The 57,339-nt window shown below is 27.9% G+C and carries 74 protein-coding genes; 62 read left to right on the top strand and 12 right to left on the bottom strand.

The genetic code is table 11. The annotated features are described in order from the left end of the window. Window positions 1–16 precede the first annotated feature (16 nt). Both ACTG44_RS21345 and ACTG44_RS21340 read left to right on the top strand, forming a co-directional pair. On the top strand, window positions 17–535 hold the full coding sequence (locus ACTG44_RS21345) for an FxLYD domain-containing protein (RefSeq protein ID WP_169470178.1): 519 nt from the start codon (window positions 17–19) through the stop codon (window positions 533–535). Between the two features lie 202 nt (window positions 536–737). Then, window positions 738–1,319, top strand: a complete 582-nt coding sequence (locus tag ACTG44_RS21340) for a hypothetical protein (RefSeq protein WP_479921766.1) — start codon at window positions 738–740, stop codon at window positions 1,317–1,319. Between the two features lie 329 nt (window positions 1,320–1,648). On the opposite strand, the gene ACTG44_RS21335 is transcribed toward ACTG44_RS21340, so the two are convergent. Then, window positions 1,649–1,855 (bottom strand): helix-turn-helix transcriptional regulator, encoded by a 207-nt coding sequence (locus ACTG44_RS21335; RefSeq protein ID WP_479921765.1) that lies wholly within the window; start codon window positions 1,853–1,855, stop codon window positions 1,649–1,651. 4 nt (window positions 1,856–1,859) lie between these two features. Continuing rightward, window positions 1,860–2,171 (bottom strand): DUF6442 family protein, encoded by a 312-nt coding sequence (locus ACTG44_RS21330; RefSeq protein WP_479921764.1) that lies wholly within the window; start codon window positions 2,169–2,171, stop codon window positions 1,860–1,862. A gap of 296 nt (window positions 2,172–2,467) precedes the next feature. On the opposite strand from ACTG44_RS21330, the gene ACTG44_RS21325 reads away from it, so the two are divergent. The 7 genes from ACTG44_RS21325 (at window position 2,468) to ACTG44_RS21295 (ending at window position 8,086) form a co-directional block, all read left to right on the top strand. Further along, window positions 2,468–2,803: a hypothetical protein gene (locus tag ACTG44_RS21325; protein WP_479921763.1), complete on the top strand. Its 336-nt coding sequence runs from the start codon at window positions 2,468–2,470 to the stop codon at window positions 2,801–2,803. Window positions 2,804–3,108: 305 nt separating this feature from the next. Next, the gene (locus ACTG44_RS21320) at window positions 3,109–4,470 is read left to right on the top strand and encodes a jacalin-like lectin (RefSeq protein ID WP_227831823.1); all 1,362 of its coding nucleotides are present in this window, start codon (window positions 3,109–3,111) and stop codon (window positions 4,468–4,470) included. Window positions 4,471–4,820: 350 nt separating this feature from the next. After that, complete coding sequence (locus ACTG44_RS21315; protein ID WP_227831822.1) at window positions 4,821–5,630, top strand: LytR/AlgR family response regulator transcription factor; 810 nt, start codon at window positions 4,821–4,823, stop codon at window positions 5,628–5,630. A 292-nt stretch (window positions 5,631–5,922) separates the two neighbouring features. Beyond that, window positions 5,923–6,546 carry a TetR/AcrR family transcriptional regulator gene (locus tag ACTG44_RS21310; RefSeq protein ID WP_479920409.1) on the top strand — a complete coding sequence of 208 codons (624 nt, stop codon included), beginning with the start codon at window positions 5,923–5,925 and terminating at the stop codon, window positions 6,544–6,546. Between the two features lie 6 nt (window positions 6,547–6,552). Next, window positions 6,553–6,921 (top strand): hypothetical protein, encoded by a 369-nt coding sequence (locus tag ACTG44_RS21305; protein WP_479920408.1) that lies wholly within the window; start codon window positions 6,553–6,555, stop codon window positions 6,919–6,921. Between the two features lie 416 nt (window positions 6,922–7,337). Beyond that, window positions 7,338–7,577: a hypothetical protein gene (locus ACTG44_RS21300; RefSeq protein ID WP_479921762.1), complete on the top strand. Its 240-nt coding sequence runs from the start codon at window positions 7,338–7,340 to the stop codon at window positions 7,575–7,577. Between the two features lie 347 nt (window positions 7,578–7,924). Beyond that, a complete protein-coding gene (locus ACTG44_RS21295) occupies window positions 7,925–8,086 on the top strand; it encodes a hypothetical protein (RefSeq protein WP_407963953.1) in 162 nt (53 codons plus the stop codon). Window positions 8,087–8,092: 6 nt separating this feature from the next. On the opposite strand, the gene ACTG44_RS21290 is transcribed toward ACTG44_RS21295, so the two are convergent. Continuing rightward, window positions 8,093–8,422 carry a helix-turn-helix domain-containing protein gene (locus tag ACTG44_RS21290; protein ID WP_169470184.1) on the bottom strand — a complete coding sequence of 110 codons (330 nt, stop codon included), beginning with the start codon at window positions 8,420–8,422 and terminating at the stop codon, window positions 8,093–8,095. 188 nt (window positions 8,423–8,610) lie between these two features. Between ACTG44_RS21290 and ACTG44_RS21285 the strand changes: the two genes are divergently transcribed. The 12 genes from ACTG44_RS21285 to ACTG44_RS21230 all read left to right on the top strand — a co-directional run bounded on the left by ACTG44_RS21285 (window position 8,611) and on the right by ACTG44_RS21230 (window position 15,047). Further along, complete coding sequence (locus ACTG44_RS21285; protein WP_243163261.1) at window positions 8,611–8,796, top strand: hypothetical protein; 186 nt, start codon at window positions 8,611–8,613, stop codon at window positions 8,794–8,796. A gap of 266 nt (window positions 8,797–9,062) precedes the next feature. Further along, window positions 9,063–9,938: a conserved phage C-terminal domain-containing protein gene (locus ACTG44_RS21280; protein ID WP_479921761.1), complete on the top strand. Its 876-nt coding sequence runs from the start codon at window positions 9,063–9,065 to the stop codon at window positions 9,936–9,938. A 363-nt stretch (window positions 9,939–10,301) separates the two neighbouring features. Continuing rightward, window positions 10,302–10,616 (top strand): hypothetical protein, encoded by a 315-nt coding sequence (locus tag ACTG44_RS21275; RefSeq protein WP_074179536.1) that lies wholly within the window; start codon window positions 10,302–10,304, stop codon window positions 10,614–10,616. Then, a complete protein-coding gene (locus ACTG44_RS21270) occupies window positions 10,603–10,818 on the top strand; it encodes a hypothetical protein (protein ID WP_407963950.1) in 216 nt (71 codons plus the stop codon). The genes ACTG44_RS21275 and ACTG44_RS21270 overlap by 14 nt, the downstream gene beginning before the upstream one ends. Before the next feature lie 25 nt (window positions 10,819–10,843). Continuing rightward, the gene (locus tag ACTG44_RS21265; RefSeq protein WP_479921760.1) at window positions 10,844–11,119 is read left to right on the top strand and encodes a hypothetical protein; all 276 of its coding nucleotides are present in this window, start codon (window positions 10,844–10,846) and stop codon (window positions 11,117–11,119) included. 15 nt (window positions 11,120–11,134) lie between these two features. Further along, entirely contained in the window at window positions 11,135–11,305 is a 171-nt protein-coding gene (locus ACTG44_RS21260; RefSeq protein ID WP_407963948.1) for a hypothetical protein, read from the top strand. Window positions 11,306–11,335: 30 nt separating this feature from the next. After that, entirely contained in the window at window positions 11,336–11,473 is a 138-nt protein-coding gene (locus ACTG44_RS21255) for a hypothetical protein (protein WP_407963947.1), read from the top strand. 11 nt (window positions 11,474–11,484) lie between these two features. Beyond that, on the top strand, window positions 11,485–12,030 hold the full coding sequence (locus ACTG44_RS21250) for a sigma-70 family RNA polymerase sigma factor (protein ID WP_479921759.1): 546 nt from the start codon (window positions 11,485–11,487) through the stop codon (window positions 12,028–12,030). Window positions 12,031–12,059: 29 nt separating this feature from the next. Continuing rightward, entirely contained in the window at window positions 12,060–12,206 is a 147-nt protein-coding gene (locus tag ACTG44_RS21245) for a hypothetical protein (protein WP_479921758.1), read from the top strand. Window positions 12,207–12,220: 14 nt separating this feature from the next. After that, complete coding sequence (locus tag ACTG44_RS21240; RefSeq protein ID WP_479921757.1) at window positions 12,221–12,517, top strand: hypothetical protein; 297 nt, start codon at window positions 12,221–12,223, stop codon at window positions 12,515–12,517. Between the two features lie 104 nt (window positions 12,518–12,621). Then, window positions 12,622–13,062, top strand: a complete 441-nt coding sequence (locus tag ACTG44_RS21235; RefSeq protein WP_479921756.1) for an RNA polymerase subunit sigma — start codon at window positions 12,622–12,624, stop codon at window positions 13,060–13,062. Between the two features lie 98 nt (window positions 13,063–13,160). After that, the gene (locus ACTG44_RS21230) at window positions 13,161–15,047 is read left to right on the top strand and encodes a tetratricopeptide repeat protein (protein ID WP_479921755.1); all 1,887 of its coding nucleotides are present in this window, start codon (window positions 13,161–13,163) and stop codon (window positions 15,045–15,047) included. A 154-nt stretch (window positions 15,048–15,201) separates the two neighbouring features. On the opposite strand, the gene ACTG44_RS21225 is transcribed toward ACTG44_RS21230, so the two are convergent. Continuing rightward, window positions 15,202–15,861, bottom strand: coding sequence for a DUF5758 domain-containing protein (locus ACTG44_RS21225; protein ID WP_479921754.1), 660 nt, complete (start codon window positions 15,859–15,861; stop codon window positions 15,202–15,204). 261 nt (window positions 15,862–16,122) lie between these two features. Here ACTG44_RS21225 and ACTG44_RS21220 point away from each other — a divergent pair, with 261 nt between their 5' ends. From ACTG44_RS21220 to ACTG44_RS21030, 39 genes are all read left to right on the top strand, one after another. Continuing rightward, window positions 16,123–17,259, top strand: coding sequence for a Fic family protein (locus tag ACTG44_RS21220; protein WP_479921753.1), 1,137 nt, complete (start codon window positions 16,123–16,125; stop codon window positions 17,257–17,259). A gap of 321 nt (window positions 17,260–17,580) precedes the next feature. Next, window positions 17,581–19,101, top strand: coding sequence for a catalase (locus ACTG44_RS21215; RefSeq protein ID WP_479921752.1), 1,521 nt, complete (start codon window positions 17,581–17,583; stop codon window positions 19,099–19,101). 373 nt (window positions 19,102–19,474) lie between these two features. After that, window positions 19,475–20,050, top strand: a complete 576-nt coding sequence (locus tag ACTG44_RS21210; protein ID WP_227846715.1) for a hypothetical protein — start codon at window positions 19,475–19,477, stop codon at window positions 20,048–20,050. 10 nt (window positions 20,051–20,060) lie between these two features. Then, window positions 20,061–20,249: a hypothetical protein gene (locus ACTG44_RS21205; RefSeq protein ID WP_227846714.1), complete on the top strand. Its 189-nt coding sequence runs from the start codon at window positions 20,061–20,063 to the stop codon at window positions 20,247–20,249. Between the two features lie 252 nt (window positions 20,250–20,501). Then, the gene (locus tag ACTG44_RS21200; protein ID WP_479921751.1) at window positions 20,502–21,179 is read left to right on the top strand and encodes a BRO-N domain-containing protein; all 678 of its coding nucleotides are present in this window, start codon (window positions 20,502–20,504) and stop codon (window positions 21,177–21,179) included. A 14-nt stretch (window positions 21,180–21,193) separates the two neighbouring features. Next, window positions 21,194–21,736: a hypothetical protein gene (locus tag ACTG44_RS21195; protein ID WP_479921750.1), complete on the top strand. Its 543-nt coding sequence runs from the start codon at window positions 21,194–21,196 to the stop codon at window positions 21,734–21,736. Between the two features lie 3 nt (window positions 21,737–21,739). Then, complete coding sequence (locus ACTG44_RS21190; RefSeq protein ID WP_479921749.1) at window positions 21,740–22,384, top strand: tyrosine-type recombinase/integrase; 645 nt, start codon at window positions 21,740–21,742, stop codon at window positions 22,382–22,384. Between the two features lie 204 nt (window positions 22,385–22,588). After that, window positions 22,589–23,044 carry a helix-turn-helix domain-containing protein gene (locus tag ACTG44_RS21185; protein WP_021382780.1) on the top strand — a complete coding sequence of 152 codons (456 nt, stop codon included), beginning with the start codon at window positions 22,589–22,591 and terminating at the stop codon, window positions 23,042–23,044. 223 nt (window positions 23,045–23,267) lie between these two features. Next, window positions 23,268–23,825, top strand: coding sequence for a recombinase family protein (locus ACTG44_RS21180; RefSeq protein ID WP_479921748.1), 558 nt, complete (start codon window positions 23,268–23,270; stop codon window positions 23,823–23,825). 302 nt (window positions 23,826–24,127) lie between these two features. Further along, the gene (locus tag ACTG44_RS21175; RefSeq protein ID WP_479921747.1) at window positions 24,128–25,867 is read left to right on the top strand and encodes a hypothetical protein; all 1,740 of its coding nucleotides are present in this window, start codon (window positions 24,128–24,130) and stop codon (window positions 25,865–25,867) included. Window positions 25,868–25,889: 22 nt separating this feature from the next. Next, window positions 25,890–27,167 (top strand): phage portal protein, encoded by a 1,278-nt coding sequence (locus ACTG44_RS21170; protein ID WP_479921746.1) that lies wholly within the window; start codon window positions 25,890–25,892, stop codon window positions 27,165–27,167. Next, window positions 27,145–27,900: a minor capsid protein gene (locus tag ACTG44_RS21165; RefSeq protein WP_479921745.1), complete on the top strand. Its 756-nt coding sequence runs from the start codon at window positions 27,145–27,147 to the stop codon at window positions 27,898–27,900. The genes ACTG44_RS21170 and ACTG44_RS21165 overlap by 23 nt, the downstream gene beginning before the upstream one ends. Before the next feature lie 58 nt (window positions 27,901–27,958). Then, the gene (locus tag ACTG44_RS21160; RefSeq protein WP_479921744.1) at window positions 27,959–28,561 is read left to right on the top strand and encodes a DUF4355 domain-containing protein; all 603 of its coding nucleotides are present in this window, start codon (window positions 27,959–27,961) and stop codon (window positions 28,559–28,561) included. 24 nt (window positions 28,562–28,585) lie between these two features. Beyond that, window positions 28,586–29,509 carry a hypothetical protein gene (locus ACTG44_RS21155; protein ID WP_479921743.1) on the top strand — a complete coding sequence of 308 codons (924 nt, stop codon included), beginning with the start codon at window positions 28,586–28,588 and terminating at the stop codon, window positions 29,507–29,509. Window positions 29,510–29,615: 106 nt separating this feature from the next. Next, a complete protein-coding gene (locus tag ACTG44_RS21150) occupies window positions 29,616–29,798 on the top strand; it encodes a Rho termination factor N-terminal domain-containing protein (protein ID WP_479921742.1) in 183 nt (60 codons plus the stop codon). Continuing rightward, window positions 29,791–30,162, top strand: coding sequence for a phage head-tail connector protein (locus ACTG44_RS21145; protein ID WP_231301565.1), 372 nt, complete (start codon window positions 29,791–29,793; stop codon window positions 30,160–30,162). Before ACTG44_RS21150 ends, ACTG44_RS21145 begins: the two co-directional genes overlap by 8 nt. 11 nt (window positions 30,163–30,173) lie before the next feature. Next, window positions 30,174–30,521 (top strand): hypothetical protein, encoded by a 348-nt coding sequence (locus tag ACTG44_RS21140; protein ID WP_021382798.1) that lies wholly within the window; start codon window positions 30,174–30,176, stop codon window positions 30,519–30,521. Next, window positions 30,521–30,877 (top strand): HK97 gp10 family phage protein, encoded by a 357-nt coding sequence (locus ACTG44_RS21135; RefSeq protein ID WP_169470315.1) that lies wholly within the window; start codon window positions 30,521–30,523, stop codon window positions 30,875–30,877. Before ACTG44_RS21140 ends, ACTG44_RS21135 begins: the two co-directional genes overlap by 1 nt. Window positions 30,878–30,885: 8 nt before the next feature. Then, window positions 30,886–31,335: a phage tail terminator family protein gene (locus ACTG44_RS21130; RefSeq protein ID WP_479921741.1), complete on the top strand. Its 450-nt coding sequence runs from the start codon at window positions 30,886–30,888 to the stop codon at window positions 31,333–31,335. Continuing rightward, window positions 31,336–32,391 (top strand): phage tail sheath subtilisin-like domain-containing protein, encoded by a 1,056-nt coding sequence (locus ACTG44_RS21125; protein WP_479921740.1) that lies wholly within the window; start codon window positions 31,336–31,338, stop codon window positions 32,389–32,391. Between the two features lie 15 nt (window positions 32,392–32,406). Continuing rightward, the gene (locus tag ACTG44_RS21120; protein WP_479921739.1) at window positions 32,407–32,847 is read left to right on the top strand and encodes a phage tail tube protein; all 441 of its coding nucleotides are present in this window, start codon (window positions 32,407–32,409) and stop codon (window positions 32,845–32,847) included. A gap of 15 nt (window positions 32,848–32,862) precedes the next feature. After that, entirely contained in the window at window positions 32,863–33,279 is a 417-nt protein-coding gene (locus ACTG44_RS21115) for a phage tail assembly chaperone (RefSeq protein ID WP_227437127.1), read from the top strand. Between the two features lie 26 nt (window positions 33,280–33,305). After that, a complete protein-coding gene (locus tag ACTG44_RS21110; RefSeq protein ID WP_227483663.1) occupies window positions 33,306–33,455 on the top strand; it encodes a hypothetical protein in 150 nt (49 codons plus the stop codon). A 3-nt stretch (window positions 33,456–33,458) separates the two neighbouring features. Beyond that, window positions 33,459–36,848: a phage tail tape measure protein gene (locus tag ACTG44_RS21105; protein ID WP_479921738.1), complete on the top strand. Its 3,390-nt coding sequence runs from the start codon at window positions 33,459–33,461 to the stop codon at window positions 36,846–36,848. 10 nt (window positions 36,849–36,858) lie between these two features. Continuing rightward, window positions 36,859–37,491: a LysM peptidoglycan-binding domain-containing protein gene (locus ACTG44_RS21100; RefSeq protein ID WP_479921737.1), complete on the top strand. Its 633-nt coding sequence runs from the start codon at window positions 36,859–36,861 to the stop codon at window positions 37,489–37,491. 14 nt (window positions 37,492–37,505) lie between these two features. Beyond that, window positions 37,506–39,263, top strand: a complete 1,758-nt coding sequence (locus tag ACTG44_RS21095; RefSeq protein WP_479921768.1) for an XkdQ/YqbQ family protein — start codon at window positions 37,506–37,508, stop codon at window positions 39,261–39,263. A 14-nt stretch (window positions 39,264–39,277) separates the two neighbouring features. After that, window positions 39,278–39,604, top strand: a complete 327-nt coding sequence (locus ACTG44_RS21090) for a DUF2577 family protein (protein ID WP_479921736.1) — start codon at window positions 39,278–39,280, stop codon at window positions 39,602–39,604. After that, the gene (locus ACTG44_RS21085) at window positions 39,604–40,035 is read left to right on the top strand and encodes a DUF2634 domain-containing protein (protein ID WP_479921735.1); all 432 of its coding nucleotides are present in this window, start codon (window positions 39,604–39,606) and stop codon (window positions 40,033–40,035) included. Before ACTG44_RS21090 ends, ACTG44_RS21085 begins: the two co-directional genes overlap by 1 nt. Next, entirely contained in the window at window positions 40,028–41,080 is a 1,053-nt protein-coding gene (locus tag ACTG44_RS21080) for a baseplate J/gp47 family protein (RefSeq protein ID WP_479921734.1), read from the top strand. The genes ACTG44_RS21085 and ACTG44_RS21080 overlap by 8 nt, the downstream gene beginning before the upstream one ends. A gap of 1 nt (window position 41,081) precedes the next feature. After that, window positions 41,082–41,699 carry a putative phage tail protein gene (locus tag ACTG44_RS21075; RefSeq protein WP_479921733.1) on the top strand — a complete coding sequence of 206 codons (618 nt, stop codon included), beginning with the start codon at window positions 41,082–41,084 and terminating at the stop codon, window positions 41,697–41,699. After that, window positions 41,700–42,482: a phage tail protein gene (locus ACTG44_RS21070; protein WP_479921732.1), complete on the top strand. Its 783-nt coding sequence runs from the start codon at window positions 41,700–41,702 to the stop codon at window positions 42,480–42,482. Between the two features lie 16 nt (window positions 42,483–42,498). After that, entirely contained in the window at window positions 42,499–43,920 is a 1,422-nt protein-coding gene (locus tag ACTG44_RS21065; protein WP_479921731.1) for a hypothetical protein, read from the top strand. Between the two features lie 23 nt (window positions 43,921–43,943). Continuing rightward, the gene (locus ACTG44_RS21060) at window positions 43,944–44,291 is read left to right on the top strand and encodes a hypothetical protein (RefSeq protein WP_479921730.1); all 348 of its coding nucleotides are present in this window, start codon (window positions 43,944–43,946) and stop codon (window positions 44,289–44,291) included. A gap of 11 nt (window positions 44,292–44,302) precedes the next feature. Further along, entirely contained in the window at window positions 44,303–44,473 is a 171-nt protein-coding gene (locus tag ACTG44_RS21055) for a hypothetical protein (RefSeq protein ID WP_479921729.1), read from the top strand. Between the two features lie 133 nt (window positions 44,474–44,606). Continuing rightward, a complete protein-coding gene (locus ACTG44_RS21050; RefSeq protein WP_479921728.1) occupies window positions 44,607–46,283 on the top strand; it encodes a glycine rich domain-containing protein in 1,677 nt (558 codons plus the stop codon). A 160-nt stretch (window positions 46,284–46,443) separates the two neighbouring features. Then, a complete protein-coding gene (locus ACTG44_RS21045) occupies window positions 46,444–48,498 on the top strand; it encodes a glycine rich domain-containing protein (RefSeq protein WP_479921727.1) in 2,055 nt (684 codons plus the stop codon). 75 nt (window positions 48,499–48,573) lie between these two features. Continuing rightward, window positions 48,574–48,804: a hemolysin XhlA family protein gene (locus ACTG44_RS21040; RefSeq protein ID WP_479921726.1), complete on the top strand. Its 231-nt coding sequence runs from the start codon at window positions 48,574–48,576 to the stop codon at window positions 48,802–48,804. Between the two features lie 12 nt (window positions 48,805–48,816). After that, a complete protein-coding gene (locus ACTG44_RS21035; RefSeq protein ID WP_479921725.1) occupies window positions 48,817–49,074 on the top strand; it encodes a phage holin family protein in 258 nt (85 codons plus the stop codon). Continuing rightward, entirely contained in the window at window positions 49,074–49,871 is a 798-nt protein-coding gene (locus ACTG44_RS21030) for an N-acetylmuramoyl-L-alanine amidase (protein ID WP_479921724.1), read from the top strand. Before ACTG44_RS21035 ends, ACTG44_RS21030 begins: the two co-directional genes overlap by 1 nt. 165 nt (window positions 49,872–50,036) lie before the next feature. Here the strand turns inward: ACTG44_RS21030 and ACTG44_RS21025 are convergent, their stop codons facing one another. The 5 genes from ACTG44_RS21025 to ACTG44_RS21005 all read right to left on the bottom strand — a co-directional run bounded on the left by ACTG44_RS21025 (window position 50,037) and on the right by ACTG44_RS21005 (window position 53,701). Next, on the bottom strand, window positions 50,037–50,402 hold the full coding sequence (locus tag ACTG44_RS21025) for a hypothetical protein (RefSeq protein ID WP_021382792.1): 366 nt from the start codon (window positions 50,400–50,402) through the stop codon (window positions 50,037–50,039). Then, a complete protein-coding gene (locus ACTG44_RS21020; protein WP_021382772.1) occupies window positions 50,402–51,208 on the bottom strand; it encodes a ParA family protein in 807 nt (268 codons plus the stop codon). Before ACTG44_RS21020 ends, ACTG44_RS21025 begins: the two co-directional genes overlap by 1 nt. A gap of 365 nt (window positions 51,209–51,573) precedes the next feature. Beyond that, window positions 51,574–52,017: a hypothetical protein gene (locus tag ACTG44_RS21015; protein ID WP_479921723.1), complete on the bottom strand. Its 444-nt coding sequence runs from the start codon at window positions 52,015–52,017 to the stop codon at window positions 51,574–51,576. Window positions 52,018–52,464: 447 nt separating this feature from the next. After that, window positions 52,465–53,166 (bottom strand): DUF4367 domain-containing protein, encoded by a 702-nt coding sequence (locus ACTG44_RS21010; RefSeq protein WP_284182699.1) that lies wholly within the window; start codon window positions 53,164–53,166, stop codon window positions 52,465–52,467. Beyond that, a complete protein-coding gene (locus ACTG44_RS21005) occupies window positions 53,159–53,701 on the bottom strand; it encodes a sigma-70 family RNA polymerase sigma factor (protein ID WP_284182698.1) in 543 nt (180 codons plus the stop codon). The genes ACTG44_RS21010 and ACTG44_RS21005 overlap by 8 nt, the downstream gene beginning before the upstream one ends. 291 nt (window positions 53,702–53,992) lie before the next feature. Between ACTG44_RS21005 and ACTG44_RS21000 the strand changes: the two genes are divergently transcribed. Continuing rightward, complete coding sequence (locus ACTG44_RS21000; RefSeq protein WP_074179520.1) at window positions 53,993–54,505, top strand: nitroreductase family protein; 513 nt, start codon at window positions 53,993–53,995, stop codon at window positions 54,503–54,505. Window positions 54,506–54,550: 45 nt separating this feature from the next. Continuing rightward, the gene (locus ACTG44_RS20995; RefSeq protein WP_407963961.1) at window positions 54,551–54,862 is read left to right on the top strand and encodes a hypothetical protein; all 312 of its coding nucleotides are present in this window, start codon (window positions 54,551–54,553) and stop codon (window positions 54,860–54,862) included. A gap of 251 nt (window positions 54,863–55,113) precedes the next feature. Here ACTG44_RS20995 and ACTG44_RS20990 read toward each other — a convergent pair whose 3' ends face one another. The 3 genes from ACTG44_RS20990 to ACTG44_RS20980 form a co-directional block, all read right to left on the bottom strand. Next, window positions 55,114–55,503, bottom strand: a complete 390-nt coding sequence (locus ACTG44_RS20990) for a hypothetical protein (RefSeq protein WP_479921722.1) — start codon at window positions 55,501–55,503, stop codon at window positions 55,114–55,116. A 259-nt stretch (window positions 55,504–55,762) separates the two neighbouring features. Beyond that, window positions 55,763–55,912: a type I toxin-antitoxin system toxin gene (locus ACTG44_RS20985; RefSeq protein WP_074179524.1), complete on the bottom strand. Its 150-nt coding sequence runs from the start codon at window positions 55,910–55,912 to the stop codon at window positions 55,763–55,765. A gap of 212 nt (window positions 55,913–56,124) precedes the next feature. Then, window positions 56,125–57,339: replication initiation protein (locus tag ACTG44_RS20980; RefSeq protein WP_231301535.1), on the bottom strand; the 1,215-nt coding region annotated here is incomplete at its 5' end.

The raw sequence follows: 57,339 nt of genomic DNA, 5'->3' as shown, positions 1-57,339 counted from the left end.
TAGAGGGGGAATTAAAATGTCAAAGATGATCAAATGTAAAGCATGTTCAAAAGAGATAGCATCTAATGCTAAATCATGTCCTAATTGTGGGGCTAAAAACAAAAAACCATTTTATAAAAGAGGTTGGTTTATAGTTGTAGTAGTATTTGTTTTATTATATGCTATTGGTACTAGTGGAAGTGGTGGAAATGATGATACTGCTAAAGGAAATGATGATGGAGCAAATAAAACAGCTAGTGTAGATAAGCCAGAAGAACCTAAGAAAGAAAAATATGAAATAGTTGGAGATATAACATCAGAAACTGATAGTATGGCAACATATATAAAAGGCGTTATTAAAAATAACAGTGGTAATGATATATCATATGCACAAGTAACATTTACTTTATATGATAAAGATGGAAACCAATTAGGTACTGCAATGGATAATATAAATGATCTTAAAAAAGATGGTACTTGGAAATTTAAAGCTATGGGAATGAATACAGATGGAGAAATTGCATCTTATGAGTTATCAGAAATAACTGGTTTCTAGATTAATAAAAAAGATAATTAGAGTAAAATTGTTTTATATTTCTCTACTTAAGTAGAAATGATGGAAAGCTATGAACTATAGAAATGAAACTCTATTTTTCATAGCTTTTTATATAATAAAAACAAGAAGATATAGAGTAATGAAAATGATTTAATGATGTAATATGTTTTATTTAAATACATTAATTAAGAGGGAGAAGCAAATGAAAAAACTATTAGTGATTTTATTATGTTTAATTGTTTCAATAGGACTAGTAGCGTGTTCTAGTGATCTAGAAAGTGATTTAGATATTGCAGGTAATGAAGATCAAACAGATTATTCAAGCAGTGAAAGTAGTAATTCGTCATATGAAAATTCTTATGACAGTACTATACCAAGCAATTCGGAAAATGATAATTTAGATAATTCTCAAAAAAATCAAGAAGAAAAGATAGAAGCATCACAATTTTTTAATGCTGTATATATTCCAAGTATCTATGATATAAATAAAATATCCTTTGATACTATACTGGGCAGAATTAAAAATACAGGCTATAAATATGATGTTGTGGAGCCAAATGAAGATACAGTAGGTAAAATAAATGTTTATGATAGTGAAACTAGTGACACAGTACATTTCTTAACATATCCAAATGAATATGGAGTAGAAGCATTAGCGCTACTTGAGTATGATAGTAATGGTAAAAGTGTTTCTGTGGATGATAAAAATCATGAAGGAAACATAGAATTTGATCCATCTGGAGGAATAGATGCACAAATAGAATTTTTATTTGGGAATGAATAAAATTAAGTTAGTATAGAAAATAACATATTATCAGTAAGATAAATATATATAATTTTAAATCATATTTTCTTTTTATGAATATTTATCATGTTATAATGCTTTTATATTAACTAAATGGAAAACAGAGTAGTTTCAAACTACTCTGTTTTTATATAAAGTAAAAATAGAAATATAAATCAAGAAAGAAGTGTATATATAATTTATAAAATAAATTATATAATAAGTTTAATAAAAATGTAGATATAAGTTTAAATATTTATGGTTTAAAGAAGAGCAACATAAAACTCCTATATAATTTAGAAGATAATTATATAGGAGTTTTATATTCATCAAAAATAGAATAAATCTTCAAATTTTTTATCTAGAGCAATACACAAAATAAGTGCTAATTTTGCAGTCGGATTAAACTGACCTGTCTCTATTGAACTTATAGTGTTTCTCGATACCCCAACCATTTCAGCTAATTGACTTTGCGATAATTTCTTTTCTTTTCTTTCTTCTTTTAAGTGATTTTTTAATACCAATTCATCATTCATATATTTACCTCAACGATGCCAAAACAAAATTAATTAATGAAAGAAGTGTTAAAATTGAACTAAAGGTTGCGAGAAAAATATGTTTTTTTTCATGTGCAAATTGATACTTTGCAATATTCTCACCAACAATAAATGTCCAAAACAAGGCTGCTACTGCATAACTTTTTTGGCCAATAAAGGCGTTAAATATTACAATGAAAAAAAATACACATGCAAAAGCAATATAACCTATTTTTCGTCCCTTATTTTCAACATACTCTAATCCTTCATCTTTCCTTGATTGGCGACTTTTATTTAGAATTTCCTCTTTATTCATTTAAAGCACCTCCTATTTAGATGCAAAGTTTACTTGGTATCTTTATTATATCATGCCAAGTTTTATTGTCAATAATTTTGAAAAGAAAACTTGGCAAAAATATGTTATAATGAATGTATAATATGTAATGTGCAACATTAAAAAATAGTTAAAATGGTTGAAAATACAGATTCTGATTTGGGATTTTATATTAACTAAGTGAAATGTAAATAAGATAATAATAGGAGTGATTTTCAATGCTGATAAATTATTACGATAGGGGTTATTTCAAACAAATTTATATTACAAGTATTCTTGTGATAATATTTTCGATAATATGTGCATTTAAGGTAACTTTTTTATTCTTATTACTTGCAGGTTTTTATCTTGAACAAACATATAAATTTTTAATAAAATATAAAAATAAACTTTATATTTCAATTACAGATTATGATATTTTGATCGATAATAAGTATATTTTTAGAGGTAAAAATGCTAAAAATCATATCAAATTTAAAGACATAGTAGGTATAGATAAACAAGATAATATTATTGAAATTTTTACGAATGAAAACTCTTATTGTATATATTTGAAAGCTTTAAGCATTGAGAGTGAAGAATATCTAATAAGTAGACTAAAATCATTTTTTTAATACCATATTCTATATAAAAAATAATATTAATATATTTCATATTAACTAAATAAAAAGGAGCTGTTGCATGAACAATTATAAATTGATGTGTAACAGCTTTCTTTCTTGTGTAGATTAGCTTATTTTTAAGAAATAAGTTTCATTATAAGTGTAACAGATAATGAGGCGCACGTAATTGATTTGAATTGTATTTGTCTGACCCCATATTCGCTGTTTATTCCGCCAAATAGGTCATCTGTTCCAAACAATTGAATTTGATTGATGGATTTAATAAAATTATAAAAAAGAAAAGGAGGATACTTTATATGCCAGATTTGAATTTGAGAAAAACTGTTTTAATTGATGCCAAGGCATCGGGCGCTATTGAATTTGATGACTTCCGTGAGTACGAGGAACTCAGATGTACATTTCCTAATGCAATTTTTATTTGCTATGGAGAAGCTATTGATCTTATAGGTACTTGTTATGCCCAGGTTGACTTTCCTATGCATGGAAAATACCGCGGAAATGAAGCACACTTTGAATTTTTGCCTGGAGAACATATTATTAAAATTACAGGAATGATAGCAATGTATTGGAATAAATCGTTTATTTTCAATCTGACTTTTCATACTGATATGGGGCGTGACGTCGGAATAAAAAATCAACAGAACGGGCGAACAGTTCAGGGGAAGCCTTTTACAATTGAATTTGACAAAGGGTATGCTTTGGCGTGTCTATTTGGAAAGACAGCATCACCAATAGAAGGTGGTAAGACTTTACCTAATTACTCATTTTTATCTGCAATAGGAGCCTATCAAAGACGTATAGAATGTATCACACAAGCGGAATTTACTGTCTATGCACAAGGAGTAAAAGCCCCTGTGGCGGAGTGGATGATGGATCACACTGGAGTATGTGCAACAGTCGGTCATTATACACCATCAGGACAATGGGTTGCTGATACTGATACTTATCGTTTTGGTTGTCATGGCAGTGTTCCAGCACCAGAGGCAAGGTATATTGAAACAGGACATGGAAGTTTGGAGGCCGCCATTATACTTGCTTGCGGTGAACCTAATGCGAAAAGAGCTAATAATGATTTTATTACACCAAGTGACGATTGTGGAATTGTTTACTTAAAGGATGGTGTATGCCATCAAATGACGAATCGCCTGATGTCAGTTACCGGAAAGGTTTTTCCTGCTGATAAAGTTTGGTGTTCCAAGTATAGCATTTGGAAATTCGGTTTATTCGGATATGGATGGACTGAATGGAGAAATTCCTGTTATTCTAAATTTGATGAAGTGTATCTTGCTGAGAAGTTTGAAGAAAATGTAAGTGCCGCTACTTTGATGTCTTCAACTGACGATCCATTGACTCAAAAACTGATATCTTTAGAGGACAAGGGTCATCAACTGGATATTGCGATTATAGAGCGTACCAAAGTGATGTTGGAAGACTGCTTTGGAAGTAATCTGAGTAAAGAAAAGACAAATTCATTGATTCAAGTTGCTTCTCAGCAAAATAAAAGTATAGATTTATTAGAAGAAATGGACGAAGAAGAAAAGAGTAAAGTCTTTGTAGAAGAAATGAAGAGTACACTTCGAGCTTTCAATGAAATTTTAGGTGCAGAGGATTTCAAAAAATTCTTTTATGTATCTCTGGATGAAATTTTAAATAAATAGAATCAAATAAAAATGGACTAGATAAGAATCTGGTTACACAGTATACTTTCAAGGTTCGGGAACAAAAAAAACAGAGTGTATCCCGTTTGAGGTTTGGGTGAGCTACACTCTGTTTTTAACAAAATTATAATTACGATATTGAATTCGATAGAGGCTATTCAAGCTAAAGACTGTAAAAGCCTTCCAGTAGGAATGAGGATTCTTCTATGAAAGATATCTTCTTGCCCCAAAGATGATGAGTGACATTTCTTACGAGTTTCAAAGTAGCAAAAATATTTAAACTATTTGCAAAGAAATCTAATCTGCGACAAAATAGTAATTGAAATATTTAATCAGAAGGAGGGTGTTCAATGGAATTGACAATGGAAAATGTGGCGGAGTACACTGAGTATATGCTTCGTGAATATTATCACCTCAACACAGAGCCGTTCTTTTCTGCATTGGATACTGATGTCATGTGGATTGGTCCAGGCAATTTGTTCGTGTTTGGTGAGGCGGCAGTAAAAAGTTACTTCAAAGATGGATTTATCATGCCGAATATAGAGATGGAGAATACTGAATTTTATGAGCTACAGCCCGAAAAAGACAGCAGTATCGTAGTCGGGCGTTTTTCCTGTCACACCGAACAGGACGCTGATAAAGTGGCAGCGGCCAATCAAAGAGTGACGATTCATTTTAGACAGTACAGCGAAAAAAAGAGTGTAAAAATAACACATATGCATGTATCAAACGAGTGGAACGAGTTGGTGGATGACGAGGTCTTTCCTTTCAAGGTCAGCGTACAAACGTATCGCTATGTACAAAAGCTGGTGACGGAAAGTGGTGTGAAAAAGTGGTACAAAAAAATAGAACTGCGCAACGACATGGGTCTACAGTATATTGATCCAAATATGGTAGTATATGCGGAAGCGATTGGTAAGTATACAGTCGTTCATTTTGTGGACAAGATAGTAACGATTAAACGGCTTATAGGCGAAGTAGCGCTATTATTCCCGGAAATCTTTTGTAGGCCACACAGGGGGTATCTGGTTAACTGTGAATTCATTGTCTCTGTGGAACGCTACAGAATTACCATGGTTACAGGCACAATGATTCCCATCCCAGAAAAAAGATATTTTAAGGTGCGGGAGGAAATTGCTGCGATTATGCAAAAGGTATGACACTTTAAAGAGGAGCATTTGGAATAAAAAATAACATATAAAAATCCAAAAAGGAGTTGAATTTAAAATTTGATTAGAAAAAAATCAATTTTAAGGCAACCCCTTTTTTACAATTAAAATTTAAAAATAACTTATTAATCGAATCATATTGTATTTATGTGGATTTGTTTGATGCTGGTTTTTGTTTTCGGCATTTCAATGTGATAACCTAGTGCTCTTCTTGACAAGTGAGCAGTTGTTAACTATAATTATAGTTAACGATTGCTCACTACATTTATTTATGGAGGTTATTATGCCAAAAAATGAAAAACGTGATACAAAGAAAGTTATTTTAACAGTTGCACTAAGATTATTTTCTGAACGAGGCTATGATGGGGTTGGTATTCGAGACATATCAAAAGAAATAGGAATACGAGAGAGTGCTCTTTATAAACACTATAGTGGAAAGCAAGATATTTTTGATTCAATTCTAAAAGACATTGAGCGTCGTTACCAAGAAGAAGTTTCTACTATCCTACCTGAAAACATGACCAATATTTTCTCAGAAGAAAATGATGTAAGAGAGGAATTATTTCGTATTAGCATTACAATGTTTAATTTCTATCTCAAAACGGAGTATGGTTCTCAACTGCGTAGAATGTTGACATTAGAACAGTATAGAACTTCTGAAGCAGGTAAGTTTTTTAGGGAATTAATAATAGATAAAGGTTTAGATTATATATCAAATGTGTTCACTAGTTTAATAAATGATGGAGTTTATATTCATGCTGATCCAATGGTAATGGCCTTGCAGTTTTATTCACCTTTATATTTGCTGTTATCAAAATACGACAATCAGCCTGAAAAATACGAAGAAGCGATATCCTTTTTAGAAAGACACATTACGATATTCAATAAAATCTATTTGAAGGAGTGATAAACGATGAAAGGAATTGGAATATTGGTAGCAGAGTGGTTTATAACTGGTTTAATTGTTTATGCAGGACTATCTGGTAAGCAAATATTATTTATTAATGGACCTAGATCAGCTGTTATTACTTTGGGAGCAATCGGATTTGCAATGTGCATGATTATGCCAACAATTGGTAAATTTATCAGCAATTCACCTGCTCACCCACTCACAATTATGGGGTATATTTTTGGTGCAATAGCATTACTAACCACAGTAACTCAAATATTCAAATGGAATATTCCTATCATCTATGACCCAAAAACTGCACTTTTTGTAGTTGCTGGATGCATTGTCATAAAGTCAATTATTGGCAGGTTTGCACTGTTTATAGTTAAATAAATGGCTGTAACGCTTTTAAATAATAATCTTAAAGATTTACTGTTTTATATTAACTAAGTGGAAAACAGAGTGGTTTAAAACCACTCTGTTTTTATATAAAGTAAAAATAGAAATATAAATTAAGAAAGAAGTGCATATATAAGTTATAAAATAAATTAAATAATAAGTTTTATAAAATGTATATATAAATTTAAATGATTTTAGTTTTCTATATTCAGTTTATTTAAGAAACTGCAATTTTTATTAGATAAGATATGATATAATAAATATATAAATATATAGTGTGCGATATTTTAAAAATAAACACTGTAATGATTGTAAACACTGAGTTGTAATGTGTTTTTGAAAAATATCAAAAAGCACTACTTGTGGCTCACTGCAATTTTTAATATTTAGTCTTGCTGAAAGTATTGAAAATGACAGATTTATTTTGGGGTTTTATATTAACTAAGTGGTATGTAAATGAGTGCCAAGAGCAAGTACTACTTTCAATAAGAGCAAGTTTTATATTAACTAAGTGGTATGTAAATATATGTGGTGTCAATGTATTTAAGATTGAAACATCAAGTTTTATATTAACTAAGTGGTATGTAAATGATGTATTTGAACTCATGTATGAAATTTTAAAAAGAGGTTTTATATTAACTAAGTGGTAAACAGAGTAGTTCTAACTACTCTGTTTTTTATTTGTAAATTTAATAAAATTAAATAAATGGTAAAAATTAGAAGTTGATTATTGCAAAAATAGGTACTATACTTGTAGTATAAAGAAGATATATATCGAAATAATACATATAAACTACGTGCGTAAAACACTTTTAAAATAATCACATTTACTTTCAGATTTAAAACTCATCTTAGGACATGACACATGCAATCAAAAATATAGACTATATCAGTTTAAAAAACTTAAAAATTGAAGAAAGAAGTCTGTTGTTTTTCAGAAGTGGGGTAATTTCAAGAATATAAATCAGAATATTTTGAAAATATGGGGGATAATTTTATGGGAGAATTAAAAATAAAATCATTAAATGAAATTGATTCCAAAGAAAACAAAATAAAAATAATAAATACTGTCACGGAAATTAGAGAAAAAGATTATAATACCTTTCTAAAAATTATGGGATATATGGAGTATTCTAAATTAAAAAATAAGGCACAATAAAGTGCCTTATTTTTTCAAAGTTTTCTGCATTAATCCTAGCACATATTCTCTTGTTTCAGAATCAACCTCATAGAAAAGTCTAACAAATTCTTCAACTTCGCTATTGTCAAGATTAAAACCTTCTAATACATCTTTGAATATTTCACCTTGTCCAGTTAGTAACCACTTTTTATTTACGTTATATTTATCGCATATGTCGTTAATAGTTCTATCTGTGACTGTTCTTACACCTTTTTCAATTGAAGATATGTGATTTTGAGAAAGATTTAAAGATTCCCCAAACTCTTTTTGAGAAAGATGTTTTATTTGTCTTAATTCTTTAATCCTAGTATTCATTTTTTCACCTCCTAGAGATACCTCTTTGAGATATTATACCATATGAAATATCTCGCTACAATGGAAAATATCTGAAAAACAAGGAAAAAAATATCTCAAAGTATATTGACTTAAATCTCAAAGGGATATATAATGTAAATATCTCAATGAGATATAAAAAATCCTTTTGAGATTAAGGAGGGGATTAAATGAATGAAAATTCTACAAATGACTTTAGTAGAAAAGAAAAGGAAAATCTTATAAAAGATGCTAGCCTAATATATGAAACCGACTACTTAGAATTTATAAAAATTAAATATCTGCTAAAAGGAATTGCTAAAGAAAAAAGAAAACAACTGTTAAAAAAAGAAAAAAGTGACAAATGTTCAATTTAAAGAAAGGTTAGAGGTGAAAATATTGAAAATTTCAGATTTTAATAGAAATCATATAGGCAAAGCAATTCAACTTCAATAAACAAGATTTGATACAAGTACAGATTGCATTATCACAGAAGTGGAAACAGGAGAAATAGTTGCAATGTACTACATGCAAGAAAATGATGATGTAGGATACAAAGTGATAACATATGAAGATTTAGAAAATGGTGATTGCAAATTAAAGCTATTAAATTAATGAATAATTTTAGAAGGGAGGTGATACAGTGAAATTATTAAGAGATATAAGAGAAAGAGACTGGTTTTGGATAGAAAATATTTTAGTTGACAGAGAAGATTTAACAATTTATGAAAAAATGATTTATATAGTCCTTGCAAGGCATTCAAACGAAGAAAGTTTTTGCTTTCCAAGTTATAAAACTATATCAGCAAAATGTGGATGTAGTGAAAGACAAGCAAAAAATGTAATAAAAAGTCTAGAAGAAAAGGGCTTGATTAAAAAAGAAAATAGAACAAGAGATAATTCAAATGAGAAAGAAAGTAACATATATCTTGTCTTAACAGCTAAAGTAGGTTGTGCATGTGATGCACAACATGTAGTGAATATGATGCACAACCCTAGTGCACCTCATGCACAACAGGTGGTGCATGAGGTGCACAGTAACAATACTAATATTAACAATACTAATTTAACTAGTAATATATATAGTCTTGCAAAGCAAAAAGAAGATAAAACAAATGACAAAGATATACATAAAAGAATTATTGATTACTTAAATGAAAAAGCAGATAAATCTTTTAAGAGCACAACTAAGAAAACTAAATCTCTTATTGACGCAAGACTTGCAGAAGGATTTGTTGAAGAAGATTTTTACAAAGTAATAGATAATAAAGTCCACACATGGTTAGAAGATGCTAAAATGAGCGTCTATTTACGCCCTGAGACGTTATTTGGCAACAAGTTTGAGTCTTACTTAAATGAAGTGCCTAGGATGGCTAAAAATGGAAATGAGAGTGTCAAACAAAATAAAGAAGTGAGTAAAAATAAATTTGCCAATTTTGAACAAACATTTACTCAGTATAGTAACAAAGAGTTAGATGAAATTATAAAGAAAAGTCAAAAGGCAAAGTTTGAAAAATGAGTAAAGAAAAGAGGAAGTTTTATAAAGTAGTAAATTTGAGCAAAATTCAATATTGAAAAATATAGAAATTCAATATTGAAAAAGGGTCATTTTTCAATATTGAAATTAAAATTTGACAAAGTATTGAAAACCAATATTGAAAAAATTTAAAGAATATAGCAATTGCAATGCCTATAGAAGACGATTACATTACGCAAAAAACACAGGTTTAAAGAAGTTGTCAAAAACCATTAAAAAAATGGTAATGGGAGAGAGAAAAAATAAAATTAAAAAGTTTCATAAAAACGTTATTAAATTATAGCTAAAGTTTATTAATTAATTTCCTCGTAGGAAAAATAACCTTTAATAGAAAGAGGTACAAAAATGAAATTAGAAAATATGTCAAAAGAACAAAAAATAGCTATCCTTCCTATAAATGAAGCAATAGAAAAAACTAAAGAAGATGAAAAAGATATAAACAAATACTTAAGAGAAATAAAAAACTGTAAAGAAATAAAAGTAAAAATTATAAGAAAAAACGGAAGCAAAATAGATGTTACATTTGTAAATAAATATATGAAACAGTGGTTGGATGAAGAGATTGAGATTTTGATTAATGTCATGAAAAATGAGGTTGTTCAGTTAAAAAAAGAATTGCTTAAAATGAGAGAAGCAGGTGAGAAAAATGAACAGAATTAGTATCACACAAGCACTAGCAAAGTTTGATAGTTTACTAGATAAATACGATAATTTTCCAAGCTATGTGTATACGCTTGAGTATAGAGGTAAGTTCTATGAATGGATAAAACAACTTGAAAGAAAAAATGAACTAAAAAAATTTAGGATAGTTAATGCTATAATTTTTGAGCTAAATGGAGAAGAAGCACCATTTTGGAATTAAAAAATGCATTAAGGAAGGAGAGTACATGATATTTAACATTGTAATTTTGATATTATGTTTTGATGCAGTCTTCAGCATTAGAAACAATATCAGATTAAGAAAAAGCATTAAATTAATAGATCAAGATGTAAAAGAAATTAATAGTTTTAAAAATAGTTTATATAAAAGTGCTAATTCATCATTAAATATTGCAGTCAGAATAAATAGAGTTTTTAACGACGTAACTAAGACAGTAGAAAATACTAAAAAGATAGAGAATGAATGTCAAAAGATATATGAGCAATTAAAAAAAGATATATAAAAAGGGATATGGTTCATGAAGAAAATATCACATATGAACATATTAGAAAAAACAGAATTCATTAATAAAATAGCATCAGAAATAAAATCTGAATCTAAGTCAATGAGTAGATATGAATCATTATTAAAAGCAACAGAAGTAGTAAAAGAGATAGAGAAAAGAGAAGAAATCATGTATGAAAAATAGTAGTAAATAAGAATAGAAAATACGAAGAAAATGGAGAAAAAAACTTTTGCAAAAGTTAGAGCTAAAACTGTTAATTCACTCGATTATAAGCAAAAGGAAGAAAATAGCAAAGATAAAGATAAGGAGATTGGCTTTCAAGTATTAAATGACGAAGATATACCATTTTAAGAGGTGATTATATGAGAAGTCTGGAAGAAATAAATAAATTAGTTGAAGATAATATAAATCTTGTACACTTTATTATAAATAAACATTTTAAATGTTTTCTAAGAAAATATCCATCTTTGAAAGAAGATTTATTTCAAGAAGGCTCTATAGGATTGTATAAAGCAACATGCTGTTTTGATGAAAATAAAGGAACATTTTCTGCAATAGCATGGCCATATATATTAGGGCATTTAATGAGATTTACAACTAGATATGTTAAAAAACATTATAGAAATGATATAGATAGTTTTGAAAAATGTATCTATAGGAATGCTTATGGTGAAGAAATAAGAATAGAGGATAGATTAGCTGGTAATGAAAGTATAGATATAGAAAGTGTTCATGTTATTAAATCTTGCATAAAAAGAAGTGAGATAAAAGATATACAGAAAATAGTTTGTTTAAGAGAAAGAGGATATACTCAGGAAGAAGTAGGTAAAATGCTTGGAACTAACCAAATAACAATATGCAGAAGATTAGGAAAATTAAAATCTGAAATTAATATACTAGGAAAATAATATAATAATTTAAGTTTATTGGAGGTAAAATGAAAACTAAAATAATTGGTGGCAGAGAAAATGAATGTCCAGTATGCGGTGGAAGTGTATTTAAACTTAAAACAATCATAGGAATAGTTTGGCAATGCAAAGACTGTGGTTGTATGTATCAAGACTTTGAATGTAAGAAAAATTAAAGGAGGAATTTAAGATGGAAGAAAATATGAAAAGCCTTATTGAACATAGTGAAAATATAAAGAATTTGAAGGAAAGCATGGAAAGTACAATAGATGAGTTAATTAATCTAAATGTTGGTAGTAGTGGAATTGATGTATATAGAAAAATTATGCAAGAAGAAATACATAAAGAAACTATAAATGTATATAAAGATAGTAAAGAAATAATTATTATCAAGAAAAGAGAAGAAGAGCAAATGTTAAAGAATATAGAAAAAAATGAAAGTAAAATTGAAGATTTTTTTAAGAAAATAGACTTTGGTAATAAGTAAAATTCAAAAAAGAAAGAGGAGCATTACTTCATGCTCCCGCTTGTCAAAATTCTAAAGTTGTCATCACAAAATCATTATAACATAAATGGGAGTGTGAAGTAATATTGGCCAATAAAAAAGATATTTTGTTCAGTAGTGCAGAGGGCAAGTTATATAGCTATAAAAAAGCAAAAGCAGAAATTGAGAAGATAGGTATTGATATAGAGATAATAAAGAATGGTTATAGAGGATGTAGTAGTATTGAAATTAGAGAAAAATCAAGTAGAACGTATGACACTAAAAGTGTAGTTGAGATAGAAGTTGAAGAGAAAGAAAGGAAAGTATCATTAAAAGAAAAAGAAAAAAGGCATAAGGAATTGTTAGTTGAGAAAATAGACAATGCAATGAAGATATTAAGTGAAGAAGAAAAGAAAATAGTTCAATATAAGTATTTTTCAAATAATAAGACATCTTGGGAATATGTTGGTAGAATGATTGGATTTTCAACAAGTAAGTGTAAGCAGATGAGGATAGAGATTATAGATAAGATAAAAGGATTACTTTGAAGTTTTGTCATTATGAAAAATATGGTAAAAAGATTGTCGATATTAAAAAATTTGTCCCTTCCTATGATAATATAATAATCATGGGAGGGGATGTTTTAATGTCAAAGGAATATTTATTTTCATCTTGTTTTTATTTTATGATATTTACAATAGTAATTTTATTTTTATTTTCAAATAAGAGAGATGATAAATTGCAAATACTAAAAAAGCTTGTTTTAGCAATTGTAGTTTCAATGGGTCTGTTTTCTAGTTTTTATTTAATTTTTGGAAATTCTGTAAATTATAATGTAAATGAAGTAGGTGTAGGTCTTTCTATATTTGGAATGTTAGCTACTGTTTGGGTTGGATTGAATATATACAATTTAATTGAGAAAAAAGAAGTTGATGATTTAAAAGAAGAGTTAAGAAATAGTTTAGAGAAAATAAATGAATTAAGAAAAGATTTAATGGAAAGTAAAGATGAGATGGATAAAAAGTTATATGATGTTGAAAAAACTAACTTTATTCAAAATACTTTTACTATGTGTAGTATGAAAAAAAATAATAATGAAGAAATTAACTATATTAATAGAGTTATTAGAAAATATCCAAATGAAAAAGCAGGATATTTATATAGGAGCTTTTTGTATACAGAAGAAGAAAAATATGAAGAAGCACTAAATGATTTTAATAAAGTAATAGAAATAGATGATAAATATGTAGATGCATATTGTGATAGAGGAGTATTATATGCAAAGAAAGAAATGTATGAAAAAGCATTAAATGATTTTAATAAAGCAATGGAAATAGATGATAAATATGTAGATGCATATTGTAATAGAGGAATATTATATGCAAAGAAAGAAATGTATGAAGAAGCATTAAATGATTTTAATAAAGCAATGGAAATAGATGATAAATATGTAGATGCATATTGTAATAGAGGAATATTATATGCAAAGAAAGAAATGTATGAAGAAGCATTAAATGATTTTAATAAAGCAATGGAAATAGATGATAAATATGTAGATGCATATTGTAATAGAGGAATATTATATGCAAAGAAAGAAATGTATGAAGAAGCATTAAATGATTTTAATAAAGCAATGGAAATAGATGATAAATATGTAGATGCATATTGTAATAGAGGGAATGTATATTTAAATAAAAAAATGTATGAAGAAGCGCTAAATGATTTTAATAAAGCAATAGAGATAGATGACAAAAACATAGATACATATTTTAAGAGATTCGCATTATATATGGATAAAGGAATGTATAATGAAGCAATAAGTAATCTTAGTAAAGTAATAGAAATAGATGATAAAAATATAGAAGCCTATTATACTAGAGGATTAGCATATGGAGACAAAAAAATATATGATGAGGCAATAAATGATTTTAATAAAGTAATAGAAATGGATGATAAATATATAGAGGCCTATTATGCTAGAGGCATTATATATGGATATAAGGAAAAGTATAATGAAGCATTAAATGATTTTAATAAAGTAATAGAAATAGATGATAAATATATAGAGGCCTATTTCAGTAGGGGAGCATTGTATGTAGATAAAGAAATGTATGATGAGTCACTAAGTGATTTTAGTAAAGTAATAGAAATGGATGATAAATATATAGATGCCTATTTCAGTAGAGGAGTATTGTATGAAGATAAAGAAATGTATGATGAGTCACTAAGTGATTTTGGTAAAGTAATAGAAATGGATGATAAATACATAGATGCCTATTATATTAGAGGAAATATATATAAAGACAAAGAGATGTATGAAGAAGCACTAAGTGATCTCAGTAAAGTAATAGAAATAGATGACAAATATATAGGCGCATATATTAGTAGATGTGACTTATACATAGAAATAGGAAATCTTGAAAAGGCATCTTGTGATATTGAAAAAGTACTAGAATTAGATAAAGATAATGAAAAAGCATTAGAATATAAGAAGTTAATAGAATCAAAATTAAGTGAACAAAAGAATGATTAATCAAGTAAAAATATATTTAATAAGAATGACTTAGAGTTTATGCTCTAGGTCTTTTTATATTTATAGTAAGTTTATTTTACAAATACACATAAACAAAAAGGGCTAATAAATACTTAGCCCTTTTTGTTTGTATTCAAATTGCTACAATAAATGACTAGTAAAGCTTTGCTAGGTCTCTGGACATAAAAAAATGTATTCCTGATGCACTTTCATGCCATCTATCTTCATCAAATTCTGGAACTTCTAATAATTTATTAGTTTCATAAATAAAATTAGGTTCTCTATTTGACCACGCCTTATCTATAACTTCATCATCATCTTTAGTTACAATTTCAAGAACTTTAGCTTTGCTAGCTCTACATCTATATGTAGTTGCAGAATTTCTTTTTGCTTCTTTAGGTATTAATAATTTTACAATTACCTGTTCTTTATTATTGGCAATTGCTTTTTTAAATCCAATAAATTCTCCTTCTTCAGGACATATTTGAAAAAAGAACATAGTATTTTCATTTACTTTTACATCTTCCAGTATTGCTTTATGTAAATTAGCCTGAAATAAATTTACTTCTCTTAAATTTGTTTTTGTTAACACTGCACCTCTTAAATCAGCATTTTTCAAACTTGAATATCTAAAATTAGCACTTGTTAAATTGCTATTTGTGAAATTAGAGTGATACAAATTAGCTCTTTTTAGTTCTAATCCAGATAAATCTAAATCTGAAAAAGATGGCCGCACTCCTATCTCATTATTTTTTAACCATATTTCATGTTTTTGGATTAAATTATCTAACTCATTCTGTGTTAATTTTTTCATATATTATCACCTTAAATTCTATTTTTTTATACTTTAACATATTATCAAATTTTATGCTACATTACAAAACTTCATATAGTATATGGGTTATTATAAGTTAAGCTTTAATATATAGTTGAAATTAAATATATAAATGTTATAAATTTTCATAAAGAAATTTAAAGACTATCTACCTAAAAAATGTAATAAAATAAACAATCAAAAATAGTGTAAAAAACAATACTTTTTGTTAATATTAATAGATAAAGATAAACTAAGGTGGTGATTAAACTGACAATAGAAGAATACAAAAATAAATACTCTACTGGAGATAAAATTATACTTTCCTTAAAGAGTTTTGATAATAAAGAACTATACTATCATGAAACTTATAACATATTAAATTCAATAGATGAAATAGATAGATTAACATCAAGTAAGATATTTAAAATAATAGAAGATAAAAATGATTTAGCCTTAGAGTCTTATTATTCTAGTGTAATAGAAGGTGCCTTTTCAACTAGAAAGATTGCAAAATCTATAATTAGAGGAAAGATGAAACCAAGTAATAAAAGTGAGTATATGATTTACAATAATCATAGAGCCTTAGAATATGGATTAGATAATTTAGATAAGTTATATAGTCACAAATTTATATATAATTTACATCATATATTAGGTGAAAACTGCTTAGATTCAGAAGAATATGAATACAGAACTGAAAAAGTATATGTATGTGATTCAAAAGGTGAGATTATACATACAGGACTTGATCCTTTGAAAATACATGACTTTATGGATGAATTAATAGATTTTATGGAAAATAGCAAAGTTAGTGATTTAATTAAAAGTGCTATAATTCATTTCTATTTTGTATATGTCCATCCTTTTAGTGATGGTAATGGAAGAACATCAAGAGCCTTATCTTATCTATATTTAATTGATAAAGGATATGATACTTTCAAGGAGTTTTCAATATCATATATGATATCTAAAAACAGAACTAAGTATTATAAGGCTATACTAGATGTGGAGAATAAGGGATATAATTTAACTGTATTTATAGAGTTCATGCTAAAGTCAATAATACAGTCTATAAATGAAATGAGAGACATGCATGATAGAAAGTCTTTAGAGAGTGTATTAAAAGAAGAGTTGTTTGAAAATGATATTACTCTATCAGCAACAGAAGAACATATATTAAAATATATTTGTAGTAAAGATAACTACTCTATGACATTGGAAAATTATATTAAAAAGAATAAAAGTAGATACTTAAAGGCTGGAATAAAGGAAATAGAATTAGTTGACCAGTTGATGGAAGTGTTTAATAATCTTGAAGAGATAGAACTTTTATCAAGAGAAAACGATGTATATAAAGTTAATGATAAGTACTTAAAAATGCTTGATATAAATTAAAAATTTATCATAAAATATTTTAATAAAGAAATGAATCCTTATAATAGAGGATTCATTTTTTTATGCTATTTATAACAGATGTAAAAGTAAAACATGTTCTTAAAAAGTTCTAAAAAACTTTGATTTATATAGATATTTTGTAAAAAATGATAAAAATACAAATGAATTTGTGAATTAAAAATTTAAATTGACAATTATAATTAAATGGAATATTATGGGATTATAGAAGAAATAGTAATCATTATTAATATTGATATTGCTGATAAGTATTTAAATCTCAACAATATATAATATAAATATATTTATATTTTAAACAAGGAGATGAATTACATGAAAAATAAAAATGTTTTGACAACGAGTTATGGAATTCCTGTAAGTGAGGATAATGCATCTATCACTACATCAAAAAAAGAAGGATATACTATGTTACAAGATATTCATCTTGTAGAAAAATTGGCTCACTTTAATCGTGAAAGAATACCAGAAAGGGTTGTTCATGCAAAAGGAGCAGGTGCAGGAGGATATTTTGAAGTTACAAATGATTTATCTAAATATACTAGAGCAGATTTTCTATCTGAAGTTGGGAAAAAAACAGAAGTATTTGCAAGATTCTCAACTGTGGGTGGTGAAAGAGGTTCAGCCGACGCAGAACGTGATCCAAGAGGATTTGCAGTTAAATTTTATACAGAAGAAGGAAACTATGATATAGTTGGTAACAATACACCAGTATTTTTTATACGCGATGCAATTAAATTTCCAGATTTCGTACATACACAAAAAAGAAATCCTCAAACAAATTTACCAGATCCTAATATGTTTTGGGACTTTTTATCATTAACTCCAGAGTCAATACATCAGGTCAGTATATTATTTTCTGATAGAGGGACTCCACAGGACTATAGACATATGGATGGTCATTCTAGTCATACATATATGTGGTACAACAATGATGGAGAATATGTTTGGGTGAAATATCACTTTAAAACAAGACAAGGTTGGAAGACATTTACATCTCAAGAGGCAGAAGAAGTAAAAGGAAAAGATACAAACCATGCAACTAAAGATTTATTTGATTCAATAGAAAATGGTGATTTCCCAATTTGGGATTTATATGTTCAGATAATGTCACCAGAACAAGCAAAAGAATATAAATTTGACCCATTTGATGTTACTAAAGTTTGGTATCACTCAGATTTTCCATTAATACCAGTTGGAACAATGACATTAAATAGAAATCCAGAAAATTACTTTGCAGAAGTTGAACAGGCTGCTTTTGCACCAAGTGCGTTAGTTCCAGGAATAGGGGTTTCTCCAGATAAATTATTACAAGGAAGAATTTTTGCATATGAAGATGCTCATAGATATAGATTAGGTGCTAATCACCATCAAATAGAAGTTAATTCTCCAAAGAATTCTAAAGCAAATACTAATCAACGTGATGGAGCTATGAATATAGATGGGAATGGTGGAAGTTCACCTAATTATTATCCAAACACTGTAAATGGTGCGCCTAAACCAGATATTTCATTTGCACCTCCTCAAATAGAAGTTCAAGCTATACTTGATAGACATGCTAGGCCTTCAGAAGATGTAGATTTTATACAAGCAGGAGAATTGTATTCAAGAGTTTTAAGTGAAGAACAGAAATCTAATCTTATAAATAATATATCTAATCATTTGGGTAATGCTAGAGAAAATCTTCAATATCGCCAAACAGCTCTTTTCTATAAAACTAATGAAGAATATGGAACAAAGATAGCTGAAAAATTAGGATTAGATGTAAAAAAAGTTAAAGAGCTTGCAAATATGAGTCAAAATGAAAGAGTAAATGAAACATTGTAAAAGGATATAATTTATGTTAAAGTTCATAATACAATCTATAAATTTATGGAATATAAAAATAAAAAAAATATATACAATATAATAATAAGCCCTCTATGGATTGCTCTTAATTGAGTTTTCTTAGAGGGTTTTGTTATTTTTCATTCTTAAAATAAAAAAAGATTTTTATTTTGTCCAAAATCCCTTTTATTATGCGTTGTATATATAAATAGACTTATAAGGAGGGACAAATTATATGATATTAAATAAAAATATTATGAAATAAGACAAGGTTTGATTATGAAGTTATATAAAAAGATTATTTTTAATATAACTAACAGGTTATATGGCAGTGTTTGTAGAATAAATATTTAAGTAAAGGTGGTAAAATATTATGTTAAAGAAAAAAATAATAAGTTTTTTAATGGCAGGAATTTTTGTTTTGTCTAGTGGATATAATTTGGTTTATGCATCTACTTTTGAAGAAAATGAATACAAACAAGAACTTGTTGACGAAAACGAATTTACTATTATTGATAGTAATGAAAATGAAATGATTGTAGATAAAAAAGGTAATAACACTTATGTTTCAACAAAAGTTACACCTGGTAGTTGGAAAAATGTTAAATATATAGGTCAAAAATCACGTAAACTAAGTTCTCCTTATACAAGAGAAAGAATTATCCAAACTATTCAATGGGGATTAGGTTATCTTTCTGGAGGGTCATCTTTTTTATTAGGTTTAGCTGAGAGTATTTATAGAGAAAAAGTATATGATATTACTAAATATGGAGGCGTATATACAAAAACATACTATAGAAGACAAATAACTGACATTAGAAATAGTCATGCTAATGTTCCTGTTCCATACAGATATGAATATGTTACATATTTTTATAGCTCATCTAACTTTAAAAAAGTTGTGTATACTGAAAGAGTAGGAGATGGTATAAAACTAGCAAATAACTAGGAGGGAATATATGAATAATAAGAAAAAGGCATTCTTAATTTCTGGCTCTATAAATGTAATTTTATTAATCATTGTTTTTGCATTGTTTAGTTATAATATTATAGAAAATAGTACAAGAAATATGATAATAACTGTGATTCTAATTTTTATTTTTGAAATTATAAAAATAAAGATACTAGAGAAATATTATAATCTATAAATAAGAAATATCTTTCCTAAGAGCATATTGTAAAGTATGCTCTTAATTTAGTTATATAGATTTAAATGTAAATAATGTCTTTTTTGTAGACGATTTATGTACGATTTATGACCGATTTGTGTACAATTTATGTCTTTTAATCATGATAATATTGTATTATGAAAAAATATATTTAATAAAAAATGGCTTGGGATTTATATTCTAGGTCTTTTTTTATACACAAATTCAATCATTAGACTAGGAGGGCGTAGTATGTTGAAAGTTTTGCAAGAGAAAAATATAAGGATGATATGGTCAAAGGATGGTAGTGAGGTTTGGTTTAATGCAAATGATGTAGGAGAAGAATTAGGCATAGTAAATATTCGTGATACGTTAAGAAATATAGATAGAGAATATAAAAAGAAATTTAATGAGTCTACTGTCGGAGATTCCGACACTAGAAATTTTAAAAGTAAATTGCCAAACTTTGGTACCATATTCATTACAGAAGAAGCAGTATATAATATGTCATTTAGAAGTAATAAACCAGAAGCAAAACTATTTACAAAGTGGGTATCTAAAGTACTTAAACAAATTAGAATACATGGTTATTATATTGCTACAGAAAAAGACCAAGAATGGATAAATATAAGAACAGAATGCAAAAAAATAAGAAGAGATTTCACAGATGAAATTCAAGAGTTTGTTTATTATGCTATTAGTCAAGGCGGTAGTAAGCCTCAAACGTATTATAAACATTTCACTGAACTTGTAAGAAAAAAACTAGGAATACCAAAAGATGTAAAAAGAGATGAATTAAATCAAAGTGAATTGTTTGATATACAAGCACTGGAAAGAGTTATATCTATGAAGTTGCCTAAGTTAATAGATAAAGATATGAACTATAAAGAGATATATAGGAAAATTAAAGAATTAATAGATATAATTTAATGCTATCTAAATAGATGGTATTTTTTTATGCAATAAAACAAGTATTTTTAAAAGAGGTGTTTGAAATTAAACGAGATATAACAGAGGAAATTTTAAGTGCTTCATATATACCAGATAATCTAAAGTATTATGACAATGTAATGAGAGAAACTCCAGGTATGTATGGAAGGGAATGTTCTTTAGATTTTATAAAGAAAAAACAAGAAAAACTCCTGAAACTAAAAAAGAAGGTTAAAAGTAACTATCGTTCTAAGATTGATAAGTTAGATTTGTATTTAAAAGTTTTAGAAGAAAGTATAATTGATGAATCTGATCATGTTGAATTAGTTACGTTTAAGTTATATTTACAGTTAGAAAATGTAGTGAAAGTAACTAGAACTGTAAATGACTTAGGATTTAGAATAAAGACCAGTACTTATTCTAAAGAGAGAAGATACACTACAAATGATATAACCTCTATAATTACAGATTCTTTTGCTAATGTAGATGAAGATTTAAAAATGTTAGTTCAAGAGAGACAAAGAAAAAATTACTATGGGAATAAGGAGTGTTTTTAATGAATGGAAGCACATAAAGGACAAAAAGTTAATCCTATAAAAGATATTGAAGATGTCTTTAGACTTTTAAATTTTTTAGAGGAGTGGAATGAAAGAAATTACTTGTTAGCTCTATTTGGAATGTGTACTGGACTTAGAATAGGGGATATATTAGCACTTAAAGTTGCAGATGTAACAGATGTAAAATTAGATAAAAAAGGGAAGAAGATAAGAGTATCTAAGGATTGGATTAGAGTTATAGAAGAAAAAAGGGATTATGATAGAGAAGTTTTCTTATCTGATGTAATAAAGAGTGCTATAGAAAACTATACTCAAGATAAACCTGGAGAGGAGTTCTTATTTAAAAGTGGTAAGAGAAAGAAGTTTAATAGACCTATTCAAACAAGGCAAGCAGGAAGAATAATAAAAGGATCAGCAAAAAAGGTAGGAATAAAAGAAAATGTTGCAACACACTCTTTAAGAAAGACATTTGCAAGACATATTTATGATGAAGAAGAAAATAAGACTTATGCTTTAGAACTTATAAGAAAAATATTAGGTCATAAGACTATAGAAATGACAAGGAAATATATTGGAATAGATAAAGAAGAAGAAGTTAAAGCGATAACTAAATTTACTAATAAATTGAAGAAGAGGAAAAGAGTTTAGAAATATCCTATATTATATCTAATATTTATGATGTTACGTTTTTCAACAATAGGACATTATATAAATTTAAATAGCCTTAATGATAGAATTTGCAAAGAACAGGATAGTTTTATTAATAAGTCTGAAAAACACTATTAAAGGACATTTATACGAGGAATTTAAGATAATGTATAAACATAAAAAATGAAGCAAAGGAGTGATTGTTTGAATGACAAAGATGTTGAAATAGTTAATGATAGCTATAAGAGGTTAAGAGAATTATCAGAAGATGAGTCTAATGCAGTATATCTATTGATTTCAGGGCTGACAGTAACAGAGGTTGCTAAAGCAATTGGTGTTACTAGGCAAACTATTTATAACTGGATGAACAGAGAGCATATTAGGAAAGAAATTGACAGACGTAAACAAGAGCTAACAAACCAAGGAAACTTATTGATATTAAAGGATTTAGAAACTTATATCAATAACATCAAGGAATTAGCTAGTGATAAGAGTGATAAGAGGGTTATGCTAGCAGCTAATCAGTATCTTATAAATCGTATCTATGGTACTCCTACAAATACAATTATACAAGCAGAAGATGATAGTGGTGGTATGGGTATGGATACAACAGAAATAGAAGCAGCCATAGCTAAGATAAGAATAAGAACAAAAAAGTAATACTTAATACTCATTAATTTTAATTAAAAAAACTACCATTTTATAGATATTTGATGTAAAAATAAAGCATGGTACAAATTTACATTATAAACTATCTACTTTGGTGTAAAAATAAAATTAAAATCTTAATTAATTTACAAAAAGAACGATAAGTCTTTGACTCTAATTTTACATTTATGCTATAATATTATTTATAGAGTAAACATAGGTGGAGGGGTCAAAGATGGTAGTAGGTTATATGAGAGTTTCAACAGCAGAACAAAATGAAGATAGACAATTAGTTACAATGAAAAAGCATAATGTAGAAAAAATATATCAGGAGAAAATAAGTGCCAAAGATACTAAAAGAGCACAACTAAATGCAATGTTAGATTTTGTAAGAGAAGGAGATACAATAATTGTACATGATTTTAGTAGACTTGCTAGAAGTACTAAAGACCTATTAGAAATAGTTGAGCTCTTAGAAAAGAAACATGTAAAGTTAATTAGTGATAAAGAAAATTTAGATACAAGTACACCTACAGGAAAACTTATGCTTACAATGCTTGGTGCAATATATGAATTTGAGAGAACAAACATGCTAGAAAGACAAAGAGAAGGTATCGCTATAGCTAAAGAACAGGGTAAATACAAAGGACGTAAAGAAGTTAAGATAGAGAACTTTGGTAGTTATTATGATAGATATAAAACTAGAGAACTTAATAAGACTCAATTGGCTAAAAAATTGGGAGTAAGTAGACCAACATTAGATAGATTAATAAAGAGCCATGAGAGTAACTAAGAAGAGCAATATATATGCTAAGTTAATTTTAGTGGGGCAAATTCATAGAATTATGCCCTTTAATTATGTCTGAAATAATTATAAATAACTGTTTTTAAGTATAGGGGGTATCCTTCTATTTCAAAAAAAGTATTTTTTATAGAAAATAAGTTCTGGAAATTTTCTAGCAAAATTTAAAAACCAGAGATACATCTTGAAGAAGGTGATTTTATTATAGAAAAAATTATATTGTTCATTTTATTAATTATATTATTAACTGAACCTAAAAAGAAAATAGAAGAGATAAAAGGATGTAAATACCAGTGGATAATTTAGAAAGAAATATACAACTTATATTTAGTTATCTAGCAAAGACTTTTATAAGAAATGGAGCAGCAATAAAAGATGCTGAAAATGAAGCAAATGTACTTATAAAGTCTAATGCAAATAATCTTTTTGGTGTTAATGGTCTTGCCTATCAACTTGGGAAAATAAATTTAGAATTTTTCTGTATGTACTTTATGCAAGATACCTATCTGCCAAAGGAAGATAATGCTGCCGCACCTATAGCTAAAGTTCATCATGAGTTATGGGAAGATATACAAGAATCTATAATTGGAGATGGATCACAACAATTAGGAAGAATTTATCCAAGAGGTACAGGTAAAAGTGCATTTGGAGATTTGGCAACAACTGTATGGTCACACTGTTATAAACATAAAATGTACACATTAATTTGTTCAGATATAGGTTCTACAGCAGAAAAATTTGTAAAAGATATAAAGAATGCTTTACTTGAAAATGAGTATATCAAAAAATCATTTGGAGTACTTTTAAATGACAATGATAGAAAATACATTTGTAATAGTACTCAATTAGAATTAACTAATAAAACCTTTATTGAAGCAATATCATCTTCATCACCAATGAGAGGAAGAAAATACAATAATAATCGTCCTGATCTTATCATACTTGATGACTATCAGTCAGAGGAAAATGTTAGAACAGAAGATGCTAGAGAAAAAAAGTTTAAAAGATTTTCTGATGACGTAAAATATGCTGCTCAAAAACCAGTAATCAGAAATGGTAAAACTATAAAAAGAGGAACTACATTTATAGCACTGGGTACTTTACAACACAAAGAATGTTTCTATAGTAGGCTAAAGAATTTGCCAACATGGAAGTTTAAATGCGAAAAAGGAGTTTTAGTTGATAATGTAGATGAATTATTTAACTCTGGATTATGGCTAAAATTTAAAGAACTATTATTTGATTTTAAAAATACAAATCATCTTGAAGATGCTAAAGAGTTTTACTGGGATAATGAAAAAGAAATGAAATTTCCTATATTGTGGCCAAGTTTTTGGGATTGTTTAGATATGGCTTTAAGTTATTATGAAAACCCAACCTCTTTTAAACAGGAAGTACAAAATGATGTAAATTCAATAGGTGAAAAATGGTTTAAAACAGTAAGAACTGAATCTAGGGAATGTATTGAAACACATAACTTCAAAAAGACAATGCTATTATGTGATCCAGCATCTGCTGGTGGGTCTAAACATGACTATAGTGCTTTTCTTGTTGGGAGTGAGTCAGATAATGGTTTACTACATGGGAGACTAGCAGAACTAGCTAAAATAAATGCTAGAACTGATTTTGATAAATATATAGACCATATGATTTATTTATTAAAAGTGTATCCAGATATAACACATGTTTATATAGAAAAAAATACATTTAATGGTGCAGATGCTAATCAATTAGAACTTAAAATAAAAAATGATGATATTCTTTACTACAGAGATATAGAAATCATTAATGAGCACCAAAAGAAAAATAAAGATGATAAAATCTCTACTTTAATACCTGTTTTAAATAAAGGTCAAATGATTTTTGCAGAAGAAGATAAGGCATTTATACAGCAAATCCTTGATTTTACAGGACAAAAGTACTCTCTACATGATGATGCACCAGATATATCAGCAGAATTTATAAATAGGATTTTTAATATTAAAGTAAATGAAAGTATTACACTATTAGATAGAAGAAATTTAGGTCTTTGATTGTATGGAGGTGATGCATTAAGTGGAAATAGATTTAAGTTTATTAAGAGAAATATATGAGGACTGGAGTTTAAAAAAGCAAGAATACAACACTATGCATAAGTATTATAAAGGTGAAACAGATGCTATTAGTAACTATAAAATGGTTACCAAGAGATCTAATAATAAGATAAACACTAATTTCTTAAAAAAGTTTATTAATGAAGAAGTCGCTTATTCTCTTGCAAATAAAATTACCTATACAAGCAGATTGGGTGATGAGAAGATTATAAATGATTTAGAATACTATACTTGCCATTGGAGTAAAAAGCATGATTCAGATTTATTGAGATATACACTATTATTTGGATTTTGTTATGAACTTTACTATGTAAAAAACAATGAAATGAAAGTAAGAATAATAAAACCAACAGATGGCTGTCATTATGAAAATGAAGATGGAGAGATTATCTATTTTTTTAGAGAATTTAAAAAAGATTTTAAAGATGATATTTATATAGATGTATATGATAAAGAATACATATATCATTTTGATTCAAATTTCAAAGAAGTTGAAAGCCCTACAGTAAATAATATATTTGATGGCAATGTGCCAATATCAATTTGCAAAAGAAGTGAAGAACTAGGAAAAAATACAATATTTAATGATATAAAAGGGTTACAAGATGCTTATGAAACTAATTTAAGTGATATAAGTAATGAAATTAGTGATTTTAGAAATGCTTATTTAACCTTCTCTGGATGTAATATTAAAGAAGAAGATTTGCCAAGGATGAAAGAACTTGGAATACTCCAAGTTAATGGAGACGGTAAAATAGAGTGGCTTATTAAAGATATGAATGATACATTTGTTCAAAATACATTATCTTCAATAAAAGAAAATATGTATGAAATTACATCTCATATAAATCATAATGAGAAAATGCAAAGTAATACATCAAGCCTAGCAGTTATAGCAAGATTAATCAGTACAGAATGGATTTGTAGTCAAAATAATGATAGTATTGCAGATACCTTATCTAATAGACATAAACTATTATGTATTTGGCTTAATAAGAAATATGGTTTTAGATATGACTACAAAGATATTAAAGCCAAATTTACACCTAAAATACCACGTGATGATTTAGTTGTAGCAAATATAGTAAGTCAACTTGGAGAAAAATTATCTACTGAGACAGGGCTATCCCAATTAAGTTTTATTGATAATCCTCATGCTGAAATGGAAAAAGCAAAAAAAGAACAGGAAATAGTTTCAGAAGGAGAGATTTTATTAGATGAATCAAAAGATTATAACTAAATTGACTGAAGATATATATAAATCTGCTGAAAATAGGACAAAACCATTTTATAAGTATCAAAGAGAAAACAGAGATAAACTTCTACTAGAAATAGCAAAGATATTGCTAACACATGATATTATCAATGAATATTTAAATATTAATAATAAAGATAAGAAAAATCTAAGGTCAAAACTTAATAAAATTATAAATGAGTATTCTAACAACTATGATGAAGAAGTCAAGGATATAGAAACTATTTTATCTGATTCATCTAAGAATAAATATTCAAATTTGATAATTTTATTGGGAGTAATACTGAAGATAGAAGATATGAACAATAAAGTTATAAATAAGATAGTGAATAATAAGGTTGATGGAAAACATTGGAGTGACAGGCTTTGGAAGAATAAAAAAGGTATAGAAGAGTCATTAAAAAAAGAAATAAAGAATTTTTTAAATGGAAAAACTTCTGTAAATAAAATAGAGAAAATAATAAGAGATAAATATTCAACTGGAGCAAGTCAAACAAGAAGGTTAGTAGAATCTGAAGTATCTAGATGCCAAAATGAAGTGAATGAGTACTTCTTTAAAACCCAAGGCATTATAAAAGTAATGTACTGCGCTGATTTAGATTCTAGAACATGTAATGATTGTAGTATGTATAATGGCCTAACCTTTTATGTAAATGAATCAAGACCTTCATTACCACAACATTGTTATTGTAGATGTGAATATATACCTATTCTTTAGCACATATTGATTTGATATGTGTATTTGTTATGTTTAAATTTATAAAAAGGAGAAAATTATGAAGAAAAAAGAAATGATAGAACTACTGCAAAATATAGAAGAGGAATCAGAAATAGATTCATTATTGGAAAATGTAGATTTATTTAAATTAAAAGATAAAAAAGAACTTACATTAGATGATTTTAAGGCTTTGATTTTAAATGATACTAATTTTAAATCTTTTATGGATAGCGAAAAAAATAAATATCATCGTGAAGCACTTGAAAACTTTAAGAAAAAAGATATGCAAACACTTATAAATGCTGAAGTTCTAAAAAGAACTTCTACAAATGAAACAGAGGAACAAAAGGCTATAAGGGAACTAAATGAAAAATTGGATAGATTAGAAAAAGAAAAAAGACATACAGAAATGATTTCTAAATATAAGAATATTTTAGTTGAAAAGAAAATACCTACAAACTTAATTGAATATCTACTATCTGATGATGATGAAAAAACAAATGCAAATATAGATATCTTTGAAAATTCAATGAAAAAATATATTCAATCTAGAGTAGATGAAAGGATTAAAGATGGTTCATATACGCCACCTGGGAAAGAAGGCGATAATGAACTATCAGAAGTTAGAAAGCAGATAAAACAAGGTTTAAATAGTTTCTAAAAAAAGAGGAGGAGGATTTTATAAATGGCTAATGTATTACAATATGTAACGCTTTTTCAACAAGAATTAGATTCACAAATAGTGGTAGGTTCAACTACTGGATGGATGGAAAGAAACTCTGGTCAAGTTATATATGATGGAGGTAGAGAAGTAAAGATTCCTAAGGTATCTATGGATGGTTTAGGAGATTATGATAGATCTAAAGGATATGCTCCAGGAGCAATAACACTTGAGTATGAAACTAGAAGAATGGAAATGGATAGAAGTAGAGAGTTTATGCTTGATTCAATGGATGTAAATGAAACAAACTTTGTTGTAAATGCCTCTTCTGTAATGGGATTATTTCAAAAGCAACATGTTATACCAGAAATAGATGCATATAGATACTCAAAGATATTTTCAGAAGTTTCTAAGGTTGATGAGCGTGTAAAATATTCTTATGAAGCATCTGCTGCAACAGTCTTAAGTGAATTAAAATATCAAATAGCATCAATTCAAGATTCAACTGGTGATATACCTCTTATTATTAGTATGTCTAGTGTAGTGGCAAGTATCTTAGAACAGTCTACTCAACTTGATGATATTGAATTTGGTGATGGAGATATAAAAAGAATTGTAAAATCTATAGATAATGTACCTATAATAAAAGTTCCATCAAAAAGAATGAAAACAGAATATATATTCATGGATGGGAAAACATCTGGTCAGACAGCAGGAGGTTTTAAGGAAGGGCCAAAAGCACTAGATATAAACTGGTTAATAACTCCATCATCTGCTCCAATTGCAATATCTAAGACAGATAAACCAAGAATATTCGCTCCAGATCAAAATCAATCAGCTGATGCCTATAAAATAGATTATAGAAAGTATCATGATTTATGGCTATTAGATGAACCAATAAAACTTTGTAGAGCATGTGTAAAACAAGCAAAGGCTACTCAAGAGTAGAGGTGAAATAAATGTTTGTATTAAAAAAAGATAATGTTATTAGACTTGCTAATAATGAATATGAAAGTAATAATCTAGTATCAAAGGGATTATATATTTAGAAGAAGTGACTAAAGAGAATGTTGACAAAAAAGAGGAAAAAATCGAAAAAGCTAAATCAATCTCTAATGATTTGTTTAATCTATCTAAACCAGAACTTATGGAAATTGCTAAAGGTAAGAATATAAAGGGATATTCAACTAAAACTAAAGAAGAATTAATCCAATTACTCGATGAGTACAATGCTTGATAATATTAGGTTGGTTTTAGGAATAGAAAATGATAGATATAATAAATTAATAATCCTTTATATAAATAAAATAAGTGAAATGGTTTTAGAATATTGCTCTAGACAGGAATTAAGTATAGCACTAGAAGGGTTTGTGGAAGAAAAAGTAATATCAATATTATCTTCAAGATTTGAGGAACTTAAGAAAAACAGTGGACTTGATAATCTAGAAAAAAACTTAAAAGCTATAACTAGAGGTGATACAAAAATAGAATATAATACTTTAACATTGCAAACTGCTGAAAATAGTATGAGTTCATCATCTTTTTTAACTGATGCTGATAAAAAATTTCTAAGCCCATTTTGTATTGTTAATATGTACTAAGGGGTGATTAAGTGACAGAGGCAGATATATTAGAAATGACCTATCTTGATAAAATGACTATTATCAGAAAGTCAAAAGGTTGGAATCAAGAAACATGTTCTAATGATTTTAGTAATATTATTATAGCTGAAGATATCCCATGTGCAATTTCAAGAAAAGAAGAAGCTATTGTAAATGGTGATATTGGAGCTATAGTCATAAATAGAAAGTTATTTTGCAGACCAGAAGTGGATATAAAAACAGGCGACACTATAAATGCAACTTATAGTCATGGAGAAGAAGCTATATTTAAGGTTTCTAAGGCAAATATATATCCAAGCCATATGGAAATACCTATTACAGAAGCGGAGAGAATATAATGGGAATAGATAATTTAGGAGTTTTTGAAGCATTAGCCTTAGATTTAAAGTTAAATGCATCAAATTTCAATAGAAAAATCAAGAAGTTTACAAAAGAAACTGGGCAAGAACTAGCAGAAAATATAAGAGATGAAACACCTGTGAGAACTGAAAAATTAAAAAATGGATGGGAAGAAAATCAGCCTGAATATGATACTTATATTGTTGAAGATAAGGTTGAATATGCTACTTTAGTAAATGATGGCCATTCAACTAAAAATGGTGGCATTGTCCCTGGTTCTTTTATGGTTGAAAAGGGAATTGAAAAAACAAAAGAAAATATGACAAGCGCAAAAGCAAATTTATTTGATTGGTAGGTGATTGGTTGCTTACAAACAGAGATATTATAATAGCAGTTAATGAAAGAATAGAAAATGAGTTTAGAGATACAGATATTTTTATTAATGAGGATAATATACAAGGCTTTGAGGAGGCTTGTTTTTTTGTGCAACTTTTACCTGTTTCTAATAATATTGCAAATAAAGTTTTAGATACTAAAAAGATATTCATAGATGTTGAATATTATCAAAAGGCTAGAAAAAATAAATTAAATTTATATGACATACAAAGTAGATTAGAAAAAATATTTAATAGAAGCATTAGAGTTAAAGATAGGAGTTTAACTATAGAGAATATATCTCCATCAATTGTAAAAGATTCTGTAGGGTATAAACTAACTTTTCTAATGACTGTATCTTATTTTGAAGAGGTTTACTTTAGTAAAGAAACATATGAAACTATGGAAAATGTAGATTTAAAGATAGGAAGTGATTAAATGGGTCTACCAGAAATTAATATTTCTTTTATCCAAGCAGGAAAAACTTTTGTTAAACGTTCTGGAGGTATTGTAGCACTTATTTTAAAAGATACAAAGAATACAGGATTGATTGAAATACAGGAAATAGAAGATATTCCAAATGGCTATTCTGCTGACAATTTAGACTATATAAAGATGGCGATGAGAGGAAATATATATCCTCCAAATAAGATATTAGTCTACGCATTAGATGTAGATGAATCAATAGATGATGCTCTAGACTTTCTTGAAACTTGTGAATTTAATTACCTTTGTATGCCAGAGGAGACAGAGCAAGAATTGCCTAAAATCAAAGCATGGATTAATAAGATGAGAGAAGATAATAAAATAAAGATTAAGGCTATAACTGCAAATAGTGTAGCAGATTATGAAGGTATAATAAACTTTACAACAACTGATATTGAAATTGATGGTAAGAAATATACTTCAAATGAATTTCTACCAAGGTTAGCAGGTTTTATCTCAGGAACTCCATCAACTCAGTCTATAACATATGCAAATATACCAGAAATAACTAACATACCAAAACTAACAAGGGTTGAAGCAAATACAAAAATAAATAATGGAGAGTTAATTCTAATAAAAGAAAGTGGCTCTATTGTTGTTGCTAGAGGGGTCACATCCTTTATAACAACTACAGATTCAAAAGGTGATATATTTAAAAAAATTAAATTAGTAGATACATTAGACCAAATTCATAATGATCTTAAAAAGATAATTGTAAAAAACTATATAGGAAAAATCCCAAATACCTATGATAATAAGTGTTTACTTATAGTTGCAATACAATTATATCTTCAAGAATTAGAAAAAGATGGTCTCATTGATCCAGGTTCAACAGTAGAAATAAATTTAGATGCACAAAGAGAATGGTTAAAAAAACAAAATATAGATACATTCAATATGGAAGAACAACAAATAAAGGAGTATAACACAGATACTCTTGTTTTTTTAAAAGCGAAGATTAAATTAATAGATGCTATGGAAGATGTCTATTTAGACATATCTATGTAGTTTGGAGGTTATAATTTGAGAGCTAGAATGGAAACAAATAGAATAATATCTGGTACATTTGGAGAATGTTGGATTGATAGTAGACAATTAACATCTGTAAAAGGATTAGAGGCAAAAATTGAAATAGAAAAAGAAGAAGTAAAAATTTGTGGTCAGGTAATGGTTGGACAAAAATTTATGGGGGCCTCTGGTAAAGGTTCAATAACATTATTTAAACTAAGTTCTTTATTTGCAGAATACATCGAAAGTATGCTAAATGAAGGAAAAGCATTTAGATTTACTATAATAAGCAAATTACAAGATCCAGATTCATATGGAGCTGAAAGAATTGCACTTTATGGATGTATGTTTGATGATTTAACTTTAGCTGATTGGGAAGCAGGAAAAATGGGAGAAATAGAGGTTCCATTTACATTTGAAGGTTTTAAATACTTAGATAAAATTACAGAAAAATAGGAGGATTTTTATTATATGAATACAGTAGAAAAATTATTAAATATGGATGCAGGTAAATTAAAAATGCCATCTAGTATATATGAATTGTATTGTAAAAAATTGGATGATACTTTAGAAATTGAATGTAATGCAATTGATCCAGAACGTTTCGACGAAATAAGAGTCAATTCAATGGATGTTGATAGTGGCAATTTAGAGAATATTAATGTTTATGAACTTAAGGTGAACACAATACTTGAATCATGCCCAATGTTTAGAAATATGGAAGTTGTAGAAAAGTTTGGACTGGTAACTCCTAAAGACCTTATAAAAAAGTTACTATTAGCTGGAGAAATTGATAATTTATATGAAGAAGTTAATAAGGTAAATGGTATAGATGCAGAAGGCGATAGAAAAAGACAGAAGGAAAAAGATAAAGAAATAAAAAACTAATTAAAACGGATGGAAAAGTCAACTTAATGTACTTATTATTTAAGTATAAAGGGATAATGCCATCCGTTTCTTTTCACATGCTTAAAGGTGAAACAAAGATTGTTAGTGTTTTTATGGACCAAGAGTTGGATGAAAGAAAAGAAGAAATAAAATCTGGTGCTGGGAGGTTGTTTTAATCTATGAGTTCTAGTACAAAAGTTTTACAGGCAGTAATAAAAATGAGAGATGAAGCAAGTTCAACTTTAAGAAGAGTAGCAGCTAATACTAGAGCTTTGCATGATTCATCCTCTCAAGCATCAAGAGCATTAAACAATGTCCAGAACAATTTAAAAAGTGTTGGCACAAGTGCATTAAAAGCAGGAGGACTTATAACTGCTGGAGTCGGTGGAGCATTTGCTGCTGCAACAAAAGTTGGAACAGAATTTGAAAGTGCTATGTCTCAAGTTAAGGCTACATTTGGAAATTCTTTAAAACCAGGTGATTTTGAAGCTATGTCTAAGGCTGCTAGAGATGCTGGAAAAGCTACAACTAAAACTGCCGCTGACTCTGCTAATGCACTTCAATATATGGGACTTGCTGGATGGGATGTTCAAAAATCAATGCATGCCTTAATGCCAGTACTTAACTTATCAGAAGCAGCTTCTATGGACCTTGGTTTAGCATCTGATTTGGTAACAGATAGTATGAGTTCTATGTGTTTAGAAGTTGATAAGGTCAGTAAAAGTGGAAAAGTACTAGCTGGTGCTGGATTAAGTGAGTACTTAGATAAAGTTGCAAATGCATCTACTAAATCAAATACAAACATACAACAGTTAATGGAAGCATTTAATGTTGCAGGTGGTACATTTAGTAACTTAAAAGTTCCATTATCTGAAGCAACTGCCATTATGGGAATACTTGCAAATAGAGGAGTTAAAGGTACAGATGCAGGCCATGCTTTAAACTCAATCATGATAAACCTTACAATAGGTGCAGGCCAAGCAGGTAAAGCAATGAAAAAACTTGGAGTAAGTGCATTTGATAATCAGGGTAAATTTAAAGGTATGTCAAATGTACTTAAAGAAGTTGCAAATAAAACAAAAGATATGACTGATAAACAGAAAAATTATTACTTGGCCGCTATAGGTGGAAAAACTCAATTAAAAACGTTACAAAAGTTACTTGATGGAGTTGGAAATGAGTATGATAGTTTAAAGAAAAAGATAGATAACTCAAAAGGTGCATTAAAAACAATGTCTGATGTAATGAGGGACAATACTAAGGGTGGACTTGCAACCTTAAAATCAGCCCTTGAAGAAACAGGAATCACTATTTACTATCAACTAAAGCCAGCAATAGCATCTGTAATTGATAATTTAACTAAAATGACGGTTTGGTTCAATAACTTAAGTGAACCAATAAAAAGAGTTATAACCAATGTAATGCTTTCAGTTGGAGCATTTGGAGTTCTTTTACTTACTATAGGAGCTGTATCTTTAATTGTTTCAAAAGCTATAGGGATATTCGCTTTCTTTATCCCTATAATATTAAGAACAAAAGTTGCTTTCAGAGCTTTTGTAATCGGGATGAAGCCATTAAGTGCAGTATTTTTGGCTATAATGGGTCCTATAGGATGGACTATAACAGCTATAATTGCATTGTCAGTAGCATTTACTGTTGCTTATGCTAAGTCTGAAGTCTTTAGAAATAAAGTTAATTCATTAGTAAAATCATTTGTAGAATTTGCAAAACCTATAGTAAGTTTTTGTATGCCTGCACTTAAACAATTAGGTGAAAAATTTAAAGAATTATTATCTTCACTTGGACCATTATTTGCATCTATATTAAATTTAGGTAGTGCGATAATGAAGGTATTAGGGCCTGTCTTAATTGGTGTAATAGGGTTTCATATAGCAAAATTAGTTTTAATTTTATCTACTTTGGCAACGGCATTTAGAGCTGTTGTAGATACTATAACTAATGTATTAAATGGTCTAGCATCTATTTTAAGTGGTATTTTTGATTTAATTATAGGGATTGTCACAGGTGATAGTAAAAAAATGATGGATGGAGTTAAACAAATATTTGATGGTGGAGCTAAAATTATAAAATCAATTTGGAAAGGTTTCATAGATTTTATAACTGCTCCAATAGAAGCAGTGGCTGATATTGTAGATAGTTTATTTAAGGATAAAGCGAAATGGCTTACAGATAAATGGAGAGATTTAAGAACCTTCTTAGAAAATCCAATTGAAGCAACCGCAAAAATATCTACTAAAACAAATGTGAATATACCTGGAAGTAAAGCAGCAGATGCAGCTGGAAAATCTACACCAAATACAGGTGGATTAAAACAAACAATGGCAAATTTAAAAGGTTCATTTAGTGATTTTAAAACTTTTATTAAACCTATGACAGATTCTATAAGTCAAGGAGTTGAATCTGGAAAAACTAAATTTACAGAACTACAAAATAAAATATTAAATGATGTTAAACCTGCACTAAAAGTATTAGAAGATTCTGGAGTAAATCTAAAGAATAAATTTAAAGAATCATTAACTTCAATAAAAGACAAATTTAATGAATTAAAAGATATACTAGTTGGAAATATCAAGACAAATATAGATAATCTAGTAAAAGCATTTGAACCTTTAAAGCCACACTTAGATAATTTAAAAGAATGTTTTGATAAGGTTAAACAAGCAATTACTGATTTTTTCACTCCAGCTAAACAAGTTGGAGATACGGTAGACCAGGTAAGCCAACCAATGGACAATATGAAAAAATCTACTGATGGTATAAAGTTAGCATTTCAAAACTTAGGTCAAGCACTTGCACCTGTTAAAGCTTGGTTTCAAGGATTTATGCCTTTCCTATCACAAATAGGACAACAATTATTACCAGCTATAGGAGTAGCAATAGCTGGTGTTGTTGGTGGAATAATTTTAGCATTTATATGGTTTTTAAATACATTAACAGCAATAATAACAACTGTTTCTGGAATTATAAACGGAATTATATCTTTTATATCTGGAATTATAAATGTTGTAATGGGGCTTATAACAGGAAATGCTGACCAGACAATGGATGGCCTTAAACAAATATTTGATGGCGGAGTAGAAATAGTAAAATCTATTTGGAATGGTTTAGTAGATTTAGTAAGTGGAATACTGGAACCTGTAATAGATCTTGCTGATTCATTTTTCAAAGATAAAGTTAAAGGCGTAAAAGAAACCTGGAATAAACTTAAAGAATTCTTTAAACACCCAATTAAAGGAACAATAGAAATATTTAAAAAAGGTCCTAGCTTACAAATAGGGAAAGGTGCAGATGCGGCTGGAACTAACACAAGAGGAGCGTTTGGTATAAATAGAATTCCTAGAAATGATTATCTAATTAGAGCACATGAGGGAGAAAAACTTTTAACTAAACAAGAGGCCAATCAATATAAGAGAAACAGCTCAAATGGAAGTTTATTTCTTGATAAGTTGGCAGATACAATAATTGTAAGGGAAGAAGCAGATATAGATAAAATTATAAAGAAACTAAACAAAAAAATATCTCTTGCAAATGCTGGAGGAGTTCTTTAGGAGGTATCTAATGGAAATATGGTTAAGACAAGCAGATAATACATTTAGATTCCCTATTCTACCACCTTCTTTTGAAATAAATGGAAATGCAACAATAAATACATCCAATATATTAGGGGTTGGAGATATTGCAGTATTTGGAGGATTAGGACTTAAAACTATAGAACTATCATCTTTTTTCCCTAATCAAGAATATAGTTTCTGTAATTATAATGGATTCCCAAAACCTTATGACTGCGTAAATTTAATACAAGGCTGGATGAAAGAGGGATTTATATTGAGATTTATAATTACAGAAACTAATGTAAACTTTGAATGTATCATAGCAGATTTTAATTACAAAGAACAAGATTGTTCAAGAGATGTTTATTTTACCTTAAGTTTAAAAGAATATAGAAGAATAAAAATATCTAAGGTCAATGCTAAGGATGACGATTTATCTTCTAGTATTGACCTACCCATTACAAAAGGATTTGAGACTAAGCAAAAAACTCACAAGGTCATTGAAGGAGATACTCTTTTTAAGATAGCTAAGAAATATTATGGAAATGGTGACCTTTGGCAGAAAATTTACGAAGCCAATAAGGATAAAATTAAAAGCCCAAACATAATACAAAATGGATGGATTTTAATAATTCCATAAAAGGATGGTGATTTATAATTAATAAAATCAAAATACAAATTCATATAAAAAACGGAAATATATATAATATAACTGATTTAGTAGACAAATGTACCTGGTCTGGAGATTATAGATCACCATCAAGAACACTTGAATTTTCTATAATTAAATCAGCATCTGATATTAACTTTAGGCAAATAGATATTCCAGTAGCAAGTACAATTTGTTTCTATGTAGATGATAAAGAGATATTTAGAGGCATGATAATAGACAGATATCTCGATTCAAGTAATAACAGTATTGATTTTACTGCAAAAGATATGGGTTTTTTACTTTTGCAAAGTGAAGTTTCATATAATTTTAAAGATAAATTAGTTGAAGATATTGCTAAACAAGTTTTTGCAGATAATAAACTCCCACTAGGTAATTTACCTAAGACTAATGTTAAATACACTAAAATGTTTATTGGTGTAAATGGATATGACACTATAATGAGTGTTTATACAGAGGCAAGCAAAACGACAAAGAAGAAATATATGATAGAATCCAATCTTGATAAATTTAATGTCATTGAAAAAGGAATTGTTACTCTAGATATTACCTTTGAAGAAGGTTTTAATCTTATTAATACAACTTTTTCAGAAAGCATGGAGAACGTGAAAAATAAAGTACTGGTTGTTGATCAGTATGGTAACAAGATTAATGAAAAAATAAATGACTCTATATTTAAAAATGTTGGAGTAATTATGCAAAAGGTAATACAACAACAAGAAAATGACACTGTAGATATAGATAATGAGTTTAAAGACATAGAAAGAACTTGCTCTTTAAAAGGATATGGTGATATAAGTTGTATAACTGGTAGAGGTGTAAAAGTAAAAGATTCATATACAAAATTAATAGGACTTTTTTATATAGATACAGATAAGCATACATGGCAAAATGGAGATTATCAGATTGAACTTGAACTTAACTTTCAAAATATTATGGATGAAAAATCTGCTGGTCAAGATGAACAAAAAGAAGATAGCAGTTCAGATTATACTGGAGGTACAGAGTTTCCTGCTGAATTTACTGCTTATTGTCCTAGAAAATCTGAGGGAGGAGATACAGATTGTAGAAAGAAAAAATTAGATCCTTCTAAAAAAACATGTGCTGCTCCTATGGTTGGAGCATATGACGATAAGTCTTACTATACAAAAGATTTCTTAGATAAATATCCATTATTAAAATATGGAGATGAAATACAATTAGTTACAGGAGTTTCAAGTCGAGATGGAACATATAAGGTAAATGACAATGGTCCTGCAATAATTATAGAAAAGGATGGAACATATCATATAGATATTTTATTTGGAAATGTTCAAGATGCTAATAATTTTGGAAGAAGAAAAGGTAAAATTATTATTGATGGCTATGCTGGCAATGTATCTGATAGATCTAAAACAGTAATAGCAGAGGCTAAAAAACACCTTGGAAAACCATACAAATGGGGTGGTAATGGACCAAGTAACTTTGACTGTTCTGGACTTATGGCATATTGCTTTAAAAAAGTTAATATTAATTTACCAAGAACATCTAGTCAACAATCTAAAGTTGGTAAAAAAGTAGAACAAAGTAATTTGCAAGCAGGAGACTTAGTGTTTTTCCATAATCCAGTTAGTCATGTTGGTTTATATATAGGTAATGGAGAATTTCTACATGCCCCACAAACAGGTGATGTAGTTAAAATAAGCAAAACAAGCAGTAGTTATTACACTAAAAACTTTGCTACAGCTCGAAGAGTTTTATAAAAAGAGGTGATAGAATGGCAGATCCAATTAATGAATTTATAGGAATAATGAGAAAAGAAGGTAAATATCATAATCAACCTTCTTTTTTTATTGGCAAAGTTAAAGATAAATTGCCAGATTTAAAGATAGAGATAAATACTCTTTTATTGGAAAAAGAAAATCTTTTGATAGATAGTTGGATACTTAATAGTCAGATAGAAACATTTGAAACAGAAATAAATCAAAAACACAAACATAATATAAAAAACCCTTTTACTAATAACCTTGAATCTGGAGATATGGTAATAATGTTTAAAATAGGCGATAAGTTTGCCGTTGTAAGTAAGTTGGTGAGTTTATAATGAGTACAATCTTCCCTTTCATGGGTGTTCCAGAGGATTATACTTCTCCATCCAATGAAGAATTACCTATTTTCAAGGAATTTGCTTGGAATTTTGAAAAAGATGAAAAGATAATTGAAAATGGAGACTTTAAAGTAGTTGAAAGAAATGAAGCAGTCAAGGTATGGATATATAAAACAATAAGGACAGATAAGTATGTTCATTTAATATATGAGTGGGATTATGGAACAGATATAAAAAATCTAATTGGACAAAAGTATACTAAAGGTCTTACCGAAAGCGAAGCAAAAAGGTATATACAAGAAGCCTTATTAACTAATCCATATATATTAGAAGTTAATGTAACAAGTACAGAATTTAAAGATGATAATTTATCTATAAGTTTAAATGTAAAAACAATTTATGGAGAGGAGGAGATTACGTTTGTATAATGGCCAATCATTTAGTGCCTTAAATAATAGAACTTTAAATAACATAAATCTGCCTCTTTATAAAGGTCAAGGATCTTCTCTTTATAATATAGTTTCTCCAATAAATTCAGAACTTGCACAGTTATATATAGAGCTTTCTTATATACATAAGAGAGTTTTTATTCAAGATAACTTTGACGATTTTCTTGATAGAAGAGTCAATGAATTTGGAGTATATAGAAAGTTAGGCACAGAGGCAATAGGTGAGGTAACATTTGAAGGCAAAATCGGAACTCAAATACCAAACGGAACAATAGTATCTCATAGTGATTTACTATTTGTAGTTATTAAAGATATTACAATAGATGAAGATAGTAAGTTAAATGTAAGCCCTATACAGGCTTTAGAGGTTGGTATTAAGTATAATTTATCAGCTAACACAGAATTTAAACTTATAGAAGAAATAAATGGAGTAACTAAAATTTATAATGAACTGGACCTAAAGGGTGGAGCAGAAATAGAAACAGATGAAGAGTTAAAAGAAAGATTTTATAAAATACAGAAAAATCAAGCCACAAGTGGTAATAAAGCTCATTATGAAGCTTGGGCTTTAGAAGTTGAAGGAGTTTATAATGCTAAAGTAATCCCTAGATGGAATGGTCCAGGTACAATCAAGATTTTACTTTATGGTCAAAATAATCAATCTGTAGATAATGAAATTTTACAAAGATGTACTGAACATATAGAAGAAGAAAAACCAATTGGACCTATTGTTACAGTTGTTACACCAAGCATTTTTGATGTTAGCATTAGTGCAACCTTAACACTTGAAAATGGATATGATGTTGAATCTATAAAGGTTATGTTTTTAGATATTATAAATTCTTATTTAATAGAAAATTCAAAAGAGATTATTTATATAAAAATAATGAGTTTATTAGCAAGCATAGAAGGAGTGCATGATATAAAAAATCTACTTATCAATGAAGATATTAAAAACATAATAGTTGATGAAGAAAAAGTTCCTGCTGTTTCAAATGTTACATTTAATATCGAGGTGAGTTAAATTGAAGTTAATTGATTACCTACCAAGTTTTGCGAACAATGAAATTGACATACAAATTCAAGATGCACTTGAAAATGAACTTCTAACATTACTTGATGAAAAGAATGATTTATTAGATCAGTTTTTTATAGATACAGCAACTTGGGGACTTGATGACTGGGAAGATCTATTAAAAATAAAAACAAATTCTAAGTTGGATTTCGATACTAGAAGAAGTAATATAAAAGCTAAAATGCGTGGCAAAGGTACAACTACAATAGAAGTAATAAAAGCTATCTCAGAAGCTTATACAAAGACTAATGTTGATGTAGAGGTATTTAGTAATCTATTTAGTTTTACGCTTAGTTTTATAACAAATAATTGTAGTTATAACACTATATTAGAGTTAGATAAGAAAATAGAAGAAATAAAACCATGTCATCTTGAACATAAATTTGAGATGCTTTTATTCAATAAAAATGATATGTTTGCAGGTTCTACAATGAATACAGGTGAAACAGTTACCATATACCCATATGCACCAACAAACTTTGAAAGCTTTGGAGAATTAACTATAGCTACAGGTAATGATAGGAGTATGGAAAAAGTAACTTTATACCCAAAGCAGGAGGTGATATAGTTGGCAGAACAAAAATATTATACCCTTTTAACAAAGATAGGTAAGGCATCTATTGCAAATGCTACCGCACTTGGCAATAAAGTAGATTTAGTTAAATTACAACTTGGTGATGGAGCAGGAGCAGAATATAATCCAACAGAAGAACAGACAACACTTAAAAAAATAGTTTGGGAAGGTTCTGTAAACAATGTAAAAGTAGATGAAGAAAATCCGAACTGGATAGTAATAGAAACTGTAATACCAGGTAGCGTTGGTGGATTTATGATAAGGGAAGTAGGTATATTTGACTCGTTAAATCAATTAATTGCAGTATCTAAATATCCTGAAACATATAAACCAACTGCTGATTCGGGAAGTGTAAAAGATTTAGTTATAAAAATTATTTTAGTAGTATCTAATACTTCAAGTGTAAATTTAAAAGTAGACCCAACCGTTATACTAGCGACACTTAAAGATATACAAGAGTTAGGCACTAAAATTGATACAACTAAAACAGAGTTAGTAAGCAACATAGAAACTACTAAGGCAGAGATTAACACTAAGATAGGTGATACAACACAACTTACTACAACAGATAAAACAAATATAGTTAGTGCATTAAATGAGGTAAAAACTAGTGTAGATAGTATAGAAACAACAGCAGAGAAAACAAGTATAAAAGATACAGATAACTTATTTGAAAGTGATAATGTTGAAGGAGCATTAAAAGAAGTAATGCAAGAGATAAAAGGGAATAAAACTAGCATTATATCTAGTATAAACAGTAACTTGATACCAATGTAGAAAGGAAGGTGATTAAATGACTACTTATGATGTTAATAGGACTATTAGGAGAAGAAAAGGTACCTATTCTCAGTTTGATATTCATGCTGAGAAGGTTGATGTTGATTCTGGCAGTACTTATCATACTATTTATTGGGGAAGTTATAAATTAAGTAAATCAAAGTCTATGAATATAACTGAAACTAAGGTTTATAAGATTGCTTCATATGAAGTTTATCGTTATATAGGTGCTGAGAAAATTATATATGAAGATGATATTATTTACCAGAATACTACTGTTCAAGTTGTGTCAAATCCTAACATTTCTATAGATAATGATTTAGGTGTAATTGGAGATGCTTGCAGTATAAAATATAATATTTATGATAGCAATCCTGATGTTAGTTTTAAAATAACTGTAAAATTAAATGATGTTGTAATAAGTGAAAAAAATAATACAGTAGATTCTAATTACACTATAGATTTAACTGATGAACATTTATCTAATTTAGTATTTAACTCTGTAAATAATATAACTATTGAGCTTGGTACTGTTGCTGGTGGTAAAATGTTAGATAAAACTGTTACATTCACAAAAGGCAACACTAAACCAAAATTAAATATATCCTCTTATAATTCAACTACTGCAATATTTACAGCAATAGACACAGATAATAATTTAAGTAAAATAGAGTGGTTCATTGATGATGTATTAAAAGATACATTTACTACAGATTTAACAGCAGAAAAAACAATAAACTATGAACTTACAGACAATGCAATACACACACTTAAAATAGTAGCTGCAGATGCAGAGAATGCAACTGCTGAGAAGGTTTTAAGTATCAGTAAAGAAATAATGCCACTTCAATCTGATGCAACTTTACAAGATATATCATCTAAATTAGTAGAAATTGGAGAAGGGTTTATAAATGGGAAAACAAGTATTATAAATACTTTAGCACTTAAAAATATAGAAGCCAATTTAAATAATACACTTGTTGAGTTATCAGAAAAAATAAAGACTTCTTTTGATAGTTCAGATGCTAGTGTTGAGGAGTTGCAAAATAGGATAACAGAGTTGAATAATCAACTAAGTCAAAGGATTAAATGGGCTAGTGGAACTTTTATTGCTTCCGAAAATACTAATCTTCCATTCGTAGTTCCTATTAATCTAACCTTTGTTCCTAAAATTATTATAATGGAACACTCCAATTTTATTGATAGTAGTTCTCCTAGACTTTCTGTTGAAGGTGGCTCTATTAGTAATTTAAATAACAGACATTTTAATGCTAGTTGGGTTGGTAGCACTAGAGTTAGTTCTTTTATGACCTCAATAGAAAATATTAGTGAGTCAAGTTTTACTGTTACAGGGGGTTCTATAAATAGTGCTATCAAATTTCCTGTTTATCTTAGTAAAGGAAATTCTATAAAATGGTATGCATTTGATGCAATATAATATAAGAAAGGTGGTATTTTAAGGTGGGAAGAGGAAATAGAATAATTTATAATCAAGACGGAAAAATAATATTTCAAACAGGTGAAGCAATAGGAGATATATTAGCACATGATGTAATAACTAAATTAAATTACTTAGATATTGAATTTGGTAGTATAGACTATAGTAAACAGTATATAGAGTCTATAAATCCAATCACAAAAGAACCAGTTTTAAAAGATATAGAAGTCATTTTGACAGATGAACAAAAGAGATTAAAACTATTAGAAGAAGAACTAAGTATGTTAAAAGAAGAAAATAAAAATAGAGATAGTGAGATAGTAAACACAGCATTTGAAGTAGAAAATATAAAATTAAATAACAATATTTAGGAGGAAATTATATGTATAACTTATTAAAATTAATGATAGAGCAAAAGAACTATAGTACCAAAGAGGATTTACAACACAAGATGGATGTATTCTATGCAGTAAACAGGATTTCAGAAGAACAATATTTAGAGTTAACAAATTCATTAAATAAAGAAGAAACACCAGTAGAACCAACAGTATAGAAGGTTCTTTTTTTATTTCTAAAAATATATAAATTCATTTACATTTTGCTTACACTTCATCTACACTTTGCAGACGTTTATGGTTTTAAAATTAGGTACAATGAAAACATAAATTAAGAAAGAGGTGTATTAAATGTCAACAGTTTATGAATTTAATTATAGTGCAGGTAATCAAGGTGTTACGCTAAAGCCTGGCAAGTATAAATTAGAATGTTGGGGTGCTTGTGGTGGTTCATATGGTTTTGATACTTGGGATGCTTGTGCTAGAGGTGGTTATGCTAAAGGAGAAATTATGTTAAAAGAAGAGGTTGAATTGTTGGTTTGTGTTGGTCAATCTGGATTTGAAAAAGTTCCTCGTGATTCATCTTTTACTAGAAGTGGCTATAATGGTGGTGGAAAAGGTAATGGAATTGGTAATAGTGTATTTAAATGGTCATCTTTTGGTGGAGGAGCGACAGATATAAGACTTCCTCATGGCAGTACGTTATGGAGTGATTCAAAAGGTTTGTTGTCACGTATACTTGTAGCTGGTGGTGGTGGTGCTACTAAAGCTGATATGTCTAATTCATATCAATCAAGTTATTTAGGTGGTAATGGTGGTGGCACTGTAGGTGGTAGAGGTTTTAGTAATGATGGTCTTTTTTCAAGTGGTGGTACACAATATGAAGGTGGTGTATGTGGAACTTTAAGACATAGTGGTTTATTTGGTAAAGGCGGTGGTGACTCTGATGTAGGTGGTGGTGGTGGATGGTTTGGTGGTGCAGGTGAAACTAGATATGGTGCAGGTGGTGGAAGTGGTTATGCACTAACTAAAGATAGCTATAAACCTGTTGGATATATACCAACTTCTAAATACTATCTTGAAAATGTAGTTATGACTATTGGAGGAAATACTACTAAGGCTGACGGTTACGCTAAAATAACATTACTCCAAGCATTACCGTTTTTAACTGTATCTTCTTATGATTCTACTCAAATTACGTTTAAAGCTGACCATACAGATACTACATTATTAACTAAGATAGAATATTTTATAGATGATATATTAAAAGAAACTATAACAACTAATTTAACTCTTGAAAAAACAATTAACTATACATTAGAAGATAATGCACTACACACACTTAAAATAGTTGTTACAGACAGTACAAATGCTACAGTAGAAAAAGTATTAAGTATAAGTAAGAATATAATGCCTTTAGAATATGATGCTAATCTACAAGATATATCATGTAAAGTTAATGAAATGAAAGAAGGATTAAAAAATGGTAAAACTTCTATAGTAAATGTATTAGCATTAAAGAATATTGAATCAAGTTTAAATAATACATTAGTTGAGCTGTCGGAGAAAATAAAAACTTCTTTTGATGGCTCAGATGTGAGTGTAAAAGAATTGCAAAATAAAATAACAGAATTAACAAATCAACTTAGTCAAAGAAAAAAATGGGCAAAAGGCTCTTATACATCAAATCCAGGACTTCGTATAGAAGCAAATACTGCTGTTGGAACTTCAAAAACAATAGAAATAAATGTAGGTTTAAATTTTAATCCTAGCATTATTATAATAGATAGTATATCTATGCTTAATGATAGAAAAAGAGTTTACTTCACAAATGTTAGCAATTTAAGCAATGTAAATATTGGTAGATATTTGGACACTGGTGATTTCTGGAGAACTAATGGCAATATGGCATTACAAATAGCTGGTAGAAATTTTAAATTAACAATATCCAAAGAAAAAGGATTAAATGGTTCAGCAGATGAGTTAGTTTCTACAGCAGATGGTTTTACATGGTATGCTTTTGAATAAAAAAGGATACAAATAACACAAATTGAAATATTAAATGCAGTCTTCGAATTAGAAACTATAAAATCAAATAATTCATTTACATTTTGCCTACACTTCGCAGACGTGTATAGTTTTAAACTTATATATAATAAAACTATAAAATAAGAAAGAGGTGAAATAAATGGAAAATTTGGTATATGAGTTTTTAGAATCTAATAAAATGCATAATATCTATTTACGACCAGGTATATGGAAACTTGAATGCCAAGGAGGGTATGGTGGCGTTTATAGTGTTGAAGATGGACATTTATCTACAGCTAATATTTCTAATGGTGGTTATGCTAAAGGAGAATTAACTTTATACGAAACTGCTTCCATATATGCATGCGTTGGTCCTACATGGAGCAACACTACTGGAGGATTTGGTGGTGCAGGTAATGGTGGTGCTACATATGGAAGTCATGCTTCTTCATATCATTATGCTGGAGGTTCTAGTGATATACGTCTTAAATATTCTAGTGATTGGGGTAACTTTGAAAGTTTAAGTTCTCGTATAATTGTAGCTGGTGGTGCTGGAATGAGCACCGATGCAGGTGGTGGTGGTGAAACTGGAAAATGTTATTATTCTACTAATTCTAGTGATAAAAAAGCATCCCAGACTAGTGGTGGAATAAACTCAAATGCACATAACTATAATTATTCCATGAATGGCAGTTTTGGAACAGGAGGAATGTATAAAGAGAAAGCAGAAGGTAGTAGTAGCCAAAATAAATATATGGCTCCAGGTGGTGGTGGCTGGTATGGTGGTGCGGCTTATAACTCTACAACTTCTGGAGGAGGATCTGGATATGTACTAACATCTAGTAGCGTGAAACCTGGAGGATATACTCCAACTTCTAAATTCTGGATGATAAATACAATAAATACTATTGGAGAAACAACTATATTTGATAATGCAAAACCTCCTTATGTTAAAATAACATTGTTAGATACAGTTGCTCCTAAATTAATAACTAAATCTCCTTCTAATTTAGGAAATATAAGTAATGAAAATGAGTTGAAATATGATTTTACATTAGAAACTACAACAGATACCCAAGTTACAGTTAAAGAAACATTAAATGGAAAGCAAATTAATTCTAGAATTTTAACTAGTGCATTTTACACTACAATTATTGACAAAGCTCAGATTATACCATTAGCTTTAAATTCTACAAATACAATTGTGATCACTGCAACAGATAGCAAGGGTAAAAGTGTTAGCAAAACATTTACTTTTACAAAAGTAAATTCTATTCCAGTAATAAATTTATCTTCTTACAATTCGACTTCTGCAACATTTACAATAATTGATACAGATAACAATTTATCTAAAATAGAATGGTATCTAGATAATATTTTAAAAGAAACAATAACTACAGACTTACATTTAGAAAAGGTGATAAATTACGAACTTACAGATAATGCAATACATACATTAAAAATAATTGCTACAGACGCAGAAAATGCGACTCTTGAGAAAGTTGTAAGTGTAAGTAAAAATATAATGCCATTAGAAGAAGATGCTAGTCTAAATGATATATCAGATAAAGTTGTCGAAATGAAAGATGGTTTGAAAAGTGGTAAAATTTCTATTGCAAATGTACTATCATTAAAAAATATTGAAGCTGGATTAAATGATACTTTAGTAGAATTATCAGAAAAAGTAAAAGAATCCTTTGATAGTTCAGATGCCAGTGTTCAGGACTTGAGAAATCAATTAGTAGAGAAAAACAATAACATAACACAGTTAAATAATACTATAAATGATTTACGTAACCAATTAAATAAATCAATTATTCATAGAGTTGAATATAATTATGGTAAATTCGATAATACCAATGGTTACCCTCATTATTATAATAATTCTGGTGAATACGACTATTATAATAATAAAAATGAAGTACTTACAGAGAGTGGTTTCCGTACATGGCTTAAAACAGATCTTCCTTCTAATTGTACTCAATTTTATGGTTATACTTATTTTGAATCTAATCCTGAATATTATAGAGCTTACTTTTTTTATGATTCTAATAAAAAAATCATTACATTATTTGATTTTAAAAATGGTTACCAATATCGCATTCTTGTTAATAACAAGGTAACAATTAATAAATTTCCTGTTACTTATTATACTACAAGTGATTATTCTAACATATTTAACATAATTCATAGTGTCATTTACTATAAAATGTAAATTAATTATGTTATTCTATGGACTTAGTTGAATCTAGGTCCTTTTTTAATATAAATAAAAAAATAGGAGGTTTTCATGAATGAAGAACTTTTCAAAGAAGATTTAAAGCGCCATGAAATAAGAATAAATAAACACGGAGAAGAAATAGATGATTTAAAGATAGCAAATATAGAGTCTAAAGCAGAGTTAAAAGCATTGTGTGAAAATTTAAATTCACTTACAAGTATGTTAAAGTGGTTAATTGGTACAATGATTACAACTCTAGTAGGTTTTTTTATATTTGCAGTTCAGAAAGGAATATTTTAAGGAGGAAAATAAATGGATAATTTAATAAGTTTCATTCCTGAACAATTACTTTTATTAGTATTTGCTCTTAATGTATTAGGATTTGGATTTAAGAAATACAAACAGTTAGATAATAAATATATTCCAGTTATATTACTTGTATTAGGTATAACATTTTCCATATGGATGTTAGGATTTAGACCAACTTCAATCTTACAAGGTATTTTATGTTGGGGAGTAGCAATAGGAGCTAATCAAGTTTACAAACAACTAAAGGATGGTGACAAATAATGAAAATTGCAGTAGTACCAGGTCATACATTAACAGGAAAAGGGAAAGGAGCAGTTGGTTATATAGATGAAGGTAAAGAAAATAGAATACTAACAGATTTAATAGTAAAATGGCTAAAATATGGCAACGCAACTGTTTACACTGGTAAAATTGATAAGTCCGATAATTATCTTTCTGAGCAATGTCAAATAGCCAATAAACAAGACATAGACTTAGCAGTACAAATCCACTTTAACGCAAATAGTACAACCTTAAACCCTATGGGAACAGAGACATTATATAAAACAAATAATGGGAAAGTATATGCTGAAAGAGTTAATTCAAAGTTATCAACCATATTTAAAAATAGAGGAGCTAAAATAGATGTAAGGGATCTTTATTGGCTTAAACATACCAAAGCACCAGCAATATTAATAGAAGTATGCTTTGTAGACAGTAAAGCTGATACAGACTATTATATTAGACATAAAGATATAGTTGCGAAATTAATAGCAGAAGGTATATTAAATAAAGACATAAATGCTAAAGGAGAAAATAAAATGTATAAACATACAGTCATTTATGACGGAGAAGTTGATAAAATATCAGCAACAGTAATTTCTTGGAATTATAAAAAAGAAGAATGTTTAGTTTGTGATATAAAAGATTACAAACCATATCAAACTGAAAATTTATATGTTGTTGGAACTGGGGCATGTAATAAGATAGGCTCATTGAGCAAAGAAAAATATACATCTCTAAAAGGTGTTGATAGATTTGATACTCTTCATGCAGCCTTAAATTTTATAAATAAATAGATTAATTTGCTTAATATACAATGTATAAACTATTTTAATTTATACATTGTATATTAAATTATATAACAATTTATTTTTATACTTATTTATCAATTTTATATTTAATGCAAACTATAAGTTATTATTTAAATTATAATATACTTACTTTTAAATTTAAATAATAACTTATTTTCTAGGTCCTTTATTTTTATTTCTTTTATCGTATTCCTTTGAGATTTTATCTATATTTAATTCTTCTGGTAAATGCTCTTTAGTTGCCCTTACATTAGCCCTAATAAACTCATTTATTACTTTATTCAATGTGGTCTTTTTAAGGTGTGCTATAGTTTTTAATACTTTCAAATCCTCATCATCAATATATAATGTAACTTGTCCTTTTTTAGTCTTTTTATTTTCTTTTAAGTCTAATAAGTTTATCCCTGGAAGTTCTGTATGTTCATTAAATTTATTTTCAATTTCTTTATTGATTTCATTTTTATAGTCTTTTCTAGGTATAGATATTTCTTCCTCTTCTAATTCAAATTTACTCATTATAATACCCCCTTATTAGTAAGTTCTTCTATTAAATCATTTAATTCTTCTCTAACTTTATGAGCCTTTTTTATCTTCCTACAATAGTCATCTATACTTAATTTATTTAGCACACAATTTTTTACTATAGTGCTTTCACTTATTTTTACATCTGATAAATCTTTTTTTATACTATCAAACCTATCTAAATAATCCATAAATATATCTCCAGAAGTTAACTTTCTTGAAGTAAAAGAATTTATTACAACAGCTCTTTTTGCTTCATTAGTTTCACCCATATCTTCTAGATCTTCATTATATTTTTGATAGAACAGTTCACAACCTCTTATACTTGCTATATCTTGAAATTCAAGAGGTGTAATAATACTATCTGAAATAAATAGAAAATTTCTAGCAATCAAGTCATATGAAGGAGACAAATCTATTAAAATATAATCATAATTTTTAAGAGTAGAAATATTTTTCTTAAACCACTTAAAAGCGACTTTTTCTCTACTAGTTTTTATAGTTAAATACTCTGATAAAACAGATAAAGATAAATCGCTTGGTATTAAGTCTACATTTGGATAATCTTTTAATGGAGATTTTATTATTAATTCTTCTGCACTTATATCATCTTTAAATGCATCTAGAATTGTTTTTTTATTATGTACTATTTTATATATGAATTGTGTAAAGTTTGCTTGGGTATCTCCATCAAGTATAAGTATTTTTTTGTCTTTTTTTGATAAATTAAGAGCCATTAGATATGCTAATGTCGTTTTCCCAACCCCACCTTTTACATTAAATAAACTTACTATTTTCATTTTAATCCTCCTGTGAGTTCTATTGATATATGATATTATATCATACTTCCGCCTACATTCGGGATTTTTATAAAAAAATTATGTAAAACTTATAAATAATTTATTATATACTTTATAAAATAATTCATTTATAAATTTTATGCAATCACCTAAAGATAGCACAAATATAAAAGGAATAGATATTCTCTATTCCTTTTATATTTGTGCTATATGTAAAATTACCCTAAGTTTATCACTTTTTAAAAATATTAATTACAAGTATAAGTATTATTATTAATAATAAAAAATTAGCAGACTGAATTAATATAATTGGCCATTCAAGATATATTATTTATAGTCACCTCATCTTATGTATGCAATATTTTTTAATATCTTTTTTCACTACTTATTATATTTTTGCTTTCAGAATTTGCTTTTATTGTAGAATAAACTCTGTAGTATCCTCTTCCTATAGTTTTTGACTTAGAAATAGAACATGTACTACTTCCTGAAGCATTCCAAGTTTGAATTGTTGACCATGTTTTTCCATTATCATTACTTTTCTGTAACCTAGCAGTAACTGATGTACTTGTCACATTTGATGAACCTCTAACAGAACAGATTACTCTAGCTGTGCTACCTGAAATATTTAAAGTACAAGTACCAGACTTAATATAATACATTTTTACCATAGTATCATCTATATAGTTTACAGCTGAATATTGTTCAATATTCTTGTCTTTATATTCATCAGCAAATATAGGTATCGCAATTGCTGATGAACATGCTAAAGCGCACATACTACTTATAATCATTTTTTTCCAAACCATAAAATCACCCCTTCATTTGCTTTTTATTATTTTTTACTTAATATATAACGAATAAGGAAGTGATTTCTGGACACTTATATAAAATTTTTTATTAAATTTTTATTATGATTCCAAAATAGATATTCATAGCTATAATAGTCATAAATATCTAAAATACTATATATTGTAACTATCCCCCAATAAACATATATAAACTTGTAATTATATTATAAAAACCTAATTTAGATCCGGTTTTACTAATAAATAGACTCTTTCAATTTTAAATCATTTTTCTAGTATAAGAGGCTTATTGCTTTGTTTTGTCTTAATTATAATAGCTAAGATATATTTGTATTTGAATTATACTCAATTTTTTAAACTATAAAAACCACCTCTTTTTCTTATACATTTTTATAACAGCAAATATATAACGAATAAAGAAATGGTTTTTGGACACTTAAGAAATTATTATATGCTTTTAGCCATTTTTAATAAAATATTTTTATATAATTCTAAATCCTTATTATTTTGATAATCTACATTTAACAGATATATAAAGTTGTTGTCATTCCAAAATACTTGTAAGAAAGTTTCTTTTTCTATATATTTTGCCTTATACCCATTTATAAATATATCTTTAACTTTTGCATTTTCTGTATCTAATATAATAGAATTCGCATCAATTTCAGTACTTGTATATTCTATTCTTATACCTTTTTCATTTTCATATGCAATCATAAAATTATCAACTCTATCTACTTCTTTGAATTCTTCTGGGATGTATCCTGGTTCTTTAATCTTAAGGTTTTTGATTTCAATATTTTCTTTATTTGAAAATACAAAAGAAGTTAAATCTTCATATACTCTTATTACCAATTCATATAAACGTGTACGCAATGCCTCACTACTCATAGTAACAGTAAATAAACTAGCTAACACTATTAAAAATATAATAGCTGTTCGCTTTGAATAAAAAACAATCTTATTTGTAAGACTACTTCTTTTTTGCTGCTTAATAAGTTTTTTCATCTTTCGTTCAAAACCTTTTGAAAAAGCATGATTTAATTCATCATCTGAAGGAAGGCTGTCAAGAATAATTTTTGTCGCGATTGGGATACTTTCTTGAAGCATATCATCTGTAATATCAAAATCATCTTTTTTATTACTCAATATTTCCAACCTCCATTTCTTCTAATATTTCTTTTAATTTTTTTCTAGCACGTTGAATCCTCTTATATACATTCTCCTCCCCTAAATTTAATACCTTTGCTATTTCTTTATTTGAAAAACCATACTGGAACTTTAAAGAAAGCACTTGAAAGTAACTTTCATTAAGTTTTGCAAGTGCTATAGCTAAATTACTCTCACATACTTTATCTTCTATAGAAAAATTTATTTCCCTGTTTTTATACTCTTCTTCAATATCAGATACCTTTTCTCTTTTTCTCTTTCTGTAAAAGTCTATAGCAATCCTTTCTACTATTATAACGACAAAAGCCTTTGTTCTTGGACTATCTACTTCATCAATCTTATCTATATTTTTAATTATTCTTAGAAAAGCATTATGTACAGCATCTTCTGCTAAATGATCATCCTTTAATATTTTATTTGCCACATAAAACATTATCTGTCTATATTTTTCATATATCTTTTCAAACTTGATTTTATCTTCTTCAAACTCAAGCATTGATAAATAAATTAACATTTATAATTCCTCCAAAGTAAATATCTCGAATCAATATTTTAGAGTCTAATTATAACATATATACATCTATAATTCTATTTAAATAGAGTATTGTTATGCCTGTATTTAGAAATAATATTACACATTTTAAATTATATATTAAATTATAAAACAATTTATTTTTTATATTATTTTATAAATTATATTATTCTATAAAAAAATAAGTGTTTATTTTTTTATAGAAGCTATAGATTGAATTTAAAGTAATGATATTATATAAATATAAATAATTTTATTTAAAGGAGAATCTATATGTTGGAAGTTATAAAGAATAGACGTTCAATAAGAACCTATATAGGTAAAAAAGTAGAAGAAAGCAAAGTAACTGAAATACTAAAATCAGCTATGCAAGCACCATCATCAAAGAATGCTCAACCATGGGAATTTATTGTAGTAGATGATAAATACCTCTTAAAAGAACTATCAAAGTCACAACATAGAGCAAAGCATATAGAATTCGCACCACTATGTATAGTAGTACTTGGAAATAGAAATAGATTCTTGAAGCCTGGTAAATGGATGCAAGATTTAGGTGCTTGTACACAGAATTTATTGTTAGAAGTTACTAATCAAGGATTGGCTGCTTGTTGGACAGGTGTTTTTCCTAAAAATAAAGTGGTAAGTAAGGTTAGACAAACTCTAGACTTGCCAGTAAAACTAGTACCTTATGCACTAGTATCTATAGGATATAGCGAAGAAAAAAATGAATTTATAGATAGATTTGATAAAGATAAAATACATAGAAATGTATATAAAGATAGATAACATTTAGTAATATAAATGAAAATACATAGTAAAAAGGGGACTTTTATGAAGAAAATACTTTCTATAATATTACCAAGCATGATAATAATTGCAATAGCTATATGGGGGAGAGCTGAAAAAAATATATTACTTGGATTATTTTTACTGTTTCCAATCATCTTTGTTATACAAGGGATAATGTATTCAGATTTCAAAAAGGAATTGCTTCTAGGATTCATTTTATCATCTATAGCATTTATAGTACCTGTAAATTTAATGTATAACATGGGAAATTGTATAGATTTATTAATGATTTATAATATGTTGGGTATTGGAAGTTTCTTAGTTAAAAAGAAAATATCTTCTAGGCATAGTTAATCCTTTTTAAATTGATTTCTGCTAATTTTAACAATAATCTTTCATGCACGAATTTCACTTTTTATAGATTGTATTTTTTATCTTATCTATAAAATTAATTCTAATATAGTTCAGTTTTTAAGTGACTTCATACAAAAATAGAATATAACTTATATAATAAGTTATACTCTATTTCTTATACTAATTTAAAAATAATTTTAATTATAAATTATTTTCAAATTTATAATATCTTTTTTCATCACATTCAATTACTATTTTTTCTTTAAATTTATAGTTTCTTCATTTCCATTCCAAGATATAATTACTTTATAACTAGATTCTCTATTTGAATAAAGACCTGGTCTTTGTATTTTTATTGCCTTTTCTCGACCTGCTTCTAAAACTTCTCCATTTACAATTACAACTGCATCTTTACCATCTATAAACTCATATGAATAATCGAATTTTTGGTCAAATGCTTTTTTACTATCTTTATATTTTATTTCTAATTCTGATCGTTCTTCAGTAGTCACAAACTTAGCTGTCCAATGTTCAGACTCTCCAATAAAAATATTTTCATCATGTGTTTTAGTTTTATTAAATATAAGAATTACAAAAAATATTAAAACTATAAAAATACCTATAAAAAGTTTTTTTACCATATCAATTCCTCCTTCGAATAAGTATCTGTATTATATCATTGAAAGGATTTACTTTTATATTTTTTCTTAATTTTTAGAATATTTCAACCATTATAATTTTAATATAATAAAATATATTTATTATTAGTAACTTTGGAACAGGTATTTTTGGCAATCCAATATAAACTTGTATCAAAATTAAGTTTTTGTGCTATAATAAAAGCAAGAGAACTATATTCTATTTAGCGACAGAATGGAGTTCGTAATTTAAAATAAAAAATTATTTGAATTTTTTGAATTTGATTTTTAAATCAAGTTCCCAGCCACTCTTGCCGGAGTGGCTTTTTACATGTCTAAATAATTTGCAAATTAAATAGAATATTAGACTAGCTATAACACCAGCCAATATGTTTAGTAAAAAGTTATCCATACTTAGCCACCTCCCTTCAACATTGTTGGGAGGATATCTTTTGTTGTACGGACTCCACTCTTTTTTAGAATATATTTTTTCTCTTGCTAAAATTAATTATACCATAATATGGCGATTAATTGACTTTATTTAAATAAGGATTAATGATTTATATACTAATTTTCTTTTTATTTTGTTTTATAACTTAATATATAAATTAAAATATAACTTATTTAAAAAGTTATTCTATCTTTTTCTTTTTCACATTTCTCATATACTGCTTTAAATGCCTCATATTTTTTCTTATCTGGCTTAATTATTCTTTCAAGAAAAGTGACAGGATTCATATCAAGTATTTGCATTTCTTCTAACTGTTCCTCAGTTAAACTCATTTCTATAAGTTCTACTTCAATTGCATTTTCTTTTGCTTTTAAGTAAGATATTTTATTTCTTAAAATCGAAGAAAATAATTCATAATTTGTTGCAACTATTTTAGAAGAGTTATCTTTTTTTAAAGCAATTTCTTCTGCTTCTAACAATAGTTTATAATACTTTGGTTCACTAAAATTGTATTCTCCAAACTCTATCTTAAATAAATTTTTCAGTTTATCACTCAGAGATATTTCTTCTGGTATAAAAAACTCTTTTTTATTTAAGTTCATACTCTTATTCTCATGTCTTTCCTCAATAACGTCTTTTTTATCTTGATAAGAAGTTTCTATATTTTCCTTTTTCTCTCTTATAGTAAATTCTATTGATTCAACACTTCTGCCCTTACGAATTGGCTTGTACTCAACAAATATATCTGACTTTTCATTAATCTGTTCTGTACTCTTTTTTAGTACATACTTATCAAGATCATAATATCTTTTGTATTTATCTTGTATTTCTAGAAGTTCCTTAAAATAATCTAATTTAAAAACTATTCCTTGCCTTGTCCCACTCCATTGCTTTAATAACTCATAAATTCGCATAGCAAAAAAAGTTGTAAAAGAATAAATACTTGCAAAATCTAATTTGGTGAAATTTTCCTCTATTGCTTGTATGTATTTAAATATGTGCTCATCTATTATTAAAGTTATTTCATTATAATCCAAATCCCCTTTTATAGCGTACCACTGTGTCCTTATAAACTGATCTCCTATAATTACACGAGGTTGATTATTCTGTATTCCTTCAATTAAATTTTTAAACTCCTGTTTAGTTATATTCTTATCTACTATTCCACTATAGTCTTTGTATATAGTATCAAATTTGAAAGAAATCTCTCTTGAAGAATAATTCCTCTTTTGAATTATTTCAAAAAGCTTATACACAAATTTCTGTTCAGAAGCAGAAAGAGTATATTTTCCTTGTATAAGATTATTGTGTTTTACAAGACTATTGTAGTCTTTAAAAATTTCTTTTTTATCGTATTTATTATAAATGACTCTTTTTACATTACCCAT

The sequence above is a fragment of the Clostridioides sp. LIBA-2809 genome (assembly GCF_056688965.1).
This window is presented reverse-complemented; position numbering and strand designations above follow the sequence as displayed.

What these genes read in the sequence shown, in the direction of transcription:
- ACTG44_RS21285 (WP_243163261.1), top strand. Translation starts at nt 8,611, where the DNA reads ATGAATGAAAATTCTACAAATGACTTTAGTAGAAAAGAAAAGGAAAAT.
- ACTG44_RS21030 (WP_479921724.1), top strand. Translation starts at nt 49,074, where the DNA reads ATGAAAATTGCAGTAGTACCAGGTCATACATTAACAGGAAAAGGGAAA.
- ACTG44_RS21205 (WP_227846714.1), top strand. Translation starts at nt 20,061, where the DNA reads ATGAATAATAAGAAAAAGGCATTCTTAATTTCTGGCTCTATAAATGTA.
- ACTG44_RS21300 (WP_479921762.1), top strand. Translation starts at nt 7,338, where the DNA reads ATGACAGATTTATTTTGGGGTTTTATATTAACTAAGTGGTATGTAAAT.
- ACTG44_RS21290 (WP_169470184.1), bottom strand. Translation starts at nt 8,422, where the DNA reads ATGAATACTAGGATTAAAGAATTAAGACAAATAAAACATCTTTCTCAA.
- ACTG44_RS21320 (WP_227831823.1), top strand. Translation starts at nt 3,109, where the DNA reads ATGCCAGATTTGAATTTGAGAAAAACTGTTTTAATTGATGCCAAGGCA.
- ACTG44_RS21215 (WP_479921752.1), top strand. Translation starts at nt 17,581, where the DNA reads ATGAATTACATGAAAAATAAAAATGTTTTGACAACGAGTTATGGAATT.
- ACTG44_RS21295 (WP_407963953.1), top strand. Translation starts at nt 7,925, where the DNA reads ATGGGAGAATTAAAAATAAAATCATTAAATGAAATTGATTCCAAAGAA.
- ACTG44_RS21065 (WP_479921731.1), top strand. Translation starts at nt 42,499, where the DNA reads ATGACTACTTATGATGTTAATAGGACTATTAGGAGAAGAAAAGGTACC.
- ACTG44_RS21230 (WP_479921755.1), top strand. Translation starts at nt 13,161, where the DNA reads ATGTCAAAGGAATATTTATTTTCATCTTGTTTTTATTTTATGATATTT.
- ACTG44_RS21275 (WP_074179536.1), top strand. Translation starts at nt 10,302, where the DNA reads ATGAAATTAGAAAATATGTCAAAAGAACAAAAAATAGCTATCCTTCCT.
- ACTG44_RS21335 (WP_479921765.1), bottom strand. Translation starts at nt 1,855, where the DNA reads ATGAATGATGAATTGGTATTAAAAAATCACTTAAAAGAAGAAAGAAAA.
- ACTG44_RS21245 (WP_479921758.1), top strand. Translation starts at nt 12,060, where the DNA reads ATGAAAACTAAAATAATTGGTGGCAGAGAAAATGAATGTCCAGTATGC.
- ACTG44_RS21105 (WP_479921738.1), top strand. Translation starts at nt 33,459, where the DNA reads ATGAGTTCTAGTACAAAAGTTTTACAGGCAGTAATAAAAATGAGAGAT.
- ACTG44_RS21135 (WP_169470315.1), top strand. Translation starts at nt 30,521, where the DNA reads ATGGGAATAGATAATTTAGGAGTTTTTGAAGCATTAGCCTTAGATTTA.
- ACTG44_RS21040 (WP_479921726.1), top strand. Translation starts at nt 48,574, where the DNA reads ATGAATGAAGAACTTTTCAAAGAAGATTTAAAGCGCCATGAAATAAGA.
- ACTG44_RS21310 (WP_479920409.1), top strand. Translation starts at nt 5,923, where the DNA reads ATGCCAAAAAATGAAAAACGTGATACAAAGAAAGTTATTTTAACAGTT.
- ACTG44_RS20985 (WP_074179524.1), bottom strand. Translation starts at nt 55,912, where the DNA reads ATGGATAACTTTTTACTAAACATATTGGCTGGTGTTATAGCTAGTCTA.
- ACTG44_RS21255 (WP_407963947.1), top strand. Translation starts at nt 11,336, where the DNA reads ATGGAGAAAAAAACTTTTGCAAAAGTTAGAGCTAAAACTGTTAATTCA.
- ACTG44_RS21340 (WP_479921766.1), top strand. Translation starts at nt 738, where the DNA reads ATGAAAAAACTATTAGTGATTTTATTATGTTTAATTGTTTCAATAGGA.
- ACTG44_RS21145 (WP_231301565.1), top strand. Translation starts at nt 29,791, where the DNA reads ATGCTTGATAATATTAGGTTGGTTTTAGGAATAGAAAATGATAGATAT.
- ACTG44_RS21000 (WP_074179520.1), top strand. Translation starts at nt 53,993, where the DNA reads ATGTTGGAAGTTATAAAGAATAGACGTTCAATAAGAACCTATATAGGT.
- ACTG44_RS21210 (WP_227846715.1), top strand. Translation starts at nt 19,475, where the DNA reads ATGTTAAAGAAAAAAATAATAAGTTTTTTAATGGCAGGAATTTTTGTT.
- ACTG44_RS21260 (WP_407963948.1), top strand. Translation starts at nt 11,135, where the DNA reads ATGAAGAAAATATCACATATGAACATATTAGAAAAAACAGAATTCATT.
- ACTG44_RS21155 (WP_479921743.1), top strand. Translation starts at nt 28,586, where the DNA reads ATGGCTAATGTATTACAATATGTAACGCTTTTTCAACAAGAATTAGAT.
- ACTG44_RS21345 (WP_169470178.1), top strand. Translation starts at nt 17, where the DNA reads ATGTCAAAGATGATCAAATGTAAAGCATGTTCAAAAGAGATAGCATCT.
- ACTG44_RS21115 (WP_227437127.1), top strand. Translation starts at nt 32,863, where the DNA reads ATGAATACAGTAGAAAAATTATTAAATATGGATGCAGGTAAATTAAAA.
- ACTG44_RS20995 (WP_407963961.1), top strand. Translation starts at nt 54,551, where the DNA reads ATGAAGAAAATACTTTCTATAATATTACCAAGCATGATAATAATTGCA.
- ACTG44_RS21035 (WP_479921725.1), top strand. Translation starts at nt 48,817, where the DNA reads ATGGATAATTTAATAAGTTTCATTCCTGAACAATTACTTTTATTAGTA.
- ACTG44_RS21025 (WP_021382792.1), bottom strand. Translation starts at nt 50,402, where the DNA reads ATGAGTAAATTTGAATTAGAAGAGGAAGAAATATCTATACCTAGAAAA.
- ACTG44_RS21270 (WP_407963950.1), top strand. Translation starts at nt 10,603, where the DNA reads ATGAACAGAATTAGTATCACACAAGCACTAGCAAAGTTTGATAGTTTA.
- ACTG44_RS21005 (WP_284182698.1), bottom strand. Translation starts at nt 53,701, where the DNA reads ATGTTAATTTATTTATCAATGCTTGAGTTTGAAGAAGATAAAATCAAG.
- ACTG44_RS21015 (WP_479921723.1), bottom strand. Translation starts at nt 52,017, where the DNA reads ATGGTTTGGAAAAAAATGATTATAAGTAGTATGTGCGCTTTAGCATGT.
- ACTG44_RS21055 (WP_479921729.1), top strand. Translation starts at nt 44,303, where the DNA reads ATGTATAACTTATTAAAATTAATGATAGAGCAAAAGAACTATAGTACC.
- ACTG44_RS21240 (WP_479921757.1), top strand. Translation starts at nt 12,221, where the DNA reads ATGGAAGAAAATATGAAAAGCCTTATTGAACATAGTGAAAATATAAAG.
- ACTG44_RS21180 (WP_479921748.1), top strand. Translation starts at nt 23,268, where the DNA reads ATGGTAGTAGGTTATATGAGAGTTTCAACAGCAGAACAAAATGAAGAT.
- ACTG44_RS21265 (WP_479921760.1), top strand. Translation starts at nt 10,844, where the DNA reads ATGATATTTAACATTGTAATTTTGATATTATGTTTTGATGCAGTCTTC.
- ACTG44_RS21200 (WP_479921751.1), top strand. Translation starts at nt 20,502, where the DNA reads ATGTTGAAAGTTTTGCAAGAGAAAAATATAAGGATGATATGGTCAAAG.
- ACTG44_RS21315 (WP_227831822.1), top strand. Translation starts at nt 4,821, where the DNA reads ATGGAATTGACAATGGAAAATGTGGCGGAGTACACTGAGTATATGCTT.
- ACTG44_RS21190 (WP_479921749.1), top strand. Translation starts at nt 21,740, where the DNA reads ATGGAAGCACATAAAGGACAAAAAGTTAATCCTATAAAAGATATTGAA.
- ACTG44_RS21250 (WP_479921759.1), top strand. Translation starts at nt 11,485, where the DNA reads ATGAGAAGTCTGGAAGAAATAAATAAATTAGTTGAAGATAATATAAAT.
- ACTG44_RS21160 (WP_479921744.1), top strand. Translation starts at nt 27,959, where the DNA reads ATGAAGAAAAAAGAAATGATAGAACTACTGCAAAATATAGAAGAGGAA.
- ACTG44_RS21110 (WP_227483663.1), top strand. Translation starts at nt 33,306, where the DNA reads ATGTACTTATTATTTAAGTATAAAGGGATAATGCCATCCGTTTCTTTT.
- ACTG44_RS21195 (WP_479921750.1), top strand. Translation starts at nt 21,194, where the DNA reads ATGGTATTTTTTTATGCAATAAAACAAGTATTTTTAAAAGAGGTGTTT.
- ACTG44_RS21305 (WP_479920408.1), top strand. Translation starts at nt 6,553, where the DNA reads ATGAAAGGAATTGGAATATTGGTAGCAGAGTGGTTTATAACTGGTTTA.
- ACTG44_RS21045 (WP_479921727.1), top strand. Translation starts at nt 46,444, where the DNA reads ATGGAAAATTTGGTATATGAGTTTTTAGAATCTAATAAAATGCATAAT.
- ACTG44_RS21330 (WP_479921764.1), bottom strand. Translation starts at nt 2,171, where the DNA reads ATGAATAAAGAGGAAATTCTAAATAAAAGTCGCCAATCAAGGAAAGAT.
- ACTG44_RS21100 (WP_479921737.1), top strand. Translation starts at nt 36,859, where the DNA reads ATGGAAATATGGTTAAGACAAGCAGATAATACATTTAGATTCCCTATT.
- ACTG44_RS21125 (WP_479921740.1), top strand. Translation starts at nt 31,336, where the DNA reads ATGGGTCTACCAGAAATTAATATTTCTTTTATCCAAGCAGGAAAAACT.
- ACTG44_RS21050 (WP_479921728.1), top strand. Translation starts at nt 44,607, where the DNA reads ATGTCAACAGTTTATGAATTTAATTATAGTGCAGGTAATCAAGGTGTT.
- ACTG44_RS21020 (WP_021382772.1), bottom strand. Translation starts at nt 51,208, where the DNA reads ATGAAAATAGTAAGTTTATTTAATGTAAAAGGTGGGGTTGGGAAAACG.
- ACTG44_RS21085 (WP_479921735.1), top strand. Translation starts at nt 39,604, where the DNA reads ATGAGTACAATCTTCCCTTTCATGGGTGTTCCAGAGGATTATACTTCT.
- ACTG44_RS20990 (WP_479921722.1), bottom strand. Translation starts at nt 55,503, where the DNA reads ATGGTAAAAAAACTTTTTATAGGTATTTTTATAGTTTTAATATTTTTT.
- ACTG44_RS21090 (WP_479921736.1), top strand. Translation starts at nt 39,278, where the DNA reads ATGGCAGATCCAATTAATGAATTTATAGGAATAATGAGAAAAGAAGGT.
- ACTG44_RS21225 (WP_479921754.1), bottom strand. Translation starts at nt 15,861, where the DNA reads ATGAAAAAATTAACACAGAATGAGTTAGATAATTTAATCCAAAAACAT.
- ACTG44_RS21165 (WP_479921745.1), top strand. Translation starts at nt 27,145, where the DNA reads ATGAATCAAAAGATTATAACTAAATTGACTGAAGATATATATAAATCT.